Consider the following 57,671-nt stretch of genomic DNA (forward strand, 5'->3'; position numbering starts at 1 on the left):
CCTAAAAAGTTTGACTTTAACAAAGTCGGCTCAAAAGGAAAAGGGCAATATATTGTCCAATACAATTCTAAAATGAATACTATTAAAACATATTACATCCAAACTTTTGATAAGAAATCAAAAAAGATGACACTTATCCATTTCCCAAATGGTAGTCATAAAGCAATGCTAATAAACTACCAACTGATCGGAGAAGCTTCCCCAAGCAAGCCAAAGTCCACATATGACACTCCTCTAGATCCAATTGTGTCAAAGGAATATGATGTTCTTGAAAGAGACACCTCTACGGGTACAACTTCTACAAGTGGACACACCTCAACAAGCGGGAATTCTTCTACAGGAAAAAGTACTTCTACTGGTGGAGGGTCGACAACAAATACCAAAACCAACACGTACATAGATTCCCAAGAACAACTCAAGCCTCTCAAATAGCAAGCATCTAACTTCCCACATCACCCTAACTTTCTCACAAATTCTTAGGTTGGTGTGGGATTTTCCTACAACAGCTGTTAAAGCAAAAAAATCAAAACAAAAATTTGGAGGTGTCATAAATTGTGTGTATCTTTGCAACCAACAATTCAAAGAAAGGCTACACTATGGCAAAGTATCTTGACCCAAAGGCGGATCTAACCTTCAAAAAGGTATTTGGCGAGCAGAAAGACCTGCTCCAGAGTTTTCTCAATGCCGTACTTCCATTGAAGGAAGGCACAGAGATAGAGTCTCTGGAATATCTCTCTCCTGAGATGGTGCCTGAGAATCCGGCAAAGAAGTACTCTATTGTGGATGTTCGTTGTACGGACAATCACAACCGCCAGTTTATTGTCGAGATGCAGATGTACTGGACAGAGGATTTCCTTCAGCGTGCACTCTTCAATACATCAAAAGCGTATGTCCGTCCACTTGAAAAAGGGGATGGATATGATGAGTTGCGTCAAGTATATTGTGTCAGCATAATCAATGATATTGCCTTCCCAAATCTGAAGGATGAGTTCTATCATCGCTATATACCAGCGAACATTGACCATCCCGAGAACACGATAAAAGGTTTTGAGACCATCTTCCTTGAACTGCCAAAGTTCCGTCCATCGAGTGTAAGCGACAAGAAGATGATGGTGCTTTGGCTTCGTTTCCTTACCGAAATCAACGAGCAGACAAAGGAAATTCCTGCAGAAATGTTGGAGAATGAGTATCTTTGTAAGGCAGTTGGAATTGTAGAACAATCAGCATACACGGATGCCCAGCGTATGGCATACGATAAATTCTGGGACGAGATTGTCAGCGAAAGGACTCTTATGAAAGGCTATTTCCGTCAGGGGCATGCAGAAGGACGTGCTGAAGGACGTGCTGAAGGTTTGGAAAAAGGCGAAGCAATTGGTCTGGAAAAAGCCCGAGCCGAGCAACATAGAGAGCTGATTGAAATGGCACGAAAGATGAAATCGAACAATATGCCCGTAGAAATGATTAAGCAATACTCTGGACTTTCGGATGAAGACATTAAAGGCTTGTGATTTTTGAAAACAGCCAACACGAAGTACAAAGCCTGAAAAGAAATGGAAAACAAATTCTGGTACTGGTTTAGCATGGGATTCTAATCCTGTAGAGACGTTGCACGCAACGTCTCCCAAAATCAATAAAATCGAGACGTAGCGCGCTACGTCTCTACAAAAAATTGCGGAACCGCAATCAGCAGTTCCGCAATTTTTTTCATTTATCAATCGCCTTATTTTGCATGAGGCTGATTCACCTGAATGATAACCAAGCCGTCCTTTTCACCAGTTACGTAAATCTCAGCCGAACGGTCTCTTGGAGACGCATTCGGGTCAACAACGATAGTAAAAGCACCGTCGTTTGTGCCACTTACCGGGTCATAAAGAATCCAAGATGCACCTTTCGACACCGTCCAATTCTGATTAGAGAACACAGGGATTTCAGTCTTTAGGCCTTCAGCCGGCGCAGTGATTTCAGTCACTTCTGTTGACAAGGTATACACATAACCACTTTGGACAACCTCAAATGAATCCGAAGCACCTTGAGCCGTTGAAACACGCACCGTGCATGAACGGGGCGTCATTTCATAGTTCGTATCGACACGCAACGAGAAAGTGCCATCACCTTCACCGCTGTTTTGGATTGGTTCGGCCCAACTGCTGCCTCGAACAGTCCAAGTGACATTAGACGAAACTTCAACAGGAAAAACATCCCCAACAGCATCAGCATTGATTACATCAACATTCAAAGAAACGTATGGAGCCTGATCGCCTGCTTCCTGATGAACTTGGATTTGTTTTTCAAGAATACCGGAAACCACATATACGACCGTATTTCTCGGTGTATTCATTATGTTTTCTTCAGCAATAATATCAAAGGAACCATCACCTTCACCATCTTGGGCTGAGAAAGAAATCCAATGTTCAGGGCAATCCACTTTCCATTGTTCATCGCAGCCAATACTAATCACAGCATTACCCCCCTGCTTGCCAAAATTAACTTCCATAGGCGAAACATCAAGATGACGGGGATCAATAGCAGCTTCCTGTGAAACTGTAACCGTTGTATTCTGATGCGCATCGGAAGTAAAGACAACTGCGCCAAGACGAACTTGAAAATCTTCATTGTTTTCAGCCGTCACCGTAATTTGTCCGTTGCCCGAACCTTCAGTTACACTAAGCGAAAGCCAATCAACCGAAGTTGAAACGCTCCAATTTGAGGCACAAGTTACCTCTATTTGTTGTGAACCGCCTTCAGTTGAAAAACTCAAAAACTTAGGATTTACACTGACAGCTACCTCACTACCATCACTTTGCGTAACGCCGACTGAAACCAAAGCATTGGCACCAGCAAAGATAAGGCTTGCTTTGCGGGAAGACGAATCACCACCAACATATTCCTCTACAGACACCTTTACAGTTTGGCTTCCACTGCCCGATGTCGGATTAACAGAAATCCAAGGAATCTGCTGTGATATTTCAGAAAGTGTCCACTCACAATTGGAAGATATCTGCAAATCGAATTCACCACCATGATAATCAGCTGTAATAGAATCAGGTGAAATTGAAAGATAATTTTCCTCAACATAACCCTGAGACAGTTTCAATTGAGCTGAGTTGGTTGAGGTAGACACTTCAAGGACAGCCTCACGGATTGCATCACCCAAATTTGGTTGGGCTGCTAAAACAATCGAAGCGTCTTTACTGCCAGAAGTTTCCGAAACAGCAATCCATTCTGGGCATTTTTCAACATTCCAGTCGCCATCAGTGTTGATTTCAACTGTCACTTCACCACCAGTAGGTTCAAATTCAAATTCCGTAGGCGATAAAGTAATTTCATGCTTTTTGCCGCAACTCACTGCCAGAACCAGCAGCACGGCCATCAGAAGTAAACTTTTAAACTTTTTCATATTAATTTGATGATTTTGTTCTATGAGAATGCAAAAATACACATTTTATTGTGTAGTAAGACAAAAAAAGGCCAGAGCGAACTCCAGCCTTTCAAACTATGATGCAGATTCCTTATTAATAGTATCTGATTCTGTTGTCTTCAATCTTAGCCTTGTTTCTCAAAGCGCTGTAGATGGAACCACCCAGAACCTTGTTGTTGAACTGGCTTGTCTTTTCTCTGTAGATATCGCTGTAGTCAGTGGTTTCTTCTGGAGTTGTGAATTTCACGTTCTTTATGATGAAAGCACTTGAATTACCAGCAACTGGGCCAACTTCCTGACCTTCCTTCATGCCGAGGATGGTACCGATAATGTCAGCTTCAACGCCGAAGTTGCTCAAAACACGGGATTCAATGTTGACATCAGAAATTGTGGTTGACTCGGCACCGAGTTCGCTGACCATTCTGTTGATGTCATTACCGCAAGCATTCATTTTTTCGACGGCCATTTCACCTTTCTTGAGGTTCATGATCTGGTATTTGGCTTGTTCGGCAACAATACTGATTGGAGCATAACCCTCAGGAACAATATTGGTCAAAGCTGCGACGACATACATATCATCAAGGTCGTAAACGGTTGAAATGTCACCGACTTTGGTCTTTTCGTCGAAAGCCCAGCGGACAATTTCACGAGGATTGTTGACACCCGTAATCTGATAAGTGCTGTAGTTCATTCTTGGCATGGTGCGCTTGGTAAGGCCCTGTTCTTCGATAGCTGCATTGAACTGGTCGTATGTCTTGTTTTCGGTGACGAAACGGTTTGCATCGGCGAAAACATTCTGAGCAGTCTTGGTGCTATAGGAAATGTCGTGTTTCAGAACGGCGAGACGGACTTTCGGTTGAGCTGCGGTCTTGTCGGTCACCTTAATGATATGATAGCCGAACGGAGTTTCAACCTTACCGATTGTGCCGACTGCGTTATTAACGACAAATTCATTGAAATCGGTTACCATTGTGCCATCGGTGAACCAACCGAGGTCACCGCCCTTGTCCTTTGAACCTGGGTCGGTTGAGAACTGACCGGCGAGTTCGGCGAACAAATCAGCATCCTTGCTGCCTTTCAGGACTGCGAGGAGGCTGTCAGCCTTAGCTTCAGCTTCTTCTTTAGTCATTGTGGCTTCGGTACGTGCAGCACCGGCATAGCTGATGAGGATGTGACTTGCCATCAATGAGTCGGGACGGTTCTGCATATCAACGATGCGGACAAGGTTGTAAGCATCTTCGTTTTCGTAAGGGCCGAACACGAAACCAGCTTCGTGACCTGCATCGAAAATAGAGGTTTCAATCTGCTGAGGAACATCCTTTCTGCCCATCCAAGTGCTGTCGTAGCGCTGGTCGGAGTTGGCATTGACGAAACTTTCAACGTTTTCGACAGTAGCAAAATCTTCCTTCAAACCATTCACGAAAGCAAGTGCATCCTGACGGTCTTCAACTGAAGGCTTGATGTCGAAAATCACGTATTCAATGTCGCGCACTTCATCGGTTTCATATCTGTACTTGTTTTCTTCGTAGTACTTCTTGTTTTCATTGTCGGTGACAACGACGGTCGAGTCAGGGATGTTGGAATAACGCAAAGCGACGATGTCGGCTGAAGCCTTGATGTTCTTATTCTCATAGTACTTCTTGGCCAACTTTGCAGGCACGAAATAAGAAGCCTTCACGAGGTTTTCGAACTTGGTCTCCAAACGGTCTGCCTTGACGGCTCTTTCGAAGTCCATCCACTGCATACGTGCTTCAACTGGGAAATCGTTGAGGTTTTCAAGATAGTAGTTGAGGTTTTCCCTATTGAGCGTACCATCAGGGTTGCTGAAGCTTGAAACGACCCATTCGTGAGGATTTTCACCAGTGAACTGGTCGGTGAGTTCTTCACTTGAAACGTTCATGCCGAGGGCTTCATATTCCTTGGTCATGATGTGGTCCTTAATCATCTGCTCAAACGTAGCGTTGCACTGTCTGAGGTTTTCATCGGTAGTCAGATTCTTACCGGTTCTGCTTTTCATGTTTTCAACATCCTTGTCCTTTTGGGTTATGAAATCCTGATAAGGGATTCTTTCGCCGTCAATCACTGCGATGTTGTTCTCACGGTTTCTACCTGTGCTCTGGAACAAATCCTGCAACACGAATGCTAACAAAGCTAAACCGATGATTGCGATTAACAATCCAGAATGTTTTCTGATTCTTTCAATTGCTGCCATAATTTTCTTACCTTATTTATTTATAATTCTTTCTGAAAAAAGCGTGCAAATTTAGTAATTTTTCCAATTGAGAAGCTAAATGGAGAACTTTTTTATTCAATTATCACCTAACTCAAGTTTCACTTCCTCCAATTTCATGTCGGAAGCCTTGAGGATACTGACCTTATATTTGCCAATATTGAAGGTTTCGCCTTCCGTCGGAATGTCTTCGCAATAATGCAGAATCATGCCAGCCAAAGTCTCGTAATCATCGGAAACCGGAAGGTCAAGTCGGTATGTATCATTGAGATAGTCGATTTCGAGACGAGCCGAAAAAACGTAAGTGTTCTTGCCGATTTTCTTTTCCGTTTCTTCTTCAACATCATATTCGTCATTAATTTCGCCGAAAATTTCCTCAATTACGTCTTCCATTGTGACGATGCCGGAAGTGCCGCCAAACTCATCGACGACAACCGCCATCCCCTGATGTTTTTGAATAAAATACCTCAAAAGACGGTCGGCGGTGTAGGTTTCGGGGAAGAAAGCAAGCGGGCGGACCAGCTTTTCTATCGTCATTTCATGCTTCATCATGGTTTCGCGAATCACGTCGTTCAGATGAATGTAACCGACAATATTGTCGATGTTATCTTCATAAACGATGAGCTTCGAGTGTTTAGTTTCCTCAAAACGGTCCCTGGCAAAAGCGAGGGAATCGGTCGATTTCACGGCTTCGATTTCGTTTCGCGGCCCCATGCACTCGCGCAGCTTCACCGAGCGAAATTCCATGGCATTCTGGAAAAGCTGAATTTCCTGCTGAATGTCTTCGTTTTCCTCTTCGGGATCGGCATATTCGGCAATGTAGTCATTCAAATCAACAGTCGAGAACCTATAGGCCGACTCGTTGATTTTCTGACGGAACACATAAAGGATAAGGAACTCCGAAATGCCCGTATAAACCAAAATCAGAGGATAGAGTATGAAATAGCAAAGATAAGTCGGGAAGGCGAAAAACGACAAAACGGCATTCGGATTGATGCGGAACAACACCTTCGGCAGAAATTCGCCCACCAACAGGACCAAGAGCGTGGAAATGAGCGTTTGAACCAAAAGCATAAGGAAATCATTGGAAATGTTGATGTTACCCCCAATGATATTCGCCATGCTCATACCGTAGATAACCAAGGCGATATTGTTGCCTAACAAAAGAGAAGTGATGAAACGCGACTTGTTCTTGAAAAACAGGCTTATAATCCTTGCTGAAAAGTTGTTTTTCTTCAATTCGACCTCAAGCTGCAAGCGGTTGATGCTATTGAAAGCAATCTCCAGACCCGAGCACATGGCAGAGAAGAACAAGGTTATCGCAACAATCAGCCAGTCGTTCATAGATTATCCTCCACTTCCATAGTTGCGCGGCCATAATAAATCGTGTATTCAGAAAGGTCTTCCTTGGCCACCAGACTGTCACCTTCAATATCCCTGCCTGGCGTAACAATCCTGACATGCGACCGAGTGTAGATCATCTTCACATCCTGATACCAGAAAAGTTTATCGGAATACATTCTTTCATCATTTTCGTAATTGATGATGACCACATTTCCGGTTGCCTGAATCAAATCGCCGACATATTTGCCATAGTCGGCACTGATTTCCGAATTTGGATTCATATTATTATCAAAGAAAAAGGCATGAAATCCCAATGGAAACTCCATTTCGCCATTTTCATCATTGCTTTCCCTACGCACCAAGCGCGGAGCCGTGAGTTTCAGCTGAACATTTCCCGAATCGCTGCGGAAAAAAGTGACGCTGTCGGCAGTGATGCCCGAAAGCGTGTCGTCAGAAGCCATATCCATGACCACCGCATCGGGATTGCCACACGAAAACAACATCACAGCCACTATAGCTGTGATGTTGCACCAAAATAATATCTTATGAAATCTGTTCAATTACTTTTTAGTTCTAATGGTTGTGGTTTCACCAATCCAGCCACCGATTGAATACGACTGGCCGTCCTGATAGTCATTGAAGAACACAGTTTCGGTTGACGGGAAATACTGTCTGTAAGCTGCAATCAGATCAGCGGCTTTCTTTGCGATAGACGGGTCGAGTTGTCTTGCTCTTTCGCACTTGTCGACGGCTGCCCAGAACACTTCCTTGCCGCCAAAGATGCTGCTTTCATACTGCTTTGAGCTTTCAGCATAAAGCATAGCGATGATAAGGTATGGTTCGCCGGCGGTCGGGTCAACCTGTGCGGCGCGGCGGGCAGCATCACGACCCTTTGAATAGTTGCCGACATTCTGGTAGCACATGGCGAGGTTACGCAGTGCGCGGTAAACGCGGTCGTTGTTTTCAGCCTTGGTAGCTTGCTCGAAATAGGTAGCAGCTTCGCTGTATTTCTTATCCTTGAAGAGCTGGACACCAATGTTATAGGCAGCTTCAGGGCTTGGTTCAAGAGCGTAGAGGTTCTTGGAAGCATCGAGGAACACCTTTGAATCGGTGCAATCCTTCTTATCAAGAACGGTGGTGATTCTCTTCAGGAGATTGACATCATTCGGATTTTCGTTCATCTTGACAGAGAACACTTTGATTAGGTCTTCGCATGAAGCAAATGGCTGGAAGAGGTTGTCAATGTTGTTCTTTACACCTTTATAATTATTAATGTTCTTCTCGTTCTTTTCAAGTTGCTTGTCGAAACCTGCCACGGCATCAGCATCGGCGGCTTCTTCAGCTTCCTGCTTGGCAGTGAGCAGTTCGGTTTCGGTTTCGGCCAGCGTCTTCACGTTAGCATCGAGCACATCGGAAAGTTCCTGATAAACATCGATAACCGTCATCTTGTCGGCCTTGCCGTTGTTGACCATGTCGGCGGCGGCGCGGAAATATGAATCGAGGAAACCAACCTGAATCTGGGCGATGTCGAGTTCAACGGCTTCTTTCAGCACATTGTAAGCCTCTTCATAGCGGGCAGGATTGTAGGTGTAAATCAGATAACCTTTCTTGGCCTTGATGTTGGCGATTTGCGAAGCGCCAGTCTTAGGATCGTTCGGGAAGCAAATGGCTCTCGTGTCGGCCAGCATGTTCAGTGTGTCGATGTAAGCATCCTTCTGGCTTGGGTTTGTACGGATGAAATAATCCATGATTTTTTCACCGTTGGTGTATACGTACTGACTCAAACGCGGGCTATTCAGGAACACATATCTCCATGCGGAGACCATTTCCATACTGATGGCATCTTTCGCATACTTTGCAGCTTCCCACTGCTTGAAGTATTCACGATAAGTCGATTGGTTAGTGACGCTGGCAACACTGTCAACACCATATTTCGGGGCATTGACATTCTGTGCGGAAGCACTTACTGCCATTCCAAACATAACGGCCAGTAACATTACTCTTCTAGTTTTCATCTCTCTAATTTTTATTGTTAAACTTATATTAATTTCCTTTTTTTGTTCCTATTCAAATATCATTCCAAAATTGAATCAACCGACATGGATTGATTATTTCATTGGTATTTACGCTTCAAGAACCAACGCTCGAAAACCGAGACACCTACAGTAGCCTTGATGTAACGTTCCTGAATCAGATTGGATGACTTGGTGCCGCACTGCCCCACTTCAACCGCCACGTTGACTTTCGACAACGACCTTGGCAAAGGCAACGAAACGCCGACGGTGAGTCCAATTTTATTGATGGATTTTCCCCTGATATTCAGGAAAGTCTGTTCATAAAAAGCACCAAAGCGATACGACATTTTGGTGAAATAGTTCGACACCGAAGAAGAAGTCGGGATAAGTTCACCACCGAGGGCGACGCTCCATGAGTTTTGCAACGAATCGTTGACACCTTCGCGGGCAAATTTGCTCCATTGCGACCAATTGAAATCGGCACCAAGAGTCCAGTGGTTGTCTTTCTGCAAAGTGACGCCAAAGCCAAATTCGTGAGGCATGGTGATGCGCGACTTATCCTTCGCCGAATAAAAAATGGTGTCGATAGGGTATTCTACATCTGAATCCGAGCTTTGCTTGATTGAACGTATATAGATGGTTTGCTTACCTTTTAGCTTCATTTTCTGATTATAAGTGAGGCCCAAGCCCAAATTCAAGCCATTGGAAAGTTTCGTATTGTAAAGCACACCGTAATCGAACATGAACGACTTGACCAACATATCTATGCCACGGCGGGTTTCAATCATAAAAACCGAATCGGGGAAACTCAGCGTAGTCAGGGTTTCGTAATCACCGAACACATAAGTGGCATTTACACCTACTGAAAAATTCCTGCCCAAGCGAAAAGCATTACCGATGAAAGCCTGATTCAAGCCTCCGCTACCCTTAAAAGTAGTGGCATAATTGCCCACATCATCCTTATGGTTGTTCACCACCAAATTATAGCCGACATTGCTAAATGGCTGAACGCCAAGCGAAATACGCCACCATTTGGTAGCACCGAAAGCCATGGCGACATAATCGAAATTGGCGTTGCTTGAAGTCTCCGACAGATTGGAAGTGCTGAAATCAGAGGTTTTGAAATACATGCCGGCATCAAACAGGAAAGCCAACGTGTCAATCATAGCATACGAAGCTGGATTTTCGGTGTTGACAAGACTCTTTCCAAACATGGCATTTGAAACGCCGCCCATACCTTTCAGTCTGGAATTCATTGTCTTATCTCTCAATTGTCCGATACCGAACATGGAATATGGCGAATCGACATTGGCCTGAGCAACTACTCCCTGAGCAAACAGGACAAGCAGAACCACGGCGCAAATTTTCTTCAACGTAATATCTCTCATAGCGATAATTCTATAGGTCAATTATTGGGTAATTATTAAACACACCCAATTTTGAGCGTGCAAATATCCGATTTTTTAACTCGTTGAGCAAATTTTTATTGCTTTCTTTGCAAAATAAAGTCAAAATGATGGGAAAATGATGGGGAAAAAAGAAGCAGGATTTTGGGAAAAACAGATTTCAACGGACAGCTGATTTGACGGATTGTTTTTTTCTCCCGCCGATGCCGCTGACTTCCGCAGAGGATTTTTGAACCGCTGATTGCGCAGATGACGCTGATTTTACGCAGATTGAATTTCAAATGCGCCCTTCGACAAGCCCCTTCGACAGGCTCAGGGAGCAAAGCGCATAAATTGAAACAAATTGGCTGGTGCAAGAAAAAAATTTACTCCAAAATTCACTCTTCGATTTCCCCCGCATTTACTTGAACAGACGGCTTGCCGCCGGCATCGTCCAGCGCGGCTACAAAGATTGATGAAAGATTTATGTAAAATTCGCTTCTCATATAAATATTTCGCAGGAATTGATGATTCACATACGACAATTTACGTTTTTCTTTTCAACGCATAGCAATATTTGCCTATCTTTGCGTTATCAATTAGATATTATTATCAGCACTATTTGCATAAACAATTCGTTATGAACACTATAGAAATCATCTACAAAGCCTTAGAAAAAGCCTACAGAGTGACAACCGACAGCCGTAAAGTCCAAAAAGATGCCGTGTTCTTTGCCCTGAAAGGCGAGAATTTCGACGGCAATGACTTTGCCCTAAAAGTAGCCGAAGAAGGCATAGCTTCGCTTGTGGTATGCGACCGAAACGACATTCCCAAACACACACGCATCGTCAAAGTCGAAGATTCCTTGAAAGCCCTGCAAGACATTGCCCGCCATCACCGCCACCAAATGAAGGCCAAGGTGCTTTCCATCACGGGAACCAACGGGAAGACCACGACGAAAGAACTTGTCTCAGCTGTGTTGGCTCAAAAATACAACATCATTCACACCGAAGGCAATTACAACAACCATATCGGCGTGCCGCTTACCTTGCTGACCATCAAGCCAGAAACGGAAATTGCCGTTGTGGAGATGGGAGCCAACCACCCTGGCGAAATCGACACGCTGGCTCACATTGCCTGCCCCGATTTCGGTCTCATCACCAACATTGGAAAAGCTCATTTGGAAGGCTTCGGGAGTTTTCAAGGTGTCATCAACACAAAGACTGAACTATACAGATACATCAAAGAAAACGGTGATTTCGTTTTCGTCAACCGTGGCAACGAATTGCTTTGGAATCTTTCTTCAGAACAGAAACGCGTCAGCTACGGGTTCCATAACGATGCCGACTACCAAGTCGCGCCCGGCGAATGCAAGCCTTATCTCAGCCTAAAATGGAAAAACCGTTTGATTCAGACACGGCTTGTCGGTGCCTACAATTTTGAAAATGCCGCTGCTGCCATTGGCATCGGCCAATACTTCGGCATTGATGACGACAAAATTCAAATAGCTCTTGAGGCCTATCAGCCCACCAACAGCCGCTCGCAAGTCATCGAAAGCGGCAAGAACCACATTATCATGGATGCTTACAATGCCAATCCGACTTCGATGCAAGCCTCGGTACGCAATTTCAGAAACATCTGTGGCGAGAACCACCTTTTGATTTTGGGCGACATGCGCGAACTGGGCAAGGAATCGGAAAACGAGCACAAAGCCATTCTCAAGCTGCTTGAGGAACTGGAATACAAGGCAGCCTATCTCGTAGGACCGAATTTCTGTGCTTACAGCGACTGCAAAAAATGGTTCACCTTCCCGACCATCGATGATTTGTGTCAATATGTTGAAAGCCATCCAATTGAGGGCAAAGACATTTTGGTAAAAGGTTCGCGCGGCATACGCTTGGAAAAAATATTGCCCTTATTATGAGTGAACATCTTGCCATAGGATTGATGTCGGGCAGTTCGCTCGACGGCGTGGATTTAGCCTTGGTGAATTTTAATTCCGAAAATGGAAAATACGGGTTCAACATTCTAAGAACCAATACCCTACCCTATTCTGATGAATGGGAGCAAAAGCTCTCCGAGGCCTTTCACCAAAAGCCTGAAGACCTGACAAATTTGGACAAGGAATACGGCGAATATTTAGGGGAACAAGTCCTGCAATTCATGCAAGAGGACAATGTCACCCCTGATTTCATCGCATCGCACGGCCACACCATTTTCCATAAGCCGGAACAGCATTACACATTACAAATCGGTAACGGACAGGCACTTGCCAAGGCATGTGGCGTTAACGTCATCAACGATTTCCGCAGCGAAGACGTGAGCAAAGGCGGTCAAGGTGCGCCATTGGTTCCCATTGGCGACAAACTGCTTTTCAGCGATTACGAAGCCTGCCTCAACATCGGTGGCATCGCCAATGTATCCTACGACGAAAACGGACAGCGCATCGCCTACGACATTTGCATTGCCAACCAAGCCTTGAATCACCTTGCAAACCAAAAAGGTTTGAAGTACGACATGGATGGTCTTTTGGCCCGAAGCGGAAAAATTGACGGAGCGCTATTGGACAAACTGAATTCTCATCCTTTCTTCACGCAAAAAGCACCCAAATCGTTGGGCAGGGAATTTTTCGAGACCGAGCAGAAAAATCTGCTAAAGAATTTGAGAACCAACGATTTATTGACAACTTTCACCGAACACATTGCCATGCAGATTGGTCAATCATTAAGCCATCTTCCCAAAGGCAAACTGCTCATCACGGGTGGCGGTGCCTTGAACAAATATCTCGTGGAACGCATTCAGCATCACACCAAACACCATATCGTCATTCCCGACAGGCAAATCATCGAATACAAGGAAGCCTTGATTTTCGCCTTTTTAGGTTTGCTGAAATTAGAGGGCAAGACCAATGTGCTTTCGTCGGTGACCGGCGCGGAAAGCGACAGTTGCAGCGGAAGGATTTGGAAAATCTCGCAATAAAATGGCACGATTTTAGTTAATACAAGCAAAACACAACAACTAAACGATTAAACAAATCAACAAATAATATCAACATGTTTTCCCTACTTCAAATTCAGGCAGCAAGCAACGACTTGGCTGCAACAGCGGCAACAATGCCCGTAGAAACCATGGAACAGCCAACGGAATACACCTTATCTATATTGGAACTTGCCACCAAAGGCGGTTGGATTATGGTCGTTCTCGGCATCCTTTCGGTTTTGGCGGTTTACATTTTCATTGAACGTTTCCTAACCGTCTCGCGTGCAACGAAATACGATACGGGCTTCATGGAACGCATCCGCGAATACATGAAAGACGGCAAGATTGATTCGGCAAAAGCCTTGTGCCGCGGCAACTCCACCCCTATTTCCAGAATGATTGAAAAAGGCCTGTCGCGTTTGGGCCGTCCGCTAAACGACATCAACTCGGCCATCGAAAACGTTGGCAACCTCGAAGTCAGCCAGTTGGAGAAAGGCGTTTCCATCCTCGCCATGATTGCCAGTGCCGCCCCAATGCTCGGTTTCTTAGGCACCGTGACAGGCATGATCCGCGCTTTTTACAACATGTCAATGGCCGGTAACAACATCGACATCGAATTGCTCTCATCCGGCATCTACGAAGCCATGGTCACCACGGTCGGCGGCCTGATTGTCGGCATCATCGCCTATATTTTCCACGCCATCATCACCAACCGCATCCAGAAAGTGGTCTACCTGCTTGAAGCCAAAGCAACGGAATTCATGGATGTGCTGAACGAACCGGCGTGATGGAGGATGAGTGACGGGGGAATGGTTATCGGTTATCGGTTTTCAGTTTTCAGTTATCAGTTTTCAGTTTTCAGTCCATCAGTCAAATTGTCAAATAGTCCACAAGTCAATAAAATATGATAAAATCAAGGAACAAGATAGAACCATCATTCAATTCCTCGTCGATGTCCGACCTGGTGTTCTTGCTACTCATTTTCTTCATGCTGACCTCGACTTTGGTTGCGCCAAATGCCATTAAGCTTTTGCTGCCATCGAGTAGCAGCAAGACGATGGCCAAACAGACCGTAACCGTCTACATCAATGAAGAATACAGCTATTTCGTTGAGGAAACGCCTGCCGACGAAACCACTTTATCCGAACTCATCAATGCAAGGTTGGGGGCCGACACGGAAGGCACCGTCGTGCTACGCTCGGACAAGACCGTTCCCGTGCAATACGTCGTCAACGTGATTGATGCCGTGAATGAAATCAACAACGCCACCGGCACAAACCACAAGGTGATTTTGGCCACTTCGCAGAAGAAATAACAAGTGGAAAGTTTCAAAGTGTGAAAGTGGAAAGTGTTGAAGTTAGGAGTTAGGAGAAAAAAAGAAGAATTTAGGACACGCATCCGCCCTGAAAGGGCAGCTTAATAAAACGAAGGGCAAAGCGAGCTTGCAAGCGACACCCTTCGCAAGACGAAAAAGAAATAAAAACGACGCCCTGAAAGGGCAGCCTTAAACAGCAAATGACAAGCCTAACATGAAAGCAAACAAAGATAAAGGCATAGCGGTTATCGGTACGGTAGCGGTCCACGCGCTGGCGCTGCTGCTGTTGTTCCTGATGGCATTCCGCACGCCGCTTCCGCTTCCCGGCGAAGAAGGCGTGGAAGTCGATTTGGGCATGTATAACCAAGGTATGGGCGACATTCAGCCACAGCAATCGGCTATCCCTGAGGAAGTCAAGGCACAAACGCAACCTCAAAAGACCAAGGAAGAGATTGTGACGCAAGACACCGAAGAAGCCCCTGCCATAGAAAAGAAAAAAGACAACAAGAAGGAAACAGAGGAAACCAAAACTGCAGAGAAACCACAGCCGAAAGTCAACCAGAGAGCGTTATTCAAAGGCTCCGACAAGGCTCAGGACGGCGGTTCGGAAGGCATAACCGGACAACCCGGCGACCAAGGCAAACCCAACGGACTGGCCGGTATCAAGCAGTATGACGGCAATGGTGGCAACGGCAACGGAACAGGCTACAGTTTAGGTGGCCGTGGTGCCAAGAAACTGGAACGTCCCAACGAAGATTTCAATGAGGAAGGTCACATTGTAGTCGACATTTGGGTCAACCGCGAAGGCAAAGTGGTACGTGCCGAAATCGCCGCCAAAGGCACCGACATCGTCAACAGCCAAATGCGCAGCAAAGCCAAAAACGCCGCCCTGCAATCGAAATTCGCTGCCGACCCCAACGCTCCTGACGAGCAGAAAGGAACCATCACCTATACTTTCGTCATAAATCAGTAGCATATTTTGGTTGTCAGTTTTCGGTTATCAGTTTTCAATTATCGGTTATCGGTTATCGGTTATCAGTTATCAGTTATCGGTTATCAGTTATCAGTAAAACGAGAAAAATTTCAGAAAATACAAATTCAACATATCACATGAACTACACAGAAACACTTGACTGGATGTTCAACAAACTTCCAATGTATCAACGAATTGGAGGTGCTGCTTACAAAGCCGATTTAAACAACACCATACAGTTACTCGACCTATTAGACAACCCGCACCGGAAATTCAAGTCGGTCCACGTTGCCGGCACCAATGGAAAAGGCTCGACCTCGCACATGCTGGCTTCCGTATTTCAGGAAGCAGGCTACAAGACTGGGCTTTACACTTCACCACATTTGCGCGATTTCCGCGAACGCATCCGCATCAACGGCGAGATGATTCCAGAAGACAAAGTCGTCAGTTTCATCGAGGCACACAAGGATGAATTTAAGAAAATGGAACTCTCGTTCTTCGAAATGGCCGTCGGCATGGCCTTCGATTATTTCGCCAAGGAACAAGTCGACATCGCCATCGTGGAAGTGGGTATGGGCGGCAGGCTCGACTCCACCAACCTCATCACGCCCGAAGTCAGCGTCATCACCAACATCGGCCTCGACCACGTGAAGTTTTTGGGCGATACTATGGAAAAGATTGCAGGTGAAAAGGCAGGCATCATCAAGCCTAACATTCCCGTGGTGATTGGCGAGACCCAGCCCGAGACGCATCAGGTGTTCAAAGACAAAGCCCGCGAGTGCAGCAGCCCTATCTATTTCGCTGACCAGATTTTCGACTGCGACAAGATTCACATCGAATCGAACAAGGTCCAGAAATTCGACCTTTGGAAAAACAGCGAGCTTTATCTTGAAGCCATCGAAATACCGCTTAAGGGCAACTACCAGCAGAAAAACCTCACCACCGTCATCTGCGCCTTGGATTTGCTGCGCAAGAAATTCAGCATTTCCGACGGCGACATCCGCGAAGGCATTGCCAAGGTGATTCACAACACCCACCTCATGGGCCGCTGGCAGATTCTCGGCAACGACCCGCTCACCATCGCCGACACAGGTCACAACGTAGCGGGCATCACCGAAGTCGTGCGCCAATTGGCTGAAATGCATTACGAAAAGCTGCATTTCGTCATCGGCATGGTCAACGACAAGGACATTGATCACGTTTTGCAACTTCTGCCTCGCAACTGCGAATATTATTTCTGCAAGGCCGACATACCAAGAGGTCTGGACGCCAACATTTTGGCCGAAAAAGCCTTCTCCTACGGCTTGCGCGGACAGGTCTACGAATCGGTGAGCCACGCCTACCGTTCGGCAGTCAATGCCGCCCATTTCGACGATGTGGTTTTCGTCGGCGGCAGCAATTTCACCGTTGCAGAAGTGGTATGAAAGAGGCTGATGTTTATATCTTTTAATCCCTGTCAGGGGTTTCCTTTCTCCTACGACATCCAGTCGACCCCTGACAAGGATAAGACGCGGGAAAAACCTACAATTAGGATAAATAATGCTTAAAAAACAAGTTGTAACACATTTCAACGTTAGCAATTGTTTTCTTGTCAAACGCAAATTGCCACAAATTTAAAATTAAAAAATTAATGTGAATTAAATGATATACATATAATTACATACTTTACTAATTTATGATTCATTTACGATAATTTGTGTTTGCCGAAGCAAAAAAGCAGTTATTATCGTTATAGGTTATTTTTTAATTCTCACTAAGTAGGTGAGCAAAAAATTTAGTTTACAACTCAGCAACATGATTTGCTGCCCATTGACACCTTTTTTAAGGGAGTGACGGTGTCGAAATGAGAAAACTCATTTTGCAGCATAATTTTGATTTGAAAAATTGCGTTTTCATTTAAAACCCGTATTTTTGTGCCAACAAATTCAAAATCATCATGGAAAATTTATTAGACAAATTTCTGAGATATGTCTCCGTTGAGACGACCTCCGACGAAAACTCCGAAACACAGCCCAGTACCATGCGCCAGTTCGACTTGCTCCGCATGTTGCGCGACGAATTGCAAGCCTTGGGCATCAAGGCTGACCTTGACGAATATGGCTATGTGATGGCTACCATTCCATCGAACTCCGAAAAGGAAATTCCGGCCATCAGTTTCATCGCCCATGTCGACACGTCACCTGACGCTTCGGGAGCCAACATTAAACCGCAGATTGTGAAGAATTACGATGGTGGCGACATCGTCCTGAATGCCGAAAAGAACATCGTTCTCCGCGTTGCCGAATTTCCTGAAATGCAGCAATATAAAGGCCAGACGATGATTACCACCGACGGCACGACTTTGCTCGGTGCCGACGACAAGGCCGGCGTGGCCGAAATCATGTTTGCCGCACAATACATGATGGAGCATCCGGAATTCAAGCATGGCGAAATCAAGATTGGTTTCACACCTGACGAGGAAATCGGACGCGGTGTGGCCAAGTTCGATGTCCAGAAATTCGGCGCCAAATATGCCTATACGATGGATGGTGGCGAAATCGGCGAACTGGAATACGAGAACTTCAATGCCGCAGCCGCCAAGATTCATGTCCAAGGCAGCAACATCCACCCAGGCTATGGCAAGGACAAGATGGTCAACTCGATGCTGATTGCCATGGAACTCAACGCCATGTTGCCCGTCGAGCAACGTCCGCGTTACACGCAAGGCTATGAAGGTTTCTTCCATTTGACCGAAATCAACGGAACGGTTGAAGAAACCACGATGTCGTACATCATCCGCGACCACGACAGGACAAAATTCGAGGAAAAGAAAGCCCTCATCACTTCAATCGCTGAATTTCTGAATAAGAAATACGGCGATGTCGTGAAACTCGAACTGAAGCATCAGTATTACAATATGCGTCAGGAAGTTGAGCCTCACTTCTTCATCGTTGAGCGTGCCATCAAGGCCATCGAAATGGCTGGCATTAAGCCGAAAGTCCAGCCGATTCGTGGCGGCACCGATGGCGCCAACCTTTCGTTCATGGGTTTGCCTTGCCCAAACATTTTTGCCGGCGGTCACAATTTCCACGGTAAGTTGGAATATGTGCCGTTGGAAAGCATGGAAAAGGCTTCGGAAGTGATTCTGAACATCATCAGGCTGTTTGCTGAATAAGCTGTTTTTCAGAATATTGATAATGAGAGGTTTGCATTGCAGACCTCTCATTATTTATTTGAGTCCGTTTTCCGCTTTCATCTCGTCCAAACCTTTTGGGCAATACAGAAGATTTTCGCATTTGAAAACGAAAAAGTTCTTTGCGGTTTTTCCGCAGCGTTCAATGGGAATAACGCCAAGCAGTTCCGTTTTTTCAAAATTTCCCCATTGGTAGATTTCTGCTGGGTCTTTATAATAGCGTGAATCAGAAAGGAACCAGAAACTTTCGCCAACTTCAAAGCCGCCGCGTATGTCGTTTATCCATAGGTATTTATGAATGCCTTCGGGTGTACCCATGCCGAATACTTCCATGCCTAATGGACGTACTACATAATAGTCTAAATTGGCAGCCGGAAACCATTCGCTTGCCACAATCTGGTCGTCTTCAGCCATGATGCCTTCGGCGATTTTCTCTTGTCGGAAAGCCGCGAATTTTTCGCCTAATTGCCGCCAGCCGTACATATCGATGGTAAAATCGTCCCTTCCAATCTTGAGTTCTTCCGTGTGCTTGTCCAAAGGAATGAAACCGGTTTTTATTTCCAAGGAACCGATGATGGCAACGCAAGCCACAACGATAACGGCTGCTTTTATGGATTTCGGAAAGCCGTTTTTTTCTATGTTTTCATCTCGCAAGTAACACGAAATGAGTAAAATGAGCAAAACGTAGGCGGGTGCGCTCCAATGCGGCAAAGTGGCTCTTGTCAGGGCGAAAAACCAAAACAGGAATATCATTGGCAGTGTGGTGAGCAGAAGCAAGCGTTTTGTGGATTTGTCAATGTTTATCTTTTTCTTAATCAGTGCAATGATTGCAATGATGGTCAGGACGAAATTCACGGGATTGTTGTAGAAAAATTCGCCGGCAAGTTCAGTACCTATATAATTAAAGGTGGGTTTTGCAAAAAGGCTGACCCTGTCGCTGTGAAAACTGAAACTGATGAAATCGTTTTGGTAATTCCAGTATAATATTGGGAAACAGCATATTGCGGTAATGAAAATCGAAAGATACAAAATGGGATTTTTCAGTTGTTTTCTGTCAAAAAGCAGAATGTAAAGTCCGGCACCGACCCAAAGGAATGCGCCTGTGTATTTCGATAAAATGCAAAGTCCGCAAAATAGTCCTGCTATCATAAGATACAGGTTTTTAGGCTTTTCGGCAGTAAAATATTTGGTAAACATCCAGAAACCCAAGAGCCAGAAAAGGCTCATCGGCGTGTCAGGCATGATGAAAACGCCCGTGATGACAAAAGCATAAATGGAGGCAGTGTACAAGAAAGCGGCATATAGTCCGGCTTGTGCATCTTTTATTTCTTTCGCAATGCGGAAAATGATATAGGTGTTGGCCGTCATGAAAATCACAGAGGAAAGGCGGATGAAAAACTCGCTGTCGAACAGCAGGTTAAGGCTGAACAATTGTATCATCCAGCCCACCATGCCCGGATGGTCGAAATGGCTCCAGTCAGGAAATTTGGCGTAGGTCCAATAATAGACTTCGTCGTTGCCGAATTCAAGCCAAGCTGCCAGAAAGCCTCGTAGCAAGGCACTGATAATGAGCAGCCAAAAAAGTGTCTTGTTGATGCGTTGTTCGTCGTATTGTTTCATGGTGAGATTTTTGCCTATCTGTTTGTTGAATCAGTGTTTTGTCGGGTTGCTGTCGTTTTCTTAGCTTTCATTTTTCCGATGGCGTATCTGATGATAATAATCAGAACGACAGCGTAAACCAGATAATAAAGTGTGGTCAGTACCACGTTGACCGAATCGAGACGCGTGTCGATGATGATTGAGGAAAAATGCCGCGTGACGGGATTCAGATAGATGTGCTGATAGTCGTTGAGGTCGATGCGTGTCCTGACATAGGTGTCTTCGGGTTGGATGACATAAAAAGCCGTCTTGACATTTTCCTGCGTTTTGAGCGTCTTCCCGTCCTGACCGATGAAAGCCACAGCCTTGACCAAATCAGCCGATGTTTCAACAAATAATGTGTCGCCCGACAGTTTCGCCATTTTCAGATAAGCCGCCGACCGCAAATCTTTCGACATGATTTCGAAAGGCAAATGATAATAATATTCGTTGTCGCATTTCAGGACGTAGGATTGGCCTTTTTCAAGTGCATCACAAACGGTTTCCTCTTTCATGTCGGGCACGTTGATGACCGTAATGTTTCGCGCAACTTCATGCGGATTCAGCACGTTGTGCGTGTCGTCGCTGCCGATGCCGTAAACGCGGTGACCGTTTGACAAGGCAACGTCCCAATGTTCGATGGCAATTCCGTAAGGATTCAGGATTTCGAGCAACCGGTAATTGCTCAGATAAGCCATTTCCTTCGGCTTGTAAGCATCGGTGAACGAAGCATGGGCGGGGATGACGAACCGCGAATGTTCGCCTAACTTGTTGATTACATGCTGTTTTATATTAAGGTTCTGCACAAAAGGATAATCGATTTTCCAGACTTTTTCTGCCCCTATGCAAAGTTGATGGGTTTTGCGAAACAATCCGTAACCATGTTCGTAGGCTGGTATAAAATCCTCTTTTTCAGCATTATGCCGGTTGATGCTCATGTAATCGGAGATGCCATAATGGTCGTAGCCCATAAACTGATAGATGCTGTCAATGACAGGCTCTTTGCTTTGCCGTCCGTCAGTCAAGCCGAAAAATCTCCGCGAATGGCAGTGAAAATTGTATTTCTTCCATTGGTCTGGATTGATGTCTTGATAAGGATTGTAAAGATATTCGCCGGAAAAAGGGCGAGGTTCGTTGAAAGTATAAATCGGAGTGGAGAGGTAAATGCCCAAAAACAGCATCATTAAAGCGATGCCAATGTAGGCCATCATTCGGCCCAAACGAGACCAAAAGCTTTTTTTACGATTCTTTTTTTGCATAAAATCCATTATTCTTCTGCAAAAGTAGTAGAATTTCTGTAAACTCAAAACTGAAAGTGGAATTTTAAGCCACAAGCTTTGCTATAAAAACAACTAATACATGCGCACTATCGGATTTTACAGCATTTGTTTACATGCGCACTATCGGAAAAATATATATCTTTGCACCTGCGTACTATCGGAAATATAATTGTAAAATAATGATATTCAAAAGAAAAGCATATCAAAAGTTCTTGGAATGGAAAAGAACTGGCGGACAGAAGGCTTTGCTCATCGAAGGAGCGAGGCGAATTGGCAAGTCAACCATCGTTGAAGAATTCGCTAAAAACGAGTACAAAACATACATTCTCATCGATTTCGCAGAAGCTCGCGATGCCGTAAAAGAGGCCTTTGAGCATAATCTCAACGATCTTGACACTTTTTTTATGCTCATTTCCAGTGAGTTCAAGGTGAAGTTGTACGAAAGGGAGTCGCTTATCATTTTTGATGAAGTTCAGAAGTATCCGCGTGCGCGTGAAGCGGTGAAGTATTTGGTTAAGGATGGCCGCTACGATTATATCGAAACTGGTTCGTTGATTTCCATCCATGAGAATGTCGCCGGCATTGTGATTCCTTCGGAAGAGCGTTGCGTAAGGATGTATCCGCTTGATTTTGAGGAATTCTGTTGGGCTTTCGGTGAAGAACAACTCGTTGATTACATTAAATTGTGCTTCGAGAAGAAGCGCCCTTTGACCGCCGATTTGCACCGAAAGGCCATGTTGCTTTTCCGCCAATACATGATTGTTGGAGGAATGCCCAAGCCATTGTCAGCCTATTTGGACAACGGCAGGGATTTCACTGCGTGCGATGAAGAAAAGCGTGACATTTTGCGGCTTTATCGGGAGGACATTATGAAAATCGGGAACCAATACCGCTCGAAGGTGCTGGCCATCTATGATCAGATTCCCGGATTGCTTTCAAAACATGAAAAAAGGGTGGTTTTCAATAAGATAGTGAAAGGTTCCGACATAATGCAATACGAAGATACTTTCTTCTGGATTGCCGATTCGATGATGGCTAACGTGTGTTTCAATTGTTCCGATCCTAATGTTGGGCTTTCCATCAACGAGGATCGCACCTATGTAAAATGCTATATGGGCGATACGGGACTTTTGGTCAGCCATGCTTTCAGCGAAAACGATGTTTCCGATGGCGAACTGTACCGTGAAATCCTGCATGGAAAGTTGTCGCTCAACGAAGGGATGTTGTACGGAAATGTCATTGCGCAAATGTTGGTCGCGGCTGGACACAAGTTGTATTTCTACACTCGCTACAACGAAACAAAGCACCGCAACGACATTGAAATTGACTTTCTCCTTCCGAACAACAGCAGACTGAAATACAGGTTTTTTCTTATCGAGGTAAAGTCAACGGAGAATTATTCGACCACTTCATTAGAGCGATTCACGGAGAAATTCCATGAGCGTGTGGAAGATAGTTTTGTCATTCATCCAAAGAACTTTTTGCAGCGTGAAAACGTTATATGTCTGCCGCCTTATATGACGTTTTGCTTGTAGAGGTATACCAGTGTGCACTTGATTTGTGTTGCTGAAAAAAAGTCACCTAATGGCGTCTGCACTGCTTTATTTCGTATCTTTGCCGCCTAATTTAAAATCTTTCTTAATTAAGACATTATGGAGTCAAATCCAAAAGATAATATCATTACCGAGGTCACGAACAAGGACTATGAATTTGGTTTTGTGACTGATATTGAGACCGATTTCGTCCCGAAAGGTCTGAACGAGGACATCGTCCGGCTGATTTCGGCGAAAAAGGAAGAACCGGAATGGCTGTTGGAATTCCGCCTGAAAGCATTCCGCCATTGGCAAACCCTGAAGCAGCCCAATTGGGGTCATTTGGATTTGCCCGAAATTGATTATCAGGACATTATATATTATGCCGCTCCACGCAAACGCAAGGAAAAGCAGAGTCTCGATGAAGTTGACCCTGAATTGCTGGCCACTTTCGATAAGTTGGGCATTTCGCTGGACGAGCAGAAAAAGCTTTCGGGCGTGGCTGTCGATGCCGTTATGGACAGCACTTCGGTGAAGACCACATTCCAGGAAACCTTGTCGAAGCATGGTGTCATTTTCATGTCGTTCAGCGAGGCCGTCAAGCAGCATCCTGATTTGGTGAAGAAATATCTTGGCAAGGTCGTACCTTACACCGACAATTTCTTTGCCGCCTTGAACTCTGCCGTTTTCAGCGATGGTTCGTTCTGCTATATTCCTAAAGGTGTGCATTGCCCGTTGGAACTTTCCACTTATTTCCGCATCAATGCGGCCAATACGGGTCAGTTTGAGCGCACGCTGATTGTCGCTGACGAAGGCGCATACGTGAGTTATATGGAAGGTTGTACGGCTCCGCAACGCGATGAAAACCAGCTTCATGCTGCTATCGTAGAAATCATTGCCGAGACCGATGCCGAAGTGAAATATTCCACCGTGCAGAACTGGTATCCGGGCGATAAGAACGGCAAGGGTGGTGTCTACAATCTGGTCACGAAGCGCGGACTTTGCCGTGGCGACCGTTCTAAGATTTCGTGGACTCAGGTCGAGACGGGTTCTGCCATCACTTGGAAATATCCGGGTTGCGTGCTGATGGGCGACAATTCAATCGGTGAGTTCTATTCGGTTGCCGTGACCAACAATTATCAGCAGGCCGATACGGGCACCAAGATGATTCATTTGGGCAAAAACACGCGCAGCACGATTATTTCAAAAGGCATTTCGGCAGGCTACAGCCAGAACAGCTACCGCGGTTTGGTGAAAGTGGCGCCAAAGGCCGTCAACTCACGCAATTATTCCCAATGCGATTCCTTGCTTTTGGGCGATAAATGCGGTGCGCACACTTGGCCATACGTGCAGTGCGGCAACGATTCCAGCATTTTGGAACACGAGGCTACGACTTCGAAGATTTCGGAAGACCAGCTTTTCTATTGCCAGCAGCGTGGCATTCCGACGGAGAAGGCAATCAGCCTCATTGTCAATGGTTATGCAAAGGATGTGCTGAACAAATTGCCGATGGAATTTGCTGTCGAAGCACAGAAACTGCTGTCGATTACTTTGGAGGGTAGCGTCGGATAAAATCAAATCGCAAATCTTTGAATCTTTAAATTTTAAATGTTGAATTTTTAAATTTTTAATTCATTAAATCTTGAAATAAATCCACATATATGTTGCTGAATATCAAAAATCTGCATGTCTCAGTAGGGGGCAAGGAAATATTAAAAGGACTGAATTTAGGCGTCAACGAAGGCGAAGTCCATGCCATCATGGGCCCTAACGGAACGGGCAAGAGCACTTTGGCGGCTGCCATCACGGGCCGTGAAGGTTACGAAATCACTGAAGGCGAAATTTGGTACAAGGGTAAAAACATCGTCGGCATGGCTCCTGACGAGCGTGCCAATATGGGCATTTTCCTGAGTTTTCAGTATCCGGTTGAGATTCCGGGCGTGAGCATTCAGAATTTCATGCGCACTGCCGTCAACGCAAAGCGCGAATACAACGGTCAGCCGGCCTTGTCGACCATGGAATTCATGAAGATGATGAAGGAAAAGCAGGCCATGGTTGAAATCACCGAAAAGCTGCAAAACCGTTTTGTCAACGTAGGTTTTTCGGGTGGCGAAAAGAAGAAGAACGAAATCTTCCAGATGGCCATGTTAGAGCCAAGTCTCGCCATTCTTGACGAAACCGATTCAGGTCTCGATATTGATGCCTTGCGCATTGTGGCTAATGGTGTCAATCAGTTGCATCGTCCTGATAATGCGTTTGTCGTCATTACTCACTATCAGCGGTTGCTCGATTACATCGTGCCTGATTTCGTGCATGTCATGTATGATGGCCGGGTTGTCAAGTCGGGCGGCAAAAACCTCGCTCTCGAGCTGGAAGAGAAAGGCTACGAATGGTTAAAGGATCAGTAAGATGGAAAGCAGGACTGTAATAGAAAAAGGTCAGAAACTGCAGGTTGTCGAATACGATGACAAGGAGCATTTTGCAGGCAACAAGGATTACGAAATTGTCGTCGGCGAAAATGCTTCCTTCGAAATGTATCGCATACAGAACCTCGATGACGATGCTGCCCTGACCCAGAATTTCAATATCAAGCAATTGAGAGACAGCCGTGTGCATATCGTGGTCATTTCTTTCAATGGCGGCGATTTGCGCAACAACATCACCATCAACATTGATGGCGAGGGCTGCGAAACGAATGTCTACGGCCTTTATCTGACCGATAGGAAGCAGCATGTTGAGAATAATCTGAAAGTCAATCACAATGTGCCGCATTGCTCAAGTTTCACCAAGTTCAAGGGCATTGTCGATGATGAGGCTTCGGCTGTTTTCAATGGTCATGTTTATGTCGCGAAAGATGCGCAAAAGACCGATGCCCAGCAAAACAACAGCAATATCATCCTCACTTCGACGGCAAAAATCAATTCTCAGCCTTTCCTGGAGATTTATGCCGACGACGTGAAATGCTCGCACGGCACATCGACGGGCCAATTGGACCAAGAAGCCATGTTCTACATGCAGCAGCGTGGCATCAGCAAGAAAGATGCAAGAATGTTGCTGATGTATGCATTTGCCGCTGAAATCAGCAACCATATCGCCATTGAGGATTTGCGCATTCACATTGATGACATGATTAAGCGTCGTTTGCGTGGCGAATTGTCGAGTTGCGAAAATTGTATCTTGCGTTGCAGCCACCCGAAAGAATATAATTTCGACATTGATTATTCAAAAATATAGTCAGAAGGCTATTGGCCATTGGCTATTAGCTGCTGGCTTGATGATACATTCTATAAAGGAAAAGTTTGCCAGAAGCCAAAGGCCAAAAGCCAGAAGCGACATTCTATGTCAAATAATTAAGAAGATGCCAACTAACAAATCAATTATGTTTGATGTTCAATCCATCCGTCAGCAGTTTCCCGTCCTGAACCAGCAGGTCTACGGCAAGCCATTGGTGTATTTCGACAATGCAGCCACCACGCAGAAGCCGCTTTGCGTCATCGAACGCGAGCGCGACTATTACCTGAATGAAAACTGCAATATTCACCGTGGCGTGCATTATCTGAGCCAAAAGGCGACTGAGGCTTACGAAAACGCCCGCATCACTGTGGCTAGGTTCATCAATGCGCCCGAAGCGCACGAAATTGTTTTCACAAGGGGAACGACCGAATCGCTGAACCTTTTGGCGACTTCGTTTGAACATCTGTTCATCGAAGAAGGCGACAAGGTGATGGTTACCGCTATGGAACATCATTCCAACCTTGTGCCTTGGCAGCAGATGATCCAGCGGCATCATGGCGAACTGTTGGTTGTCCCGATGGACGAAAATGGTGTCCTGGATTTGAACGCTTATCAGGATTTGCTGAAAAAGCAGCCGAAAGTCGTTTCCATTGCGCACATTTCCAATACTTTGGGAACCATCAATCCGGTGAAGGAAATGATTGCCATGGCGCATCAATACGGTATCCCGGTTGTGATTGACGGTGCGCAGTCGATGGCGCATCTGCCCATTGATGTGCAGGACATGGATTGCGATTTCTATGTCTTTTCGGGTCATAAGATGTATGCGCCTATGGGCATTGGCGGCTTGTATGGCAAGGCCGAATGGCTTGAAAAGATGCCGCCTTATCAGTTCGGTGGCGAGATGGTCGATACGGTGAGTTTTGAAAAGACCACTTTCAACAAATTGCCTTTCAAATTCGAGGCTGGTACACCAAATGTCGGTGCGGCATTGGGACTTGAAACGGCAGTGAAATTCATTGAAGGCATGGATAGGAAAGCCGTTGCCGAACACGAGGATTTGCTTTTGAAGACGGCTGTTGAAAGGCTTGCGCAAATTGAAGGCATGCGTTTCATCGGTCAGGCACCACATCGCAGCGGACTGGTTTCGTTTGTCATCGATGGCATTCATCCTTACGATTTGGGAACGATTGTCGACAAGATGGGCGTTGCCGTGCGCACGGGCCATCATTGCGCCGAGCCGGTGATGACTTATTTCGGTATTCCGGGCACGGGGAGGGCTTCGTTTGCCATGTATAACACGATTGAAGAAGTTGAAGTTTTTGTAAAGGCAGTTGAAAGGGCTGCAAATATGTTGCGGTAATCGCATTTCAAATATTTGTTTATTTTTGCACCTGAAAAGAAATAACTTGAAAAATGAATGCTGTATTATCAAATGTTATGAATCCGGCGCAAATGATGATTATCAATTCGTTCGCGTCAGCAACATCGCAGAAGGAATTGGATGAATTGCGCGATTTGCTGTTGGATTATTATAATCAGAAACTTCAGGAAGAATTGCAACGCCTTTGGGCGGACGGTACACTCGACCAAAAAAGGCTCGACGAATTGAAGGAAGAACATTTCCGCACACCATATCAAGACCAATGATTGAGAGAATTGTCATCGATAGCAATGCGCTGATTCATTAAAGACGAAAATACATATTTTCCCATATAGTTCCATATTATTGTTTATTTTTGCCGAATCAATATCACGATATATGCAAGTTCAACCAGATATTTCAAGCAAAACCTCTATGGGCGTTCCTGTCGTGACGGATGAAATTGTCGGTATGCCAGACGATTGTGTATCCGTTGAAAGTTTCTTTTCAACCTTGCGTCAAGCAGTGAAAGATCACTATGATAATTTATAAAGTCGTTGTTAAAAAAGAAGTCTTTAATGACCTTTCGGTCATCAATGATTTCATTGTGACAGTTGTTTCTGTTGATGCGGCAATGAAATATGTGGATGCATTGGAACAAGAGATTTATTCTCTCGCATATTTGGCTCCATGCATCGCTTTGACAACAAGCCGAACTGCTAAAAAATACCATCCTCAGGCTCGTAAGGTTGTGACACATAACAGGAAATGGACAATCATATTCCATATTGAAGGTTCTTTTGCAGTTGTGGACAAAATTCTTCCAGCCAAGATGATGATTTCTTGAGCCGAATTTGAACATCATGGATATTTTTGAAGAATATAGTTGCGCATAGTTTGATAATGTTTTAGAATAAGCCATAAACTGATTTTATAGAATAATGACTATCAAAGAAATACAAGATTCCATTGTGGAGGATTTCTCCATGTTCGACGATTGGATGGACCGTTACGCCATGCTAATCGAAATGGGCAAGGAATGCCCGATTATCGACGACCAATACCGTGATGAAAAGCACCTTATCAATGGCTGCCAGTCGCGCGTGTGGCTGAGCGCCGAATTGAAAGATGGCAAAATTTATTTTGCTGCCGATAGCGATGCCGTCATAACCAAAGGCATTATCTATCTGTTGATTAAGGTGTTTTCGGGACAAACGCCAAGCGACATCCTCGCTGCCGACATGTCGTTTTTGGACGAAATCGGCCTGAAGGAACATTTGTCGCCGACACGTTCCAACGGCTTGCTCTCGATGGTGAAACAAATGATGCTTTACGCAGAGGCGTTCAGGGAATTAGGAGTGAGGAGTTAGGAATTAGGAGCAGGGACGCAGCGCGTGTGCCCGTCTGTAGAGACGCGATTTATCGCGTCTAATACGCAAAAAATTAAATGTAAAACCAACGCCCTGAAAGGGCAGCATAAAAAAACTAAAGGCAAAGTGAGCTTGCGAACGTCACCTTTAGGAAAATGATGACAGAAGAAGAAAAAACACAATTAAAGGAAACCGTTATATCGGTTTTGAAAACCATCTACGACCCGGAAATTCCGGTCGATATCTGGACCTTGCATCTGGTCTACGGCCTCGATGTTGATGCCGAAGGCAATGTGAAAATCGTGATGACCGTCACGGCGCCAAACTGTCCGGTTGCCGAGGTCTTGCCGAATGCCGTGAAAGAACGTGTGGCGGCCATTGTTGGCGTGAAGGATGTGGATGTCGAGCTGACCTTCGAGCCGGCCTGGAGCATTGACATGCTTTCCGAAGAGGCCAAGGCCGAACTGGGCTTGGATGGCGATTACGGAAGCTTCACCACTCAGGATTTCATGTATTGATATTTCCTGCTACAAACGAAAAAAGCCGCATGTTACTGCGGCTTTTTTCGTTGTGTAGTTAAGTCAGTTCTATAGTATATATAAATTGCAGTAAAGCCTTTTTTATCTTGATCTTCTTCCATCGCCGAAATATTCGCTCAGGAAGTCGTGTCCCAAGACTTCGGATATTTTGATGAGCAAATCGGTATCGATGCTTTTTCTCTTGAACAACTTGTAAACGTTCGATCTTTCGTAACAAATCTGTTTAGCAAACCAAGAAACGTTTCTTCCCTGGTCTTTCATCACTTGTTGGATTCTGCTTCCAATGTGGAGATCTTTGAAATTCATTTTTATGTTTTTATAATTGTTGATACAAAAATACATCAACAACGTGTTTCCCTCAAAGAAAAAACGAAATAAAACATTCAAAGAAAATCAAAGTTTTTAATGTTATTGAATTGAAATATAATTAAATACAAATACCAAATCTAACATTGGTGGATGGCTGCCACCAATGCCCTTCAATGCGAAAGAAATCAAACCCATTCAATTCGTCAAATCGGGAACTCCTTTTTTAAGTAACTATTCAAAATTAAACTACATTATAAAGGACACGGGATTTCGAGCCTGCGAGGCTTCGGGATGCCGGAATGCCTCGTAATCTCGCATTCCCGCGACCTCGATGCCTCGTTTTCAATATGTATACTAATTTTAATCACCTACTTATTTAATTAATCTTTCCCTTTCCCCTTCAGCATGGGCACAAACTTAAAGCCGCCGAATTCTTCCTGTTTCAGGCTGCCGTCTGCCAATTTCGTGATACGTAGCATTTTCTGGCCAATGCCATTTTCATCGTCAATCGGGATGACCATAATGCCATTGGGCTTCAGCTGTTTGATGAGTTCTTCTGGAATTGTCGGTGCGCCAGCCGTGATGATGACGCGATCGAAAGGCGCGTATGAAGCAAATCCCTCATAACCGTCACGCAAAAAAGTCTTCACACGGAATGGAAGCTTCTCTAGCAAATCCTGTGTCTTGTGAAAAAGATTCTTCTGCCGCTCGACGCTAATGACTTTTGCGCCCATGGCCGCCAGCACGCAAGCCTGATAGCCAGACCCTGTGCCAACCTCAAACACTTTCATGCCAGGCTTGATTTCCAAGAGCTGGGTCTGAAAAGCCACAGTATGAGGCTGGGAAATGGTTTGACCGGAACCGATTGGGAAAGCGATGTCCTGATATGCGAGTTCAACAAAAGATGAATCAAGGAAAACATGACGCGGCACTTCGTCGATGGCTTTCAGCACGTTTTCGTCGGTAATGCCTTTTGTGCGCAACAAATCAACAAGTTGTCGGCGCATTCCCTTGTGACGGTAAGTATCTTCAAAATTACTGTTCATTTTCTTGTTTTGCGGTGCGAAAATACGTCAAACCAAACGATAAATAAACTATTTTTGCCAAAATTTTGAATTATGTTGAAAATTGGTGTTTTAGGAGCAGGTCATTTGGGAAAAATCCATATCAACTGCATCAAGCAAATCGAGAATTACGAACTGGTCGGTTTTTACGATCCTATGGAAGAAACGGCACGAAAAGTGGAATCGGAAATGAATGTAAAGTGTTTCGAATCCATTGATTCACTGATTAATGCAGTTGATGTCGTTGACATTGTGACACCTACCATTCAGCATTTCGCTTGTGCATCGAAGGCACTTCAACGCTCAAAGCATGTGTTTATCGAAAAGCCGATTGTGGCGACACCCGAAGAAGCGAATGCGCTGATAAAACTCGCCGATGAGGCCAAGGTTAAAGTGCAGGTTGGTCATGTCGAGCGGTTCAATCCTGCTTTCATTGCGGCCGAACCTTTCATCAAAGCGCCGATGTTCATCGAAGCGCACCGTTTGGCATTGTTCAATCCACGCGGCACGGATGTTCCTGTGGTTCTTGACCTTATGGTTCACGATCTCGACATTTTGCTTTCCATTGTCAAGTCGCCAGTCACACACATCAGCGCAAGCGGCATCAGCATTGTAAGTCCGACGCCCGACATCACCAATGCACGCATCGAATTCGAAAACGGCACTGTCGCCAATCTTACAACAAGCCGAATCTCGATGAAAAACATGCGTAAGACCCGCATTTTCCAACGTGATGCTTACATTACGGTCGATTTCCTTGACAAAGTTTGCGAAATCGTACGCATTCACGATGAAGTCGACACCACAAATCCTTTTGCCATGACCATTGATTTGGCCAACGGCGATGAAAAGCAAATCACAATAGAAAAACCAGAGATTACGCCAATCAACGCCATCAAAACAGAATTGGAAAGTTTTTACAATGCCATCATTCACAACACTTTGCCGGCCGTCACCATCGAAGACGGCGTGAAAGTCCTGAAACTGGCCTACCAAATCCTTGAATCTGTTGACAAATCGATAAAAAAATTCGAAAAATAAGGCTCGCTAAAAGCAATATATTATCCGATACCACGTTTTTCCATAAAGTTTATTGCCATGAGGAAGTCGTTTACCTTTGTTTTGTCTGTTTGTTTCATCATTGCCATTCTCGGCACATCCTGCAAAAAATTCAAGGATGGCCAGAGTATCCCTGCTTACATCCACATCAATTCGATTACCGTGAATCCTAATCAGGATTATCCTACTTTTGGCGCCAATACATCGAACATTACAGACGCTTGGGTTTACATCGACGACCAAATCATTGGCTGTTTCGAATTGCCATCCACATTCCCCGTTTTGAAAAGCGGAAAACACAAGATTAGCGTTTACGCAGGCATAAAAGTCAACGGTATCGGCGCGGCACGCGCTGCCTACACTTTTTACCAGCCTCAAGTCTATGAAAACATTAATTTTGTGGAAGACAGCATAATAAACTTAAATCCAGTGGTCAGTTATTATCCGATTGACCTTATCAAAATGCAATGGAAGGAAGACTTTGAGAGCGGGACTGTCACGCTTTGTGCCATGGACGAAAGCGATGCCCCGATAGATTGCGTTTCGGGAAGCGAGAACCTTGAACTGCCTGATTATCCTCAGTATTCATCTAAATCAGCCAAAATCACGCTTCCAGCCGACTCGCAGCATTTCTATGTTTCCACTTACAATGAGCTGAAAGAATTGCCCACCGACGGAAATCCTTGTTTGCTCGAGCTGGATTACAATTGCAACACACCGTTCACGGTCGGTGTGATTTATTGCAAGAATTATGTCGAGCACGAGGCTCCTTTGGTGACCATTCAAGCCACCGACACCGTCAACGACATACCACAAAACTGGAAAAAAATCTACATTAACATAGGACCAACTTGTGTCGCCTACGAAGATGCCAGTTATTTCAGGATTTACTTTACTTCTCACGTTTACAAGAATGAAGATCAAGAAGTTATTCCGAATCACACTCGCCTCTATTATCTTGACAATCTGAAACTGATTTCGCGTTAAAAATGAACAAGAAGAAACTTACACAGTATTATTTTTTCGCCGATTGGATTACTTCTTTTCTGGCTTGGCTGTTTTTCTATTTTTTCAGAAAGACCCGTGAAGGATTAGATTTGGACGCTTGGGGTGTCATCGCCAACTCGCTGAGAACCACGAATTTCTGGTTGGGTATTATTGGCATTCCGATTTGCTGGCTGATTCTTCATGCTGTCACTGGAGCTTATCAGAAAGTCTATCAGAAATCGAGGCTTAAAGAACTGGGACAAACTTTCTTCATCACCCTTTTAGGCGTAATTGTGCTTTTCTTCGCAACCATACTTGACGATCAGGTTGAGACTTACAAATCATATTATCAGTCATTTATAGCATTATTCTGCTTGCAATTCGGATTCACTTATATAGTTCGGTTTACCATAACATCCATAATGATTCACAAAATCAGGACAAGGAAAATCGGATTCAACACGCTGATTGTAGGTAGTAACGATAATGCCTGCGTCATTTACAACGAAATTGCCAACGAGGTGAAACCTTCGGGAATGTATCTCGTTGGTTTTGTAAATGTGTACGACAAGGATTATTATAAATTAGGCGAATATCTGCCTTATCTTGGCAATTATAGGGATGTGCAGCGCATTGTGAAGGAAAACAATGTGGAGGAAGTGATCATTGCCATCGAACGTTCTGAAACTGAGGCAATGAGCGTTTTGCTTTCGGTCATTGACGGCACCGATGCGGTGGTGAAAATCATTCCTGAAATGCAGGACTTGGTCTTTGGCGGCATCAAGCAATCGGCCATTTGGTATGCGCCTTTGGTTCAGGTTACGCCTGAAGGTATGCCGATTTGGCAAAAAGTGGTCAAGCGAATTTTCGATATTGTGGCTTCCGCTTGTGCTCTGGTGTTGCTGTCGCCGGTCTTTTTGATTTGCGCTATCATCGTGAAAGTCACCTCAAAAGGACCTGTCTTTTATGTGCAGGAACGTATCGGCAAGAACGGCAAACCTTTTAAGATGGCGAAATTCCGCAGTATGCGCATTGATGCCGAAGCCAACGGCACTCCGCAGCTTTCGAGTGGCGACGATGACCCGCGCATTACCAAATTCGGGCGTTTCATGCGCAAGGTTCGTCTTGACGAAATTCCACAATTCTGGACTGTACTGAAAGGCAAGATGTCGCTTGTCGGCTATCGTCCTGAACGTCAGTATTATATCGACAAAATCATGGAAACGGCGCCTTATTACCGTTTGCTGCTTCAGGTGAAACCCGGCATCACGAGTTGGGGCGAAGTGAAGTTCGGCTATGCCGAAAATGTGGAGGAAATGATTGAACGTCTGAAATACGATGTGCTTTACATCGAAAATGTTTCCATTGCACTTGATATCAAAATCCTGATTTACACCGTTTTGATTGTGATACAGGGAAGAGGAAAATAAATCAGGTAAAATCGATACCTACAATTTTGAACAAAAAGAAAAGCTGATTCTAATGTATTCAGACAGTTGGAATCGAGCATAATAATACCTTATCTTTGTCGCCTCAACAAATCATCAACAATACTAAAATCTCAAATCATGAAAAGAAGAATTTTCCGTTTAGTCATGCCGTTGGCAGTGATGGCCTTGGCATTTGCAGGTTGCCGCAATGCGAACAAGAATGTCGGACAAACTCCTGTTCCTGAAATCGTTACAGACACAACTCCTGAAATCATTCCTCAGGAAGTCATCAGTACGATTGATTTCAATGCGATGGATATTGACACGATGTCAAATTTCAAGGGCGGCGAGGGCGACATTTACATGAAAATGCTGGTGGATGGCAAAAACAAGTTCATGTATTGCACCATTCCATCAGGTTCGTCCGTCGGCAACCACACGCACGACACCGACATGGAAATCGTTTATGTGCTGCAAGGCGAAGCAACCATTCTGTTCGATGGCGAGGAACACACCTACACGAAAGGCATGGCGCATTACTGCCAGAAAGGACACGGCCATAGCATCAGCAACAAGGGCGAGGAGGATTTAGTGTCCTTCAATGTCGTTGCACCACAGTAATTTAAGAAGGATGAAAAAGATTCTCTTGTTGGTCACCTTAGTGTATGCAAACTTGGCTTTTTGCTGCACGACCATCATTGTAGGTGCCGATGCAAGCGCAAACGGTCGCCCTTTGCTGTGGAAACAGCGCGATTCGTCGGTGCGGTTCAATTATCTGGATTTCTTTGCCGATGAAGGTTGCTTTTCATTTACGGGTGTCGTCGATTCCAACGATTCGTTGCGTGCCAGTGTTTGGTGCGGGACAAACGAAGTCGGTTTTTCCATTATGAACAGCGTGGCCTACGGCTTGTCGCCCATCATTGATGAAAACCGTCCGTGGGAAGGCATCATCATGAAAAAGGCCTTGCAGATTTGCACGACGATAGATGATTTCCAACGTTATATCGACTCGCTGCCGCAGCCCAATGGCTTGGAAGCCAATTTCGGCGTGAGCGATGCCAATGGTGACGCCGCCTATTTCGAAGTGCATGATTTGGACTACACACGTTTCGATGTGCCACGCGATGGCTATCTGATTCGCACCAATTACGCTTTCACAGGCCGCGAAGGCGAAGGGAAAGGCTACGACCGCTACGAACTCGTCGAGCAAAAGATGAAAGCTCACAAAGGCAAGTTCGATGCTGAATGGATCCTGAAAAACCTTGCCAAGGAAAGCATCATCGCCCGCCCGACGACGGTTTCAAGCGTGGTTCTGGATGGCGAAGTGCTATGGTGCGCCATGGGGTATTCGAGGTGCAGTTTCGCCATGCCAGTTTGGGTCAATTCTAAGAATGAAATTCCGCTCCCCTTGCGGAAACTCAAAGCACAAGGCAGCGATGCCAACGAATTGGCCGACACCTTGAAAACCTTGACCCGCAGCACGAAACTTGAAAGGAAAATAGACAGAATTGTCAGGAAAGCCGAGAACAAAGAGTTTCGGATTGCCCGAAAGGAAGACCATAAACCCATTGCCATTTACAATGCAGCTCTAAATGAAAGATATGAGCGTTTCAAGGAAAAATGTTGGAAACGTTTGAAATGAAAAAATCCGCCTCGCGAGAACGAGGCGGATTTTTGTTTCCTGTAGAGACGTGCCATGGCGCGTCTCTACGTCTTTATCTGTTACAGTTCCAGACTATCGACCCATTCGCCAATTTTCTCTTTCGACGGGTTGCCGTTCAGCACGCGGCCTTCGAGGAATTTAGCCTTTGGCACGCTGGGCTGAAGGCTTTCGACGGTCTTGCCGAAACCGCTGCTGCCCGAAGTGGCAAAAAGTACGATGGTCTTTCCGCTGAAATCGTAGCTTTCAAGGAAAGTGTTGATGATGGTCGGGGCAACATACCACCAGATAGGGAAGCCGAGGTAAACCACATCATAATCAGCCATGTTGTCCAATTTGCCGGCAATGGCAGGGCGCGACGCCTTGTCGTTCATCTCGATGGTGCTGCGCGAGTTGCGGTCTTTCCAGTCCAAGTCGGCGGCGGTGTAAGGCGTTTCCGGATTGATTTCAAAGAGGTCGGAATGGGTGACCTCTGCGAGTTTTTGCGCCACTTTTTCAGTCGTTCCGGTGGCTGAAAAATAGGCGGTTAATGTCTTTTTATTCATAGTCTGAGCGTTTAGGTTGATGCCTAAAAAGGCAATTGCGATAAGTATTATAATGCGTTTCATAGGTGAAAAGTTTGGCGCAAAGTAACACAAAATAATAAGTTGAAACAAATCTAAACGATAATAATGTTTTCCTGTTGAACGCAAATTGCCGCAAATCATCCATAAATATATGTGAATTAACTGATATACATCTAATTATAACTCTTAATAATTTATGATTCATTTACGATAATTAGCGTTTTGCGAAGCGAAAAAAAACAACTATTATCGTTATAGGTTATTTTTTAATTCTCGCTAAGAAAAAATAAAAATGCTATTTTTGCGTTCTGAAAATATTTGAACAATCTAATAAACGACAAATATGAAAAGAAGATTTTTAGCAGTGGCAGTGTTGGCACTGACATTCGGAATGATGGCTTTCAGTGGCTGCAAAAAGGATGACGACAACAAGAAGCAAGAAACGCCCGACGAAGGCCTTTACCTTGGCATTGTGGGCTTTAACGACCAACTTTACACCTTGCCGATGAGCCTTTTGAACCAAAACACGAAGTTCGGTTTTGAGAGTTTCGTGGACGGCCTGAGCATGGAGAACGGCACCATTCTTTATCATGCCGTCAATTCGGCGATTTCCGACATGGCCTCGGCTGCGATTCCAGAAGACTTGATTAATGTTTCGGTCGTCACTTTCACCGATGGCTTGGACCAAGGTTCCTATCTGATGTCGAATTACACTTCGGGAGCCGAATACCTGAATGCCGTGAACCAACGCATTAAAAATGAAAAGATTGGCGGCATGGACATTGCGGCTTATTCCATTGGTGTCAGAGGCTCCGATGTGACCGATGAGGACGCTTTCCGCAACAACTTGGAAAAGCTTTCCAGCGATCCCGGACACAATGTCTTTGAAGTGACAAGCATGAGCGAAGCCGGCCAGCATTTCGCCGAAATTGCCAAACAGCTTTACAACCAAAGCACCTATTACAATGTGACCTTGAAGATGCCTGCCCAAGAGCCTAACGATGTCATCCGTTTCACATTTGATGATGTTGACAACGCGCAAAACTCGACTTGTTACATCGAAGGCACTTATTCACGTGAAAACAACAACACGATGGGTGTGCTGCGCAATGTGGAATATCATGGCCTTGAATGTATGAATGGCACTGTGGTTTCGGCCACATCGCAAGGCATTTTTGATTTTTTCTCCTTCCGGAATCTTGTCACGCCTGATGGCGAACAGGTCTCAATGGATCATGTAAAGCAATGGAAACAAATCGCTTCATCAGGGCAATGGCAGAACAACAGCGAATTTTCACCGTCAAATAACACTGAAATCGTTGAGGAATACCGCAGTGCCCTCATCATGCTGGTCCTCGACTGCTCCAGTTCCTTGAGCGGCGACTTTGCCAACATGAAATCGGCTGCCAATCAGTTTATCGAGACTTTAAGCGGCAGCTATTCCGGCAATCATTAATGCTTGAATTGAATGCCTTCGACTTCGGAAACCGAACCGTCTGAATGAATGTTTACGGGAATGAAGGCGAAGCTCCAGCGCAAGCCTTGATAAGTCTTAGGGGCGAGAATCTCAACGAGGTTCTCGCCTTTTTTTAAGTGAATCTTTGCCGGCTCGCGCATCCAGTAAAACTGCTCGTCGGTGAATGGCTCTTCTTCTTCGGGTTGCGCCCAAGTATTGTAATGATAATCGTATTTCCCCGACTCTTGCCATTCGATGGCAGGAAGGATTTCTTCCCCATTGACAAAACATTGGCTTCCGCCTTCCCAATGATGCTGTGTGCCAATGCCGTAGCCGTTGCGGTTGGAACGCGCGGGCGTGTCGAATCCAATCCATGCCTGAATGTCCATGTCGTTTTCGGCAATGATGACGGTTTGCGCCGAGGCCGAAGCCGTGTCGTTGGTTGCAAAGCCGTATTGCTTGCAAAATGCATCCAAATCGACGGCACCGCCAAAAGCGGTTTGAGGAGCATTGCCGTCAATGCTTATTCGCCATTCGATTTCGGAATTGGCTGCCCAACGCATTTTCTCCTTGTGGAAACGGTCGCGATGGGCTTTCATCTTTCCTTCAAAATTGGCAAGCCGCGAACCTGCAATGGTGTATGGCCCCGAAGGCAGATTTTCGTTGGCGATTTCACCCGCATTGCCGCCATTCCAAAAGCGTTCGGAAAAAGCCATCATGCCGCTAATCATGCCGTTATGCAACGCAATGTTCTCTTTGTCATCAACCCTGACATCGTTCCAAAGGCAAAGCGTGCCGCCAAGGGCTTTGGTAGTGTCGGGCACTTGCTGGGCTGCTGCCGTATGAAGAAAGGCGCGGTTAGTGAGAACCATCGGGTCATAATAATTCAAGTAGCCAACAAATGAATCGACATATTTTCCTGGCTTACTCGAAATGGCAGCGTTAGAGCCTTCGGCTTCATTCCAAATCTGACGTATGGTGTTCTCGGAAGTCGGCAGTCCGGGTGCCCATGCGATGGCTTGACGGCCATTTCTTGCGACGATGTCTTCCGCCCAGCGCATAAAACCTTGCGGGTCAGCAATATGAATTTCATCGGAACCGATGTGAAAATACGGACACGATTCTGCCGGAATTTCATCGAAAAATTCCTGCAAACAAGTCTCAAGAATCTTTTTCCCTTCTTCAGAATCCATGCTCACGCCGAAAGTTTTATTAAAATAGGTGGAGTGTCCGGGCATGTCGATTTCTGGAATTACGGTAATGTCTTTCTCTTTTGCGTAAGCGATGACTTCACGGATTTCGTCGTAAGTGTAGAATTTGCCTTCGTCGCGGCCTTCGCGTTGATATTGTGGCTCATTGAGTTGTGGATAAGCCTTGCATTCGATGCGCCACGCCGGATGGTCGGTCAGATGCCAATGAAAATAGTTCAGCTTGTAGAAGCTCATCAGGTCAAGCGTTTCTTTGAGCATTTCAACGGTTTGATAGTTTCGCCCCGTGTCGTGCATGAATGCACGGACAGGATAACTTGGCCAGTCGTGGATTTTCACATTTGGCATATTACCGTCGCTGTCGATGAGTTGAATGAGAGTAGGAATCGCCCATTTTGTGTTGCCCGAAAGGGTTGCAATTCCATTGTCAGTAATAATTTGATATTCTTCCGAATTATCAAATACGATGTTCGTATCTATCTTTATTTCAATGAATTTTGATTTCTTCGAACTGAGCATTTCAAACTCTTTCGGCTCAGGAATGATGTGATTGTCAGCGGCCATTTCGTAAAACCGCACATAATCGATGTCCATTTCCATAGGCAGTTTATCGGTGTCAATGTCCGACAGTTTGCTTTGCTGGAATTGTGCGCTGAGAATAAGGTAAAAATCGTTGTCGGCAAAAGGAAACTGCCCGTTTTCGCCTTGATTGAACCGAGGATAATTGAAAGTGCGTTTGTCGTTAATGAAAAAAACAAGGCTGTCTGGATATTTTTCAACGGCATAAACATTGTAGTTTTCAGGGTTAAACTTCGCGCGTGTGCCAGAGTTTGGCCGTTTCGTCTTTTTCAAAACGTTGGTATAGTAGGAATGGACATAATGCGTGACATAATCATCGTTATCGTAATGCTCCATAATGTCAATTTCGCCACCGTCAGGCCAAGGAATTTTGCTTCCCGATTGCGGCATCATCCAAATGGCAGGCCAGAAACCAGTCGAGGCTGAGAATTTTGCACAGATTTCAATGCGCCCGAAGCCAAAGGCTTTCTTGTTCCACGACCATAATCCGCCCGTAAGGTAAGGTGCTTCGTCATCGGGCAAAAAGTTGTTTTTCATGCCTTTTAGAATAAGATTCCCGTCACGAAAGTCATACAAAGCCGAATCCGAGGCCATTAGTTGAGCCCATTCAGGTTCATGACGATAGATTTTTGTCCAAAATTGATTGTCGATTTCGTTATTGTTGAATTCATCGTTCCAACTTAAAATCCATCTTTGGTCTTGCGGAATTGTTTGAGAATCAACGCCGAATAGGAATTGAAATAATAGGATGGCGAATTTTATCATGGTGAAAAATTTTGGTAAAAATACGTTTTTGTTTTGTACTTTTGTCGGAAATTGGAAAAAATGAAGAAGATTTCGCTCATCGTATTGGCTTTTGTGTTGGGAATAAGTGAGGCTTATTCGTTTTTTCAGTGTGATGTCAAGCGATTTTCTGAATTTGCTGAGACTGAAAGCGTTGAAAATCAATGTAAAAATGAAACTTTGGAATTGCCTTTGCTCGAAGTTCCGTCAATTTATCGCGGCAATTTTGGTTCAAAGGAATACGCGGTTTTTGTGGAGGCAAGTGATGCAAACGAATTGAAAGGCCATTATTTGGCTTTGGACAAGGAAATTTCTGATTCGATTGCTTTTCGGTTGTCCTTTGATGGCAAAAACCTGCGCTTTGTTTCGCAAAAAATAAATATTTGTCAGAAAGTGAACAGGTTGCATTCGGATTCTCAGATAATTGAAGGTTTCATACAGCATTCTCTTCAAAATCAGACGTATTTCAGTTTTTCACCTTACGAAATTCCGCAATTCATTGAATATGATTCCATAAGGTATCGGCAATCCAAGTTTAACGTCAAGAGAATCGACCAAGTGCATTTCGCAAATGTCAATGGCTATTGGACGGAATTGGATGAGCGTTCAAATTCGTCAGGTGACATGATTTTGCAACTGAAACAGGTTTTGAATGAGCGTGACCTTAACCTTTTTATGGACGTCTATCTTCCTGAAAATGATACGCTTGCAAAGCGTCCGTTTGTCATGCTGATTCATGGCGGGTCTTTTTATTACGGCACGCGGAAAGACCAGACCGTTTCGTCGCTTTGCGAACATTTGGCTTCGTTGGGTTATGTGGCTGCTTCCATTGACTATAGGATTGGTTTTCAGACTACTAAGGACGGCATTGAGCGTGCTGGCTATTGTGCCATTCAGGATGCTCACGCTGCCATGCGTTTCGTGACGGCCAACCAGGATACTTTTGGCATTGACACTTCCATGATGTTTGCCGGCGGTTGCAGCGCTGGCAGCATTACGGCTTTGGGCCTCGCCTTCATGACCAATGAAACGCGCCCACAATCGACACGCGCAAGTCTTTTGAATACGGAACTCGGTGATATTGAGACAAGTGGAAACGAGATTGACGCTCATTTTTCGCTAAAAGGTGTCATCGACATGTGGGGCGCCATGCCGAATCTTGATATGCTTGAAGGGAAAAACATTCCGATTGTGGCTTTTCACGGCGATGCCGATAACATTGTTCCATACGGCTATGATTTTCCTTTTGGCAAAACCAAACGACTTAAAAAGCTGTTTTTCAACGAAATGTATGGTTCTTCATGTATTGTGAAGAGGGAAAAGGAATTGGGCGTGAAGTCGGAGCTTTACACTTTTGAAGGTTTCAAACATTCGCCGCAACTGACGGATAAGAAATTGAACGACAATTATTATTTCATTCAAGATAAAATATGCGTGTTTTTGGATGAAATCATCCGTGCGGAAAAGCCTCAGATTGTGAAACGCAACGGCTGGTACCAGTTGGACGGCGAAGTTTATCAATGCAATTGGGCGGCTGAAGGTGGCTTGATTGTGGAAAACAAACAAGGCAAGGCTAAAGTCGTCTGGATTGGCAATGCACCGCAAAACAAATTGAAACTGTCTGGCATTCAGAAATATGGAATTGGATTTACACAAGAAATAAGAATTAAATAAACTGTAAAAAATGGATAAGAAATCATTAAGAGCCGAAATCAAGGCATTGAAAAAACAGCATACCAAGGAACAGTTATCGGAGCAATCGGAAAAAATTCTCGCTAAGTTGGAACGGCATCCCGATTTCGTGAAAGCGGAGCGCGTCATGCTTTACAGCGCTTTGCCCGACGAGGTGCAGACGCAGGCTTTCCTTGAAAAATGGCATCTGAAAAAGCAAATCATTCTGCCAACCGTCGTTGGCGACGACATTATTCCTGTGGCCTACGAAAAAGACACGGATTTTGCCGTCGGCGATTTCAACATCTTGGAGCCTCAAAACGAACCATACAAAGGCGGTTTTGACCTGATTGTCGTCCCAGGCGTTGCCTTCGACCGCAATGGCAACCGCTTGGGCCGAGGCCGTGGCTATTACGACCGCTTCCTTTGCCAGCATCCCGATATCAAACGCATTGGCATTTGCTTTGATTTTCAGTTGGTTGATGAAATTCCAACCGAACCCTTTGACATTCGGATGGATGAAGTGATTTCGCTGTAAGTAACGCCAAAAAATAAGTTGTAACACATCTAAACATTAGCCATTGTTTTTCCTGTCAAACGCAAATCATCACAAATTATTCAAAAATTAATGTGAATTAACTGATATACATCTAATTATAGTTTTCAACAATTTATGATTCATTTACGGTAATTGACTACGTCGAAATGAATATTGACTACGTCGAATCTAAAAGATTTCACCGACACGAAGTGAGGTAATCTTCGATTTTGTGTTTAGCGAAGAAAAATAACAGCCATTATCGTTACAGGTTATTTTTTAATTCTCACTAAATTGATTGGTTGAATAGGCGTGAGTTGGGGATTTATCGTTTGTTTCGGCAAAATATTCGTAAAAAATATGACAAATTAATTTGTCTATTTGTAAAGTTTACTTTACTTTTGCAGCGTCAAACCAATTAAAATCTCAAACTATGAAGAAGAATTATTTGTTTCCACATCGGTTCAAGGCAATCGGGTGGGTGATTACAGGAATTACGTTGGCGGCTACCATCGCTTTTTTTGTCGCGTCAATATGTTACGATTGGAATCCTGACTTAAAAATGCCAGCACTTTTTGATGACGATCCTTTAGGCTTTCTGTCGGATGAAGGGAAAGATCCGGGACTGTTCAAAATGGCGGATTGTTCGATTTTTACATTCATTCTGATTTTTATGACCATCGGTCTCATCCTTGTTGGTTTTTCAAGGGAAAAAGTTGAGGACGAGTTTGTTAGGCAACTTCGCGAGCGCAGTCTGGTTTGGGCCACTTTGGTCAGTGCGGCGGTTTTTCTGTTTGGCACTTTAACCATCTATGGAATGGTGTACATGTATTTTGCCTATTCGATTTATTTCATTTTCCTAATATTGTTCATCATCAAGTTTAACGTGTCGTTGCGCCGCTTTAACAAAGGAGGTGAAAATGAAGAATAAACTGAAAGTGGCGCGCGCCGAAATGGACATCACGCAGGGCGAACTTGCCGAGAAAATCAATGTCAGCCGCCAGACCATCAACGCCATCGAATCGGGGAAATATGTGCCTTCCACCGTGCTTGCCCTGAAAATGGCCAAGGTCTTCGGCAAGAATGTCGAAGAAATTTTCTTTTTGGAAGAAGATGATTAGTCAGAACTGCCAAAAATCATTGTTTGCGTATCAAACAAGACAATCCTTTTGAAAAACAAACATTGATTTTTGAATGATTTTAAACAAAGATTTTCATTAGATTTTTTGCCGTTAGGCAATCCCAAAAGCAATTTTATCCTTTCATCAATACATTGCCAGCCCTACATTCCAGACATCTCTTCCGTTTGCAATAGTTGTTGTAGAGCTGTATCAGGGCCTGCGATTGCATGGCGTTTTGCGCCTGCCAGCCGCGCTCGGAGAAGTGCCTCGTGATGGTGTTGTCTTCGGCTTCGAGTTGTTCGAGATAGTCGGTGGCTCTTTCGCAAAGTGTCTCGTCGTAATGCAGTTGTCCGTAGCAGAATAAAAGCGGAACTATTGCATTGATAATCAATATTTCGGCGGTCGAATCACCTAAGCGTTTCGTGCGTTTTGGCGATGGCGTTTCAAAACGGTAATGCGTCAGCCAGTATTCTGAAGGCTCCACTTCAAGCAGCCTTTTCACTTCATCGGTGTTTTTTGCTGTTAGGATTTTGGAGAAAACGTTGCCGTTTTCGTGAATCATCGTGGCCATTTGCGCTAAGCGGATGGTCGGGAAGTTGCCGGGACGCATACGCATGAATTTCCAGCGTTCTTCGGGCATGGTCAGCAGGTTGAATTTCGCTTTCATCACCTTGTATTCACGTTTCAGCAGTTGCGGATATTCCTCAGTAAAGTCTTTTTCAAGGAAACCGGCGCAGCCGAAAAGCATGGCTTCTACTTGCAGGAGGTTATCAGCATGTTTCAGTAAGGTCTTGAAAGGTAGAATAGTAGCGAGATATTCAAAGGCTTCGTTGTTCACTTTCAGGCCGAAATAACGCATCAAAAGTTTGAAGAGCGCATCTTCCCAGTCGTAGGTGTTGGCTTCCAAGATTTTCTCGACGGTCTCGGCTTTTTGTTCCAAACGCTCGACCAGAATGTTGTCCAACCACGAAAGCATGGTGAATTTCTGCACCGTTGCCAACGATTTTTCGCATGGAATCCAGCCTTTTGTCGCAATAAACTGCTGATAATTATCATACAAAGCCATGTCGAAATGGCCTTTCAGTTCCAAGACGGGAATGGCAGATGTCGCCAAATCGTTTTCGTGGACGACATGCAGAATCACGTTGTCGTAGGCTTTGTCGTTTTGGTGCTGATGGCGGTTCCAATCGGAGGCCTTGACGTGAATTTCGACATGTCCCGCCCAAGTGTTTTCGCCAATCTTGATTCTCGCTTCTAAAAAATCAGGGCCGGAATCAATGTTGCGATAGCCCGTGGCGTAAACCGTAATCGGTTCGCCCGATGTGGTAAACAATTCACCGTCAATCAGTTTGTTTTCCCAAAGGTAGTATAAGAAATCTTCTTTCATTTGAAACTTGTTTTCTGATGAAATGATTAAAATGCGCTTCGCGCGTTCAAAAATTGTTCAAAAGTTGGATTTTTCAACTCGGCATTTTGAACAATTTTGAACGATTTTTATCATCTTATTTCTTTATTTTCCAGCAGTTTAACGGTTCGCTATCCAAGGTTCCTTTTTGTCTTGCCCAGTCGATGAAAATGGAGCGCAGGTCGCGGTCGCATTGCCAGACAACATGGTTTTTGATGTCGGTTTGTTGCCAGCCGCAGCCGTTCATGAAATGGTTGCCGCCGCCCATTGAGCGATAGGAATTCATCACCACGTTGTAAGTTTTTTCCAAGTCGAAAGGCGTGCCGTCGGCCATGCTGATGATGTTGATATGTTCGCCACGCGGTGCTTGGTCGGTCACTTCGTAGAGGATGCCTGCGCCCGAATCGAAGTTGTAGATCGGATTTCGCATTTCGTAGGCGTATTCAAGGAAATCTTTCACTTCCTTGCCCGTCATGGCCATGACCGCCAGCGAGTTTTCAAAAGGATACCAAGTGAAGAAATCTTTCACCGTGAGCAAACCGGCTTCAATGGTTTTGCCTGCCGCAAGTGGGGCGGCAAAGGAAATGTCGGCGTGGATGCCTTCCTTTTCGGCCATTTCAAACTGGCAGCGGTGAATTTCGTCGACCCAAAGGCAAGGCCCGTTGAGCGCATCGCTGCTGTTGATTGTCACCGGCAGTTCGGCTACTTCATTGTCTTGATAATCATCGGCGCGTTCAAGGTAAGGCTGAAGAAGGTTGACGAAATCGGCATCGGGTTCCTGGTCTTCGGTCGAAATCAGATTGATGCTGATTTTCGATTTTTTGTGGTTCTTGAAAGTGACTTCGGCTTTCGCAAGACCTTTTGCGCGTTGTCCCGAATTGAGCACATACACTTTTTCGCCTACAATGTTGGTAATGGTTGTTGCATTGGCTCTGTGGTCGTGGCCGTAGAAAATCAGGTCGAAGCCTAGCACATTCTCGGCCACCCATTTCACGGCATTCTCGCGACCAAGCGGTGTGCCTTCGGGCAGATTTTGTTCGGCAAAATCCCAACCCGAATGGAAAAGTCCGACCATCAAATCAGGATTTTCCTTTTCCTTGATGATTTTCACCCATTTGGCGGCGGCTTCTTCCAACTGGTCGAAACGCAAGCCGGGGCGCAGACGGTCGGGCACCCAAGTCACGACGTAAGGCGTGAGCAGTCCCAACACGGCGACTTTGCAGCCTTGGCGGTTCAATATAATATAAGGAGTGAAATAAGGCTCTCCCGTTGATTCGTCGATGACGTTAGCGGCAAGAATCGGCACCTTGGTCTCGGAATAAACGCGGTCGAAGACCTTTCGTCCGGCTTCAATGTCGTGGTTGCCGACGCAAGCCGCATCGTATGGGAAGTAATTCAGGAATTCCGAAGTCAGGTTGCGGTTTTCGGCATCATGATTGGCGCAATATTGGAAAGTCGTGCCCTGCATATTGTCGCCGGCATCGAGCAAAATGAGGTTCTCGCCTAACTCGGCTTTCATCTTTTTGATGAACGCGGCATCGTTGCCGAAATCAGTGAAATTGCCGTGAGTATCAGTCGATTCAAGGAATGTCAATGTGGTTTCTTTTGGGGTGCAGGCGGTTGCAAGTGCAGCTACAATCATCATGGATAAGAATGCTTTTTTCATTGTAAACAAGACTAAAAATCGCGTAAAATTAGAAAAAAAATGAAAAACCTTTGCCCATAACGAAACAATATTCTATTTTTGCAAAACAATTCCAAAGTCAATTGTCGAATGGCCGATACAAACATCATATTAACCGAAATCGAGGTAAAATTGAGGAAGTTGATTGGTGTGAAAAATCAGTTGGCCGATGAAAACAAACGATTGGAGGCTGAAAACGAAGCGCTTAGAAACGAAAATCTGACGCTTGTCAAGGCCAACATGGAGTTGCAGGATAAATTAAATAAAAGTACTATTGTTAACGCACTCGGCAACGAGGAAGAAATAGAAGAAGGAAGAAAACTCATCAAGAGTCTTGTGCGGGAGATTGACCAATGCGTTTCGATTTTGAACAGTAAGGAATAGTCCGGATAATAAATAAATCGGCGAGATGGATGAAATACAGCTCAATATCACCATCATGGAGAAGGCCTACAAGATTACGGTTGCCCGCGCCGATGAAGGAAAAGTGCGCAAAGCCGTCGCAATGATCAATGAGATGGTGAAATCATACGCGAGGCACTACACTTTCAAGGATGTGCAGGACATTCTGGCAATGACAGCCTTGCATTTTGCCACTTCCGCAGTGAAATATGAATCCGAGCTATCTTACGACAGTCAACATTTGGAACGCAAGCTGAATGAACTGAACGACTTGCTCGATGAGCAATTATAACGCTGTAAAACAACGAGATAAAACTCAACGTTCTTTGAAAGACTAGAATCTGTCTGTCCATCGCATCATGTAAACTCAACACAATTCTAAACATCAATGGGTTAACTTGTGCTCTGTAAAAACAGGCCTCATTCCCTTCGGGGAAGCATTTACATGCCGGTGGACGTTCGCGCATCACAGTGCCTTAAGCGTATTCAAACAGGGTTTATCATATCCCTTAGGGCAGACAGTTTCTTTTATTTGTCTTCTTTTTGTCGGGTAAAACAAATGTAAAATGTTATTACTCACAATCAACACAACAACACTCATTATCATTGGAGTCGGGGCTTTGGTTTTGGGCCTCGCCGCAGGTTATTTCGTCACATCAACACTTTTGCGCAAGGCTGTAACCAAGGAAGCCGACGCTTATCTTGAAGAAGCCAAGGAAAAGGCTGAAGTCATCAAGAAAGAACGCATCTTGCAGGCCAAGGAGAAATTCCTTGAAATGAAGAACGAGTTTGAAAAGACCACCAATGAAAAGAAACGCGAATTGCAAAAGAATGAAAACCGTGTGAACCAGCTTCAGCAGAACGCCAACCAGAAAATGGAGGAAGTTCAGCGCAAGGCTAAGGAAGTGCAGTCGGCACAGCAACGCATCGACAGCCAGCAGGAAAACCTGACAAAACGTAAGGCCGAACTCGATGCCCTTTATGACGAGGAATCGAAGAAGCTCGAATCCATTTCAGGCCTCTCGGCAAAAGAGGCTAAGGACCAGCTGATTGAACTTGTCAAGGAAGATGCCCAGGCCGAGGCTATGGTTTACGTGAAGGAAATCACAGAAGACGCCAAGCTGAGCGCCAACCAGACGGCAAAGAAAATCGTCCTCGAAACCATTCAGCGCACAGCTGCCGAAGTCGCCATCGAAAACACGGTCAGCGTGTTCAACATCGAAAACGATGAAATCAAGGGCCGCATCATTGGCCGTGAAGGCCGCAACATCCGCGCCCTCGAATCGCTTACTGGCGTTGAAATCATCATCGACGACAGCCCTGACGCTATCCTGATTTCCGGCTTCGACCCGATTCGCCGTGAAATTGCACGTCTTTCATTGCAGAAACTCGTCACCGATGGCCGTATCCATCCTGCACGTATCGAGGAAGTGGTTCACAAGGTTGAAAAGCAAGTCGAACAGGAAATCATCGAAACGGGTAAACGTACCGTCATTGATCTCGGCATTCACAATCTCAGTCCTGACCTTATCAAGATGGTGGGTCGCATGAAATACCGCACTTCTTACGGTCAGAACCTGCTGCAGCACTCAGTGGAAACGGCTAAACTCTGCTCCACGATGGCTGCCGAACTCGGCTTGAATCCAAAGGCTGCCAAACGTGCCGGTCTGCTTCACGACATTGGTAAAGTTGCCGAAAACGAAGAGGAACTACCACACGCTATTTTGGGTATGAAAGTTGCTGAAAAGTGCAAGGAAAAGCCTGACATTTGCAACGCTATCGGTGCTCACCACGACGAAATCGAAATGGACAACCTCATTTCGCCTATCGTTCAGGTTTGCGACGCCATTTCAGGTGCCCGTCCGGGTGCCCGTCGCGAAGTGGTCGAGGCTTACATCCAGCGTTTGAACAAGTTGGAGGAAATGGCCATGTCGTACCAAGGTGTGGTCAAGACGTATGCTATCCAGGCTGGCCGCGAATTGCGCGTCATCGTTGGCGCCGACAAGGTTTCAGATGCCGATGCCGACCGCATTGCATACGACCTTTCAAAGAAAATCCAGACTGAAATGACCTATCCGGGTCAGATTAAAATCACCGTCATCCGTGAGACTCGCGCCGTGAGTTTCGCCAAGTAAACGCGGTAACAACGAGAGAAATTTTTTACGATGGAAAAAGGCTGCCTCGGTTGGGGCGGCCTTTTTGTTTGGAAATGCAAATTACTGCAAATGAATCAATAATTTCATTTATATTTGCACCCATAAAACATTGTGCCATGGAAGAGGAAGAAAAGCTTACCGAAACCGAACTTCGCGAAGATGCTGAATCATACTTGAATAAGCTGCGCTTGAGAAGCGAATTTGCCATTATCATTGGTGTGCCGTTACTGCTGCTTTTGTGCTATGCGGAATACAGCTTCAATCGTGATTTGATGGAAATGATTTTGTTTGGCATCTTATATGTCTTGTTTGCTCTGGCAAACATTATGCGTTGCAGAACGGTCAAATCAATTGATTTTCAGAACGATTCATTGCAAGAAATTGCCAATCGGATGAAAGTGTTGAAGAAACGGGAGATGATTGTAGTCCGAATGATTTTAGTCTGTCTTTTGGCTTGGCCAGTCCTGATTGCTTTCAGAGGCAGTTGCTCCGTTATCAAATCATGCATTGCTGGAGTGCTCGGCGCTTTTATCATTTTTGTAGCCTATAAACTCTTTTTGCGCAGCCGTAATGGAGCCGGCAATGATTTTGATGATATGGTTTCACAATTGGAAAACTTTCAACAAACAGATTTATAAATACTTGCATTATGGAACAGAAAAAGACTTATACCGAAACCGAATTGCGCAGCAAGGTTGCAAAGCTGGTGAAAACCGATTTGACAGGAAATAGAATCGCCCTTTTTGTCATGTTTCCTATTCTTGTTGCGGCACTTGTTTTGGCGCATTTTGCCGCAGATATTTTCGAGACTTCAGATATGATTGCCTTTGGCGTGGCTATTGTCTATTTTCTCGGTGCTGGTCTGATCTGGCTTGGAATCTTGAAATCGGTCAATGCAGAGAAAGATTCTTTCGCCGAATTGGCTCGGAAATTGAAAACGTCAAAAAGGTGGAATTCGATTTTGAGTTGTTCGGCACCATTGGTGTGTATGTTTGTGTTGATTTTCGCTGATGCCCTTGAAATGGAGGATTTTGCCTGGCATTGGATTTTTGTTGCTGTCATGCTTGTTATTGTCGCTTTGTTTTTCTTTTCTTGGAAAATTGTAGGAAGCAGCATGAAACAGAAATACGACGGACTGATTGCAAGGCTTGAAGAGGAAAAATAATCATTCCACGCCGATTTTCATTCTGCCCATCAGTCTCAGGATTGGCGTAAGGAAAGCGAAAAGCAAATCGTAAACGATAAGGCCAGGCAACAGACCTTTTTCGCCAAGGCGCTTCGTTGCTCCATGATAGATAATCATTTGCGAGCCGTAACGCAGGAGGAAAAAGAAAACCAGAATCGGAATATAATACACGGCTCCGATTGATAAGGCGAAAGCAGGTTTCAGCAGCATCAGGGCGATGAACGATGCGTAGAAAAGGAAATGCGACCATGTGAACAGTGCCGACGAAGCCTTTGCCTTCACATCGTATTGAGGAATGGTAGAATAGCGGCTGCTCTTGATGTGAGCCCACATTCCGAACTTGTGCGGCGGCGTGGTCAGAATGGCATTTTCGGCATCAATGAGGACTTCCGTGTTTTTGCCTTTTGCCACTTGGCTGATGAACAAATCATCGTCGCCGACGGAAGTCGTATAATGTGAAGTGAATCCTTTGTATCTGTAAAACAATTCTTTACGATACGACAAATTCGTTCCAATGCCCATGTAAGGATGTTTGTTGAGGGCTGCCGAAAGATATTGCATGGCATACTGCACGGCATCGAAACGCATGATTTTGTTGAAGACACCTTTTTTATTAAAGTATGGACTGTAGCCGATGACCACTTCCGTATTGTTGCCGTAGCTGTTCACCACGCTGCGCAGCCATTGGCTGTTGGTCGGGAGACAGTTTACGTCGGTGAGGACAATCAGGTCGTTTTTGGCCGATTTGATGCCCATCGAAAGCGGGAACTTCTTGCCATTGAAGAAGTTAAGGTGCTGGCGTAACTGCACGGGCTTGATTTTCGGCTCACGACGTTCAATGTCCTTCAGCCATTCTTCCGTTTCGTCTTCCGAGCAGTCGTTTACGATGACGATTTCGTAGTCGGGATAATCCTGCGTGAGCAGCACGGGAACCAAGTCCTGCAAGTACTCGTAGGCGTCGCGGGCGCAAACCACCACCGAAACGGGTTCCAATTGGTCGTCGGATTTGGTCTTGTCCTTCTTTTTGTAGAAAGCTAGTTTGGAAAACACGCACCAATGGTAGATTAATTGTATGATGAATGTTATGCCGAAGCATAATAAAACGATGAAACTCAACCTGTTGAAGAAAAAATCAATATGCACGATTGCCTCCTTTTAATAGAAATGCAAAGATAGGAAAGATTTTGCTTATTTTTGCAGCCTAAAATGAAATTGCAATGAAGAAATCAGTATTTGTGATGCTCGTGGCATTTCTTGTGTCGACAAGCGGCTTCGCCCAATCGAAAAACATCAGTATGCAAGCCAAGTCGGCCAATGGAAAACAGGTTGTCATTCCTAAAGCAGAAAAGAAAGCCGAAGCCATTTTTAGCCAAACGACTATGCTCGTTGACGGCAAGATTTATCCGTTTTTGGCATTCTCTTACGTATCATGTGTCGGCGATTCGCTAACGGGTAAAGTGAGCGTGACGGTTGAGGCCACAGCCAAAAACGATTCCGTCGTGATTGCTTTCGGCAAGAGTTGCGGTGAAAACCTTTGCTTGCGTGCCGTCGATAGGAAAGGCAATCTTTTTGAAGGAACTTTCGGGGAAAGCTACAGTCAGGAAAAGGCTTTGCCGGTTGACGAAGCGGTTCGTTATGTGTTTGAATTTGAACAGATTCCAGTCGGATTGGATATGTTCCATTTCGTGAAAGCGGAATATGAAATCCGAAATGGCGAGACAATCATCAGCTCGCAGGAATGTAACCCGATAGGCGTGAAGTATGCCAAAATCGAGTGGAAAAATTTGTAACTTTGCGGCATAATGAATCAGATGAAGTTCACGATAGCCACAAATGACCCGAAAAGTTCGGCACGCGCCGGTCTCTTGCAGACCAACCACGGCCTGATTGAGACACCTATTTTCATGCCCGTTGGGACGGTGGGCTCGGTGAAAGCCTGCCATATCCGCGATGTGAAAGATGAGGTGAAGGCTCAGATTATCCTCGGCAACACCTATCATTTGTATCTGCGCCCGGGGTTGGATGTGCTGGAAGCCGCTGGCGGACTGCACAAATTCAATGGCTGGGATAGACCGATTTTGACGGATAGCGGTGGCTTTCAGGTGTTTTCGCTGACGGGAATCCGCAAGATGAAAGAGGAAGGCGTTGAATTCCGCTCGCATATCGACGGCTCAAAACATTTGTTTACGCCTGAGCGCGTGATGGACATTGAGCGCAGCATCGGGGCCGACATCATGATGGCTTTCGATGAATGTGCCCCTGGCACTTCCGATTACAACTATGCCAAGCAGTCGATGGAACGCACCCACCGCTGGCTCGACCGCTGCGTGCAGCGTTTTTCCGAGACTGAACCGAAATACGGTTATTATCAGTCGCTGTTCCCGATTGTGCAGGGTTGCGTTTACCGCGATTTACGCGAGAAATCAGCGGAATACATCGCTTCGAAAAATGCCGACGGCAACGCCATTGGCGGCCTTGCCGTGGGCGAGCCGACGGAGAAAATGTATGAGATGATAGAATTAGTCAACACGATCCTACCGAAAGACAAACCGCGTTACCTGATGGGCGTGGGCACGCCGGCCAACATTCTGGAAGGCATTTCGCGAGGCGTGGATATGTTCGACTGCGTCATGCCGACCCGAAACGGGCGCAACGGCATGATTTTCACTTCGGAAGGTATCATCAACCTGAAGAACGAAAAATGGAAATACGATTTTTCGCCCGTCGACCCGAATGGCGAAACTTTCGTTGATGCACAATATACAAGAGCATATTTGCGTCATCTTTTCATTGCAGGCGAACTGCTCGGCCCGATGATTGCAAGTCTGCACAACATTGGATTTTACCTGTGGCTGGTGCGCGAAGCCCGTAAACATATTTTGGCTGGCGATTTCGCCGAATGGCGCGATGCCATGCTCGTTAAAGTAACAACCCGATTGTAATGAAACTGATTGACAAATACATATTTAAGAAATATATTGGCACGTTTTTCTTTGCCATTTCCTTATTGATCGTTGTGGTCATTATCTTCGACCTTTCGGAAAATGTTGACAGTTTCATCAAGCATAATGCTTCGTGGCAAGATGTTGTATTTCATTACTATATACCATTCATTCCTTACTTCATCAACTTATTTATTTTCCTTTTCACGTTTATCGCGGTGATTTTTTTCACCTCCAAAATGGCAGGTCATACCGAAATCATTGCCATTCTGAGCAGTGGCATCAGTTTCAAGCGATTCCTTTATCCTTATGTGGTCGCCGCTTTGTTGCTTGCTGGCATGTCGTTGTATTTCAGCAATTTCCTCATTCCCAGCACGAATGTCATGCGCCGTGAATTTAAAAACGAATACATGGAAAACCTGTTTCGGGGCGGAGGCAGAAACATACATCTTCAAATTGGGAAAAACGAATATGTTTATGTGGAAACCTACAACGCTTTTTCTCATAAAGGTTATCGGTTCTCGTGGGAGAAATATGAAGGCAACGAATTGAAATACAAAATGTTGTCGGATGTCATTGAAAGCGATTCGCTTACGCCAGGCCGATGGATAATCAAGGATTACACCGAGCGATTCATTGATGGCGACAACGAATACATTGTGCAGGGCGCAGAAAAAGACACCACGTTTGGCCTTATGGCTTCCGACCTGTACAAGGTGAAGGAAGATTTTGAGGAAATGAATTTCTTTGAGCTGAACCGACACATTAACAACATGAAAGAGAAAGGGTTGGAAGGCGTGAAGGATTATCAGTTTGAGATGCATCAGCGTTTTGCCTCGCCAATTGCCATCCTGATTCTGACTTTCATCGGCACGGCTTTGTCGAGCCGAAAAGTGAGAGGCGGCATGGGCGTGCATTTAGGTTTGGGCATTGTGATTGCGTTTTCCTACATTCTTTTCATGTCGTTTACGAAAGCGTTTGCCATTGCAGGCAATGTTCCGCCGGCAATTGCGGCCTGGATTCCAAACTTTTTGTATTGCGGATTGGCAATTTATTTCCTGAAGAAAGCTCCAAAATGATTTTTCTAAGGAAAAATCCGTATTTTCGCAATCTGATTTAAATCAAAAATTCACATGCATATCGCTATAGCTGGTAACATTGGCTCTGGCAAAACGACGCTTACAAAGCTCTTGGCCAAGCATTTCAACTGGACGCCTCATTTTGAGGAAGTTGACCACAATCCGTATCTCGACAGTTTCTACGAGGACATGCAACGTTGGTCGTTCAACATTCAGATTTTTTTCCTCAACAGCCGTTTCCGTCAGGTGATGGACATTAGAAACAGTGGAAAAAACGTCATTCAGGACCGCACAATCTATGAAGACGCAAAAATCTTTGCGCCAAACCTTTATTCGATGGGCTTGATGGAAACGCGCGACTATGAAAATTATCAGTCGCTGTTTGAATTGATGACAAGATTTTTGCAAGCTCCTGATTTGCTGATATATCTTCGCGCATCAGTGCCGACATTGATTAAGCATATCGCCAAGCGCAACCGTGATTATGAGCAGTCCATCAGCATCAGTTACCTGAAGAATCTGAACGACCGATACGAAGACTGGATAGCCAACTATTCGGCTGGCAAACTGATGATTATCGACACCGATGATATCGAGCTTGAAAATCCTGAAGATTTAAGTAAGGTCGTTGAAGGCATTGAAGCAACACTTAACGGATTATTTTGAATATGAAGATTTTAGGAATCATTCCGGCACGTTACGCATCAACGCGCTTCCCTGGCAAGCCTTTGGCTATGATAAAGGGGAAAACCATGATTAGGCGAGTCTACGAGCAGGCTTTGCAGTCGAAACTTGATGAAGTTGTCGTGGCTACCGACGATGTACGCATTGCTGACGAAGTAATGTCGTTTGGCGGACGTTATGTAATGACCGACCCGAATCACCGTAGCGGCACCGACCGTTGTCGCGAGGCACTTGATTTGATGGAAGAAAATTTCGATGCCGTGGTCAACATCCAAGGCGACGAGCCTTTTATCAATCCACTGCAAATCAATATGCTTTGCGATTTGATGCAGGAAGACGGCGTTTGTCTCGCATCGTTGGCCAAACGCATTGTTTCGGCTGACGAACTTTTCAGTCCGAATACGGTGAAAGTGGTGATGAGCGCCAAAGGTAATGCCTTGTATTTCAGCAGAAATCCCATGCCTTTCATGCGTAATGTGGAGCATGACGACTGGATGAGAAAAGGCATTTTCTACAAACATATCGGCATTTATGCCTACAAAGCGGAAACGCTTCGCCAAGTGGCCGCCACGCCTGCTTCACGACTTGAAACTTCCGAATCGTTGGAGCAGTTGCGTTGGCTTGAAAATGGCCTGAGCATCAGAATGGGCATCACCGAGGCGGAAAACGTTTCCATTGATGTGCCGGCTGACATTGCCAAGGCTGAGGCTTTTTCAGAAATGAATCATTTTGAATAATCTAAAGTAATCGTTTCATCGCTTCGACAAGCTCAGCGAGCGGCAACAATTAAACAAAAAAACATCACAACAAATAAACAATTCAACAGATAAACAGACAACAACTCAACATCCCTCATGCTCACCATTGCAGAATCCATATCCGACCTTCTTTTCCAGAACGATTTCGTTATTGTTCCTGGTTTGGGGGCGTTTGTCCGCGAAATGGGTTCGGCCAATGTCAATGTCATCACGCATCAGTTCAACCAGCCATCGGCCAACATTGCGTTTGATGCCAATAGACGCGAGGATAACGATTTGTTAGCCAGTTATTTGTCAACAGTCAACAACGTTCCGATAGAGGAAGCGCGTAAGTTGGTGTTGATATTCGTCAACGATTGTTTCAGCAACTTGAAAACGGGCAAGACCGTGGATTTGCCAGGCCTTGGCACATTGTCGTTTAATGCAATGCAGGAGATCGATTTTGAACAGGATAAGTCGGTCAACCGCAACCCTGATGCTTTCGGATTGTGCGATTTTACGGCGGTTCCCGTATTCCAATCGAAAACCAGGGAAGAAATCAAGACCGAAATCGAGCAGCAGCAAAAAGACAAGAACACGCCGATGACGGTTGATAAAAAAGCGGTTCGTAAGGACGATGAAAAGCCGAAACGCCATCTTAGATGGCTTTGGATATTGCTCGCCATCATGGTTTTGGCCGCTGCTTTGTTCTTGCTTAATCATTTCAGAATCATAAAGATAGATTTCGATAAGTGGTTCGATAATAAGGAGCCGATTATGGTTGTTGTTGATACAACAAAACCGATTGAAAAGCCTGCCGTTGTGGATACCATAGTGGCCGACACGCTTCAGATGACGGATAGCATTGTGAATGATACGGTTAGCGTTGTGGCCGATACTATGCAAATCGAAGCATCGCAGGAGTTGCCAGCGCAACAGGAGCCAGTGGTAGAAACGTCTGTTGAGGAAGCCAAGATATTCATCGTTGGCGGATGTTTCTCATCAGAAGAAAATGCAAATAAATTAGTCATTTCGCTGAAAGACAGAGGTTACGAATCGGCGTTTGTGAAGCAACGTGGCAAACTTTGGGATGTGTATTATGGAAAATACCAGACCATGGAAGAAGCGAAACTTGCTTTGAAAGAGATAAAGGAAAATTCGGACAGCAAGGCTTGGAT

General features: G+C 45.1%; 55 protein-coding genes (1 of these 55 running past the window's edge). 40 read left to right on the top strand and 15 right to left on the bottom strand.

The annotated features are described in order from the left end of the window. Positions 1-432, top strand: a 432-nt coding sequence (locus AC06MN_RS06205; RefSeq protein ID WP_475671485.1) for a hypothetical protein, incomplete at its 5' end; no start/stop codon positions are given. A gap of 164 nt (positions 433-596) precedes the next feature. Then, complete coding sequence (locus tag AC06MN_RS06210) at positions 597-1,508, top strand: Rpn family recombination-promoting nuclease/putative transposase (protein ID WP_475671486.1); 912 nt, start codon at positions 597-599, stop codon at positions 1,506-1,508. Positions 1,509-1,720: 212 nt separating this feature from the next. Here the strand turns inward: AC06MN_RS06210 and AC06MN_RS06215 are convergent, their stop codons facing one another. The 6 genes from AC06MN_RS06215 to bamG form a co-directional block, all read right to left on the bottom strand. Next, positions 1,721-3,397, bottom strand: coding sequence for a BACON domain-containing protein (locus AC06MN_RS06215; RefSeq protein WP_475671487.1), 1,677 nt, complete (start codon positions 3,395-3,397; stop codon positions 1,721-1,723). A 115-nt stretch (positions 3,398-3,512) separates the two neighbouring features. Next, positions 3,513-5,630, bottom strand: a complete 2,118-nt coding sequence (locus AC06MN_RS06220) for a peptidylprolyl isomerase (protein ID WP_475671488.1) — start codon at positions 5,628-5,630, stop codon at positions 3,513-3,515. A gap of 96 nt (positions 5,631-5,726) precedes the next feature. Then, positions 5,727-6,992: a hemolysin family protein gene (locus AC06MN_RS06225; protein WP_475671489.1), complete on the bottom strand. Its 1,266-nt coding sequence runs from the start codon at positions 6,990-6,992 to the stop codon at positions 5,727-5,729. Continuing rightward, complete coding sequence (gene lptC, locus AC06MN_RS06230; RefSeq protein WP_475671490.1) at positions 6,989-7,552, bottom strand: LPS export ABC transporter periplasmic protein LptC; 564 nt, start codon at positions 7,550-7,552, stop codon at positions 6,989-6,991. The genes AC06MN_RS06225 and lptC overlap by 4 nt, the downstream gene beginning before the upstream one ends. Then, entirely contained in the window at positions 7,553-9,007 is a 1,455-nt protein-coding gene (locus tag AC06MN_RS06235; RefSeq protein WP_475671491.1) for a hypothetical protein, read from the bottom strand. 98 nt (positions 9,008-9,105) lie between these two features. Continuing rightward, the gene (gene bamG / locus AC06MN_RS06240) at positions 9,106-10,395 is read right to left on the bottom strand and encodes a BamG family beta-barrel-assembly machinery protein (protein ID WP_475671492.1); all 1,290 of its coding nucleotides are present in this window, start codon (positions 10,393-10,395) and stop codon (positions 9,106-9,108) included. A gap of 637 nt (positions 10,396-11,032) precedes the next feature. Between bamG and AC06MN_RS06245 the strand changes: the two genes are divergently transcribed. The 7 genes from AC06MN_RS06245 to pepT all read left to right on the top strand — a co-directional run bounded on the left by AC06MN_RS06245 (position 11,033) and on the right by pepT (position 18,813). Then, positions 11,033-12,316: a UDP-N-acetylmuramoyl-tripeptide--D-alanyl-D-alanine ligase gene (locus AC06MN_RS06245; protein WP_475671493.1), complete on the top strand. Its 1,284-nt coding sequence runs from the start codon at positions 11,033-11,035 to the stop codon at positions 12,314-12,316. After that, the gene (locus AC06MN_RS06250; protein WP_475671494.1) at positions 12,313-13,371 is read left to right on the top strand and encodes an anhydro-N-acetylmuramic acid kinase; all 1,059 of its coding nucleotides are present in this window, start codon (positions 12,313-12,315) and stop codon (positions 13,369-13,371) included. The genes AC06MN_RS06245 and AC06MN_RS06250 overlap by 4 nt, the downstream gene beginning before the upstream one ends. Before the next feature lie 74 nt (positions 13,372-13,445). Beyond that, complete coding sequence (locus AC06MN_RS06255; RefSeq protein ID WP_475671495.1) at positions 13,446-14,159, top strand: MotA/TolQ/ExbB proton channel family protein; 714 nt, start codon at positions 13,446-13,448, stop codon at positions 14,157-14,159. Between the two features lie 116 nt (positions 14,160-14,275). Then, positions 14,276-14,686 (top strand): ExbD/TolR family protein, encoded by a 411-nt coding sequence (locus tag AC06MN_RS06260; RefSeq protein WP_475671496.1) that lies wholly within the window; start codon positions 14,276-14,278, stop codon positions 14,684-14,686. 214 nt (positions 14,687-14,900) lie between these two features. Next, positions 14,901-15,659, top strand: a complete 759-nt coding sequence (locus AC06MN_RS06265) for an energy transducer TonB family protein (RefSeq protein WP_475671497.1) — start codon at positions 14,901-14,903, stop codon at positions 15,657-15,659. 137 nt (positions 15,660-15,796) lie between these two features. Beyond that, complete coding sequence (locus AC06MN_RS06270; protein WP_475671498.1) at positions 15,797-17,083, top strand: bifunctional folylpolyglutamate synthase/dihydrofolate synthase; 1,287 nt, start codon at positions 15,797-15,799, stop codon at positions 17,081-17,083. A 512-nt stretch (positions 17,084-17,595) separates the two neighbouring features. After that, positions 17,596-18,813 (top strand): peptidase T, encoded by a 1,218-nt coding sequence (gene pepT / locus AC06MN_RS06275; protein ID WP_475671499.1) that lies wholly within the window; start codon positions 17,596-17,598, stop codon positions 18,811-18,813. Between the two features lie 54 nt (positions 18,814-18,867). Here pepT and AC06MN_RS06280 read toward each other — a convergent pair whose 3' ends face one another. Both AC06MN_RS06280 and AC06MN_RS06285 read right to left on the bottom strand, forming a co-directional pair. After that, the gene (locus tag AC06MN_RS06280; RefSeq protein ID WP_475671500.1) at positions 18,868-20,451 is read right to left on the bottom strand and encodes an ArnT family glycosyltransferase; all 1,584 of its coding nucleotides are present in this window, start codon (positions 20,449-20,451) and stop codon (positions 18,868-18,870) included. A 14-nt stretch (positions 20,452-20,465) separates the two neighbouring features. Further along, complete coding sequence (locus AC06MN_RS06285) at positions 20,466-21,728, bottom strand: CehA/McbA family metallohydrolase domain-containing protein (protein WP_475671501.1); 1,263 nt, start codon at positions 21,726-21,728, stop codon at positions 20,466-20,468. Between the two features lie 200 nt (positions 21,729-21,928). On the opposite strand from AC06MN_RS06285, the gene AC06MN_RS06290 reads away from it, so the two are divergent. From AC06MN_RS06290 to AC06MN_RS06335, 10 genes are all read left to right on the top strand, one after another. Continuing rightward, positions 21,929-23,284: an ATP-binding protein gene (locus AC06MN_RS06290; protein WP_475671502.1), complete on the top strand. Its 1,356-nt coding sequence runs from the start codon at positions 21,929-21,931 to the stop codon at positions 23,282-23,284. Between the two features lie 117 nt (positions 23,285-23,401). Continuing rightward, the gene (gene sufB, locus AC06MN_RS06295; protein WP_475671503.1) at positions 23,402-24,853 is read left to right on the top strand and encodes a Fe-S cluster assembly protein SufB; all 1,452 of its coding nucleotides are present in this window, start codon (positions 23,402-23,404) and stop codon (positions 24,851-24,853) included. 92 nt (positions 24,854-24,945) lie between these two features. Beyond that, the gene (sufC, locus tag AC06MN_RS06300; protein ID WP_475671578.1) at positions 24,946-25,689 is read left to right on the top strand and encodes a Fe-S cluster assembly ATPase SufC; all 744 of its coding nucleotides are present in this window, start codon (positions 24,946-24,948) and stop codon (positions 25,687-25,689) included. A 1-nt stretch (position 25,690) separates the two neighbouring features. Beyond that, positions 25,691-26,515 (top strand): Fe-S cluster assembly protein SufD, encoded by an 825-nt coding sequence (gene sufD / locus AC06MN_RS06305; protein WP_475671504.1) that lies wholly within the window; start codon positions 25,691-25,693, stop codon positions 26,513-26,515. A 145-nt stretch (positions 26,516-26,660) separates the two neighbouring features. Next, positions 26,661-27,878 (top strand): aminotransferase class V-fold PLP-dependent enzyme, encoded by a 1,218-nt coding sequence (locus AC06MN_RS06310; protein WP_475671579.1) that lies wholly within the window; start codon positions 26,661-26,663, stop codon positions 27,876-27,878. A 53-nt stretch (positions 27,879-27,931) separates the two neighbouring features. Continuing rightward, positions 27,932-28,165 carry a hypothetical protein gene (locus AC06MN_RS06315; protein ID WP_475671505.1) on the top strand — a complete coding sequence of 78 codons (234 nt, stop codon included), beginning with the start codon at positions 27,932-27,934 and terminating at the stop codon, positions 28,163-28,165. A 112-nt stretch (positions 28,166-28,277) separates the two neighbouring features. Then, the gene (locus tag AC06MN_RS06320; RefSeq protein ID WP_475671506.1) at positions 28,278-28,430 is read left to right on the top strand and encodes a hypothetical protein; all 153 of its coding nucleotides are present in this window, start codon (positions 28,278-28,280) and stop codon (positions 28,428-28,430) included. After that, complete coding sequence (locus AC06MN_RS06325) at positions 28,417-28,725, top strand: hypothetical protein (protein WP_475671507.1); 309 nt, start codon at positions 28,417-28,419, stop codon at positions 28,723-28,725. Before AC06MN_RS06320 ends, AC06MN_RS06325 begins: the two co-directional genes overlap by 14 nt. Positions 28,726-28,819: 94 nt before the next feature. Then, a complete protein-coding gene (locus AC06MN_RS06330; RefSeq protein WP_475671508.1) occupies positions 28,820-29,248 on the top strand; it encodes a SufE family protein in 429 nt (142 codons plus the stop codon). Between the two features lie 158 nt (positions 29,249-29,406). Continuing rightward, positions 29,407-29,766: an iron-sulfur cluster assembly protein gene (locus AC06MN_RS06335; protein WP_475671509.1), complete on the top strand. Its 360-nt coding sequence runs from the start codon at positions 29,407-29,409 to the stop codon at positions 29,764-29,766. A 102-nt stretch (positions 29,767-29,868) separates the two neighbouring features. Here the strand turns inward: AC06MN_RS06335 and AC06MN_RS06340 are convergent, their stop codons facing one another. After that, positions 29,869-30,093: a helix-turn-helix domain-containing protein gene (locus AC06MN_RS06340; protein ID WP_475671510.1), complete on the bottom strand. Its 225-nt coding sequence runs from the start codon at positions 30,091-30,093 to the stop codon at positions 29,869-29,871. A 383-nt stretch (positions 30,094-30,476) separates the two neighbouring features. Then, entirely contained in the window at positions 30,477-31,142 is a 666-nt protein-coding gene (locus AC06MN_RS06345) for a protein-L-isoaspartate(D-aspartate) O-methyltransferase (protein WP_475671511.1), read from the bottom strand. 72 nt (positions 31,143-31,214) lie between these two features. On the opposite strand from AC06MN_RS06345, the gene AC06MN_RS06350 reads away from it, so the two are divergent. From AC06MN_RS06350 to AC06MN_RS06370, 5 genes are all read left to right on the top strand, one after another. Continuing rightward, positions 31,215-32,201, top strand: coding sequence for a Gfo/Idh/MocA family protein (locus AC06MN_RS06350; RefSeq protein ID WP_475671512.1), 987 nt, complete (start codon positions 31,215-31,217; stop codon positions 32,199-32,201). A 57-nt stretch (positions 32,202-32,258) separates the two neighbouring features. Next, the gene (locus AC06MN_RS06355) at positions 32,259-33,206 is read left to right on the top strand and encodes a hypothetical protein (protein WP_475671513.1); all 948 of its coding nucleotides are present in this window, start codon (positions 32,259-32,261) and stop codon (positions 33,204-33,206) included. Positions 33,207-33,208: 2 nt separating this feature from the next. After that, entirely contained in the window at positions 33,209-34,636 is a 1,428-nt protein-coding gene (locus AC06MN_RS06360) for a sugar transferase (protein WP_475671514.1), read from the top strand. A 138-nt stretch (positions 34,637-34,774) separates the two neighbouring features. Continuing rightward, positions 34,775-35,257: a cupin domain-containing protein gene (locus AC06MN_RS06365; RefSeq protein WP_475671515.1), complete on the top strand. Its 483-nt coding sequence runs from the start codon at positions 34,775-34,777 to the stop codon at positions 35,255-35,257. A 10-nt stretch (positions 35,258-35,267) separates the two neighbouring features. Next, positions 35,268-36,278, top strand: a complete 1,011-nt coding sequence (locus tag AC06MN_RS06370) for a C45 family peptidase (RefSeq protein WP_475671516.1) — start codon at positions 35,268-35,270, stop codon at positions 36,276-36,278. An 80-nt stretch (positions 36,279-36,358) separates the two neighbouring features. On the opposite strand, the gene AC06MN_RS06375 is transcribed toward AC06MN_RS06370, so the two are convergent. Beyond that, entirely contained in the window at positions 36,359-36,904 is a 546-nt protein-coding gene (locus AC06MN_RS06375; protein WP_475671517.1) for a flavodoxin, read from the bottom strand. Between the two features lie 301 nt (positions 36,905-37,205). On the opposite strand from AC06MN_RS06375, the gene AC06MN_RS06380 reads away from it, so the two are divergent. Further along, positions 37,206-38,318: a hypothetical protein gene (locus AC06MN_RS06380; protein WP_475671518.1), complete on the top strand. Its 1,113-nt coding sequence runs from the start codon at positions 37,206-37,208 to the stop codon at positions 38,316-38,318. Here AC06MN_RS06380 and AC06MN_RS06385 read toward each other — a convergent pair. After that, positions 38,315-40,870: a family 20 glycosylhydrolase gene (locus tag AC06MN_RS06385; protein WP_475671519.1), complete on the bottom strand. Its 2,556-nt coding sequence runs from the start codon at positions 40,868-40,870 to the stop codon at positions 38,315-38,317. The genes AC06MN_RS06380 and AC06MN_RS06385 overlap by 4 nt on opposite strands. 60 nt (positions 40,871-40,930) lie before the next feature. Between AC06MN_RS06385 and AC06MN_RS06390 the strand changes: the two genes are divergently transcribed. From AC06MN_RS06390 to AC06MN_RS06405, 4 genes are all read left to right on the top strand, one after another. Further along, positions 40,931-42,562, top strand: a complete 1,632-nt coding sequence (locus AC06MN_RS06390; protein ID WP_475671520.1) for an alpha/beta hydrolase — start codon at positions 40,931-40,933, stop codon at positions 42,560-42,562. A 10-nt stretch (positions 42,563-42,572) separates the two neighbouring features. Beyond that, positions 42,573-43,097, top strand: coding sequence for a 5-formyltetrahydrofolate cyclo-ligase (locus tag AC06MN_RS06395; RefSeq protein ID WP_475671521.1), 525 nt, complete (start codon positions 42,573-42,575; stop codon positions 43,095-43,097). Positions 43,098-43,530: 433 nt separating this feature from the next. Next, a complete protein-coding gene (locus AC06MN_RS06400) occupies positions 43,531-44,028 on the top strand; it encodes a hypothetical protein (RefSeq protein WP_475671522.1) in 498 nt (165 codons plus the stop codon). Then, on the top strand, positions 44,018-44,218 hold the full coding sequence (locus AC06MN_RS06405) for a helix-turn-helix transcriptional regulator (protein WP_475671523.1): 201 nt from the start codon (positions 44,018-44,020) through the stop codon (positions 44,216-44,218). Before AC06MN_RS06400 ends, AC06MN_RS06405 begins: the two co-directional genes overlap by 11 nt. 133 nt (positions 44,219-44,351) lie before the next feature. On the opposite strand, the gene AC06MN_RS06410 is transcribed toward AC06MN_RS06405, so the two are convergent. Together AC06MN_RS06410 and AC06MN_RS06415 are read right to left on the bottom strand one after the other, a co-directional pair. Then, positions 44,352-45,605, bottom strand: coding sequence for a DUF2851 family protein (locus tag AC06MN_RS06410; protein ID WP_475671524.1), 1,254 nt, complete (start codon positions 45,603-45,605; stop codon positions 44,352-44,354). A 115-nt stretch (positions 45,606-45,720) separates the two neighbouring features. Continuing rightward, on the bottom strand, positions 45,721-47,289 hold the full coding sequence (locus AC06MN_RS06415; protein ID WP_475671525.1) for a bifunctional metallophosphatase/5'-nucleotidase: 1,569 nt from the start codon (positions 47,287-47,289) through the stop codon (positions 45,721-45,723). Between the two features lie 108 nt (positions 47,290-47,397). On the opposite strand from AC06MN_RS06415, the gene AC06MN_RS06420 reads away from it, so the two are divergent. The 5 genes from AC06MN_RS06420 (at position 47,398) to AC06MN_RS06440 (ending at position 51,030) form a co-directional block, all read left to right on the top strand. Continuing rightward, positions 47,398-47,691 (top strand): hypothetical protein, encoded by a 294-nt coding sequence (locus AC06MN_RS06420; protein ID WP_475671526.1) that lies wholly within the window; start codon positions 47,398-47,400, stop codon positions 47,689-47,691. A 25-nt stretch (positions 47,692-47,716) separates the two neighbouring features. Further along, positions 47,717-48,001, top strand: a complete 285-nt coding sequence (locus tag AC06MN_RS06425) for a cell division protein ZapA (protein ID WP_475671527.1) — start codon at positions 47,717-47,719, stop codon at positions 47,999-48,001. A 274-nt stretch (positions 48,002-48,275) separates the two neighbouring features. Next, on the top strand, positions 48,276-49,844 hold the full coding sequence (gene rny / locus AC06MN_RS06430; RefSeq protein ID WP_475671528.1) for a ribonuclease Y: 1,569 nt from the start codon (positions 48,276-48,278) through the stop codon (positions 49,842-49,844). Between the two features lie 137 nt (positions 49,845-49,981). Next, positions 49,982-50,503, top strand: coding sequence for a hypothetical protein (locus AC06MN_RS06435; RefSeq protein ID WP_475671529.1), 522 nt, complete (start codon positions 49,982-49,984; stop codon positions 50,501-50,503). A gap of 11 nt (positions 50,504-50,514) precedes the next feature. Continuing rightward, complete coding sequence (locus AC06MN_RS06440; protein ID WP_475671530.1) at positions 50,515-51,030, top strand: hypothetical protein; 516 nt, start codon at positions 50,515-50,517, stop codon at positions 51,028-51,030. Here the strand turns inward: AC06MN_RS06440 and AC06MN_RS06445 are convergent, their stop codons facing one another. Beyond that, entirely contained in the window at positions 51,031-52,194 is a 1,164-nt protein-coding gene (locus tag AC06MN_RS06445; protein ID WP_475671531.1) for a glycosyltransferase, read from the bottom strand. Positions 52,195-52,268: 74 nt separating this feature from the next. On the opposite strand from AC06MN_RS06445, the gene AC06MN_RS06450 reads away from it, so the two are divergent. The 6 genes from AC06MN_RS06450 to AC06MN_RS06475 all read left to right on the top strand — a co-directional run. Next, on the top strand, positions 52,269-52,841 hold the full coding sequence (locus tag AC06MN_RS06450) for a hypothetical protein (protein WP_475671532.1): 573 nt from the start codon (positions 52,269-52,271) through the stop codon (positions 52,839-52,841). Positions 52,842-52,862: 21 nt separating this feature from the next. After that, positions 52,863-53,993, top strand: a complete 1,131-nt coding sequence (gene tgt, locus AC06MN_RS06455; protein ID WP_475671580.1) for a tRNA guanosine(34) transglycosylase Tgt — start codon at positions 52,863-52,865, stop codon at positions 53,991-53,993. Then, on the top strand, positions 53,993-55,072 hold the full coding sequence (locus AC06MN_RS06460) for an LptF/LptG family permease (RefSeq protein WP_475671533.1): 1,080 nt from the start codon (positions 53,993-53,995) through the stop codon (positions 55,070-55,072). Before tgt ends, AC06MN_RS06460 begins: the two co-directional genes overlap by 1 nt. A gap of 54 nt (positions 55,073-55,126) precedes the next feature. Beyond that, entirely contained in the window at positions 55,127-55,738 is a 612-nt protein-coding gene (locus tag AC06MN_RS06465; protein ID WP_475671534.1) for a deoxynucleoside kinase, read from the top strand. Positions 55,739-55,740: 2 nt separating this feature from the next. Further along, complete coding sequence (gene kdsB / locus AC06MN_RS06470; protein WP_475671535.1) at positions 55,741-56,493, top strand: 3-deoxy-manno-octulosonate cytidylyltransferase; 753 nt, start codon at positions 55,741-55,743, stop codon at positions 56,491-56,493. A gap of 117 nt (positions 56,494-56,610) precedes the next feature. Beyond that, positions 56,611-57,671: the 5' portion of an HU domain-containing protein gene (locus AC06MN_RS06475; RefSeq protein WP_475671536.1), read on the top strand. Its footprint extends 16 nt past the window's final position; only the first 1,061 of its 1,077 coding nucleotides appear in the window; it begins with the start codon at positions 56,611-56,613; its stop codon lies beyond the right edge, outside the window.

The sequence above is a fragment of the Candidatus Limimorpha sp. genome, from assembly GCF_056203535.1.

Excerpts from the sequence above, each read along its gene's own strand:
- AC06MN_RS06215 (WP_475671487.1), bottom strand. The coding sequence starts at position 3,397 with ATGAAAAAGTTTAAAAGTTTACTTCTGATGGCCGTGCTGCTGGTTCTG.
- kdsB (WP_475671535.1), top strand. The coding sequence starts at position 55,741 with ATGAAGATTTTAGGAATCATTCCGGCACGTTACGCATCAACGCGCTTC.
- bamG (WP_475671492.1), bottom strand. The coding sequence starts at position 10,395 with ATGAGAGATATTACGTTGAAGAAAATTTGCGCCGTGGTTCTGCTTGTC.
- AC06MN_RS06425 (WP_475671527.1), top strand. The coding sequence starts at position 47,717 with ATGGATGAAATACAGCTCAATATCACCATCATGGAGAAGGCCTACAAG.
- AC06MN_RS06290 (WP_475671502.1), top strand. The coding sequence starts at position 21,929 with ATGATATTCAAAAGAAAAGCATATCAAAAGTTCTTGGAATGGAAAAGA.
- AC06MN_RS06405 (WP_475671523.1), top strand. The coding sequence starts at position 44,018 with ATGAAGAATAAACTGAAAGTGGCGCGCGCCGAAATGGACATCACGCAG.
- AC06MN_RS06350 (WP_475671512.1), top strand. The coding sequence starts at position 31,215 with ATGTTGAAAATTGGTGTTTTAGGAGCAGGTCATTTGGGAAAAATCCAT.
- AC06MN_RS06340 (WP_475671510.1), bottom strand. The coding sequence starts at position 30,093 with ATGAATTTCAAAGATCTCCACATTGGAAGCAGAATCCAACAAGTGATG.
- AC06MN_RS06225 (WP_475671489.1), bottom strand. The coding sequence starts at position 6,992 with ATGAACGACTGGCTGATTGTTGCGATAACCTTGTTCTTCTCTGCCATG.
- AC06MN_RS06235 (WP_475671491.1), bottom strand. The coding sequence starts at position 9,007 with ATGAAAACTAGAAGAGTAATGTTACTGGCCGTTATGTTTGGAATGGCA.
- AC06MN_RS06355 (WP_475671513.1), top strand. The coding sequence starts at position 32,259 with ATGAGGAAGTCGTTTACCTTTGTTTTGTCTGTTTGTTTCATCATTGCC.
- AC06MN_RS06435 (WP_475671529.1), top strand. The coding sequence starts at position 49,982 with ATGGAAGAGGAAGAAAAGCTTACCGAAACCGAACTTCGCGAAGATGCT.
- AC06MN_RS06380 (WP_475671518.1), top strand. The coding sequence starts at position 37,206 with ATGAAAAGAAGATTTTTAGCAGTGGCAGTGTTGGCACTGACATTCGGA.
- rny (WP_475671528.1), top strand. The coding sequence starts at position 48,276 with ATGTTATTACTCACAATCAACACAACAACACTCATTATCATTGGAGTC.
- AC06MN_RS06395 (WP_475671521.1), top strand. The coding sequence starts at position 42,573 with ATGGATAAGAAATCATTAAGAGCCGAAATCAAGGCATTGAAAAAACAG.
- AC06MN_RS06280 (WP_475671500.1), bottom strand. The coding sequence starts at position 20,451 with ATGAAACAATACGACGAACAACGCATCAACAAGACACTTTTTTGGCTG.
- AC06MN_RS06320 (WP_475671506.1), top strand. The coding sequence starts at position 28,278 with ATGCAAGTTCAACCAGATATTTCAAGCAAAACCTCTATGGGCGTTCCT.
- AC06MN_RS06345 (WP_475671511.1), bottom strand. The coding sequence starts at position 31,142 with ATGAACAGTAATTTTGAAGATACTTACCGTCACAAGGGAATGCGCCGA.
- AC06MN_RS06400 (WP_475671522.1), top strand. The coding sequence starts at position 43,531 with ATGAAGAAGAATTATTTGTTTCCACATCGGTTCAAGGCAATCGGGTGG.
- AC06MN_RS06245 (WP_475671493.1), top strand. The coding sequence starts at position 11,033 with ATGAACACTATAGAAATCATCTACAAAGCCTTAGAAAAAGCCTACAGA.
- AC06MN_RS06285 (WP_475671501.1), bottom strand. The coding sequence starts at position 21,728 with ATGCAAAAAAAGAATCGTAAAAAAAGCTTTTGGTCTCGTTTGGGCCGA.
- sufD (WP_475671504.1), top strand. The coding sequence starts at position 25,691 with ATGGAAAGCAGGACTGTAATAGAAAAAGGTCAGAAACTGCAGGTTGTC.
- sufB (WP_475671503.1), top strand. The coding sequence starts at position 23,402 with ATGGAGTCAAATCCAAAAGATAATATCATTACCGAGGTCACGAACAAG.
- AC06MN_RS06375 (WP_475671517.1), bottom strand. The coding sequence starts at position 36,904 with ATGAAACGCATTATAATACTTATCGCAATTGCCTTTTTAGGCATCAAC.
- AC06MN_RS06420 (WP_475671526.1), top strand. The coding sequence starts at position 47,398 with ATGGCCGATACAAACATCATATTAACCGAAATCGAGGTAAAATTGAGG.
- AC06MN_RS06265 (WP_475671497.1), top strand. The coding sequence starts at position 14,901 with ATGAAAGCAAACAAAGATAAAGGCATAGCGGTTATCGGTACGGTAGCG.
- AC06MN_RS06325 (WP_475671507.1), top strand. The coding sequence starts at position 28,417 with ATGATAATTTATAAAGTCGTTGTTAAAAAAGAAGTCTTTAATGACCTT.
- AC06MN_RS06255 (WP_475671495.1), top strand. The coding sequence starts at position 13,446 with ATGTTTTCCCTACTTCAAATTCAGGCAGCAAGCAACGACTTGGCTGCA.
- AC06MN_RS06460 (WP_475671533.1), top strand. The coding sequence starts at position 53,993 with ATGAAACTGATTGACAAATACATATTTAAGAAATATATTGGCACGTTT.
- AC06MN_RS06210 (WP_475671486.1), top strand. The coding sequence starts at position 597 with ATGGCAAAGTATCTTGACCCAAAGGCGGATCTAACCTTCAAAAAGGTA.
- AC06MN_RS06450 (WP_475671532.1), top strand. The coding sequence starts at position 52,269 with ATGAAGAAATCAGTATTTGTGATGCTCGTGGCATTTCTTGTGTCGACA.
- AC06MN_RS06360 (WP_475671514.1), top strand. The coding sequence starts at position 33,209 with ATGAACAAGAAGAAACTTACACAGTATTATTTTTTCGCCGATTGGATT.
- AC06MN_RS06310 (WP_475671579.1), top strand. The coding sequence starts at position 26,661 with ATGTTTGATGTTCAATCCATCCGTCAGCAGTTTCCCGTCCTGAACCAG.
- AC06MN_RS06370 (WP_475671516.1), top strand. The coding sequence starts at position 35,268 with ATGAAAAAGATTCTCTTGTTGGTCACCTTAGTGTATGCAAACTTGGCT.
- pepT (WP_475671499.1), top strand. The coding sequence starts at position 17,596 with ATGGAAAATTTATTAGACAAATTTCTGAGATATGTCTCCGTTGAGACG.
- AC06MN_RS06410 (WP_475671524.1), bottom strand. The coding sequence starts at position 45,605 with ATGAAAGAAGATTTCTTATACTACCTTTGGGAAAACAAACTGATTGAC.
- AC06MN_RS06440 (WP_475671530.1), top strand. The coding sequence starts at position 50,515 with ATGGAACAGAAAAAGACTTATACCGAAACCGAATTGCGCAGCAAGGTT.
- AC06MN_RS06260 (WP_475671496.1), top strand. The coding sequence starts at position 14,276 with ATGATAAAATCAAGGAACAAGATAGAACCATCATTCAATTCCTCGTCG.
- tgt (WP_475671580.1), top strand. The coding sequence starts at position 52,863 with ATGAAGTTCACGATAGCCACAAATGACCCGAAAAGTTCGGCACGCGCC.
- AC06MN_RS06315 (WP_475671505.1), top strand. The coding sequence starts at position 27,932 with ATGAATGCTGTATTATCAAATGTTATGAATCCGGCGCAAATGATGATT.
- AC06MN_RS06220 (WP_475671488.1), bottom strand. The coding sequence starts at position 5,630 with ATGGCAGCAATTGAAAGAATCAGAAAACATTCTGGATTGTTAATCGCA.
- AC06MN_RS06390 (WP_475671520.1), top strand. The coding sequence starts at position 40,931 with ATGAAGAAGATTTCGCTCATCGTATTGGCTTTTGTGTTGGGAATAAGT.
- AC06MN_RS06465 (WP_475671534.1), top strand. The coding sequence starts at position 55,127 with ATGCATATCGCTATAGCTGGTAACATTGGCTCTGGCAAAACGACGCTT.
- AC06MN_RS06270 (WP_475671498.1), top strand. The coding sequence starts at position 15,797 with ATGAACTACACAGAAACACTTGACTGGATGTTCAACAAACTTCCAATG.
- AC06MN_RS06385 (WP_475671519.1), bottom strand. The coding sequence starts at position 40,870 with ATGATAAAATTCGCCATCCTATTATTTCAATTCCTATTCGGCGTTGAT.
- AC06MN_RS06250 (WP_475671494.1), top strand. The coding sequence starts at position 12,313 with ATGAGTGAACATCTTGCCATAGGATTGATGTCGGGCAGTTCGCTCGAC.
- AC06MN_RS06335 (WP_475671509.1), top strand. The coding sequence starts at position 29,407 with ATGACAGAAGAAGAAAAAACACAATTAAAGGAAACCGTTATATCGGTT.
- AC06MN_RS06415 (WP_475671525.1), bottom strand. The coding sequence starts at position 47,289 with ATGAAAAAAGCATTCTTATCCATGATGATTGTAGCTGCACTTGCAACC.
- AC06MN_RS06365 (WP_475671515.1), top strand. The coding sequence starts at position 34,775 with ATGAAAAGAAGAATTTTCCGTTTAGTCATGCCGTTGGCAGTGATGGCC.
- AC06MN_RS06330 (WP_475671508.1), top strand. The coding sequence starts at position 28,820 with ATGACTATCAAAGAAATACAAGATTCCATTGTGGAGGATTTCTCCATG.